At 39.5% G+C, this 57671-nt stretch carries 60 protein-coding genes and 1 pseudogene (2 of these 61 cut by a window edge); 30 read left to right on the plus strand and 31 right to left on the minus strand.

Going from position 1 to position 57671, the window contains the following annotated elements; translation table 11 throughout:
* From EU510_RS09065 to EU510_RS09095, 7 genes are all read left to right on the plus strand, one after another.
* Nucleotides 1-564: the 3' portion of a TetR/AcrR family transcriptional regulator gene (locus EU510_RS09065; RefSeq protein ID WP_024597735.1), read on the plus strand. Its footprint begins 90 nt before the window's first position; the window shows 564 of its 654 coding nt (coding positions 91-654); the start codon falls outside the window, past its left edge; the stop codon is at nt 562-564.
* 3 nt (nt 565-567) lie between these two features.
* Nucleotides 568-1050 carry a putative 4-hydroxy-4-methyl-2-oxoglutarate aldolase gene (locus tag EU510_RS09070; RefSeq protein ID WP_149593213.1) on the plus strand — a complete coding sequence of 161 codons (483 nt, stop codon included), beginning with the start codon at nt 568-570 and terminating at the stop codon, nt 1048-1050.
* Nucleotides 1051-1459: 409 nt separating this feature from the next.
* Nucleotides 1460-2662 (plus strand): amidase family protein, encoded by a 1203-nt coding sequence (locus EU510_RS09075; protein WP_149593214.1) that lies wholly within the window; start codon nt 1460-1462, stop codon nt 2660-2662.
* Entirely contained in the window at nt 2659-4260 is a 1602-nt protein-coding gene (locus EU510_RS09080) for a gamma-glutamyltransferase family protein (RefSeq protein WP_149593215.1), read from the plus strand. Before EU510_RS09075 ends, EU510_RS09080 begins: the two co-directional genes overlap by 4 nt.
* The gene (locus EU510_RS09085; RefSeq protein WP_149593216.1) at nt 4248-5072 is read left to right on the plus strand and encodes a sulfite exporter TauE/SafE family protein; all 825 of its coding nucleotides are present in this window, start codon (nt 4248-4250) and stop codon (nt 5070-5072) included. The genes EU510_RS09080 and EU510_RS09085 overlap by 13 nt, the downstream gene beginning before the upstream one ends.
* A gap of 3 nt (nt 5073-5075) precedes the next feature.
* A complete protein-coding gene (locus EU510_RS09090; protein ID WP_149593217.1) occupies nt 5076-6305 on the plus strand; it encodes a pyridoxal-phosphate-dependent aminotransferase family protein in 1230 nt (409 codons plus the stop codon).
* 14 nt (nt 6306-6319) lie between these two features.
* Nucleotides 6320-7603 (plus strand): allantoate amidohydrolase, encoded by a 1284-nt coding sequence (locus EU510_RS09095; RefSeq protein WP_149593218.1) that lies wholly within the window; start codon nt 6320-6322, stop codon nt 7601-7603.
* 138 nt (nt 7604-7741) lie between these two features.
* Here the strand turns inward: EU510_RS09095 and EU510_RS09100 are convergent, their stop codons facing one another.
* The 8 genes from EU510_RS09100 to EU510_RS09140 all read right to left on the minus strand — a co-directional run bounded on the left by EU510_RS09100 (nt 7742) and on the right by EU510_RS09140 (nt 14245).
* Nucleotides 7742-8044: a hypothetical protein gene (locus tag EU510_RS09100; RefSeq protein ID WP_149593219.1), complete on the minus strand. Its 303-nt coding sequence runs from the start codon at nt 8042-8044 to the stop codon at nt 7742-7744.
* Nucleotides 8045-8088: 44 nt separating this feature from the next.
* Entirely contained in the window at nt 8089-8337 is a 249-nt protein-coding gene (locus EU510_RS09105) for a DUF1272 domain-containing protein (protein ID WP_149593220.1), read from the minus strand.
* On the minus strand, nt 8331-8693 hold the full coding sequence (locus EU510_RS09110; RefSeq protein WP_149593221.1) for a 2OG-Fe(II) oxygenase: 363 nt from the start codon (nt 8691-8693) through the stop codon (nt 8331-8333). Before EU510_RS09110 ends, EU510_RS09105 begins: the two co-directional genes overlap by 7 nt.
* 236 nt (nt 8694-8929) lie before the next feature.
* Nucleotides 8930-10468, minus strand: coding sequence for a glucan biosynthesis protein (locus tag EU510_RS09115; protein ID WP_149593222.1), 1539 nt, complete (start codon nt 10466-10468; stop codon nt 8930-8932).
* 360 nt (nt 10469-10828) lie between these two features.
* Nucleotides 10829-11317 (minus strand): hypothetical protein, encoded by a 489-nt coding sequence (locus tag EU510_RS09120; RefSeq protein ID WP_149593223.1) that lies wholly within the window; start codon nt 11315-11317, stop codon nt 10829-10831.
* A gap of 497 nt (nt 11318-11814) precedes the next feature.
* Nucleotides 11815-12687 (minus strand): DUF2971 domain-containing protein, encoded by an 873-nt coding sequence (locus EU510_RS09130; RefSeq protein ID WP_149593224.1) that lies wholly within the window; start codon nt 12685-12687, stop codon nt 11815-11817.
* A 456-nt stretch (nt 12688-13143) separates the two neighbouring features.
* Nucleotides 13144-13395, minus strand: coding sequence for a Rho-binding antiterminator (locus tag EU510_RS09135; protein ID WP_149593225.1), 252 nt, complete (start codon nt 13393-13395; stop codon nt 13144-13146).
* Between the two features lie 10 nt (nt 13396-13405).
* On the minus strand, nt 13406-14245 hold the full coding sequence (locus EU510_RS09140; RefSeq protein ID WP_149593226.1) for a DUF417 family protein: 840 nt from the start codon (nt 14243-14245) through the stop codon (nt 13406-13408).
* Between the two features lie 286 nt (nt 14246-14531).
* Here EU510_RS09140 and EU510_RS09145 point away from each other — a divergent pair, with 286 nt between their 5' ends.
* Together EU510_RS09145 and EU510_RS20170 are read left to right on the plus strand one after the other, a co-directional pair.
* The gene (locus EU510_RS09145) at nt 14532-15998 is read left to right on the plus strand and encodes a DASS family sodium-coupled anion symporter (RefSeq protein ID WP_149593227.1); all 1467 of its coding nucleotides are present in this window, start codon (nt 14532-14534) and stop codon (nt 15996-15998) included.
* 304 nt (nt 15999-16302) lie between these two features.
* Entirely contained in the window at nt 16303-16452 is a 150-nt protein-coding gene (locus tag EU510_RS20170) for a GNAT family N-acetyltransferase (RefSeq protein ID WP_410477409.1), read from the plus strand.
* Between the two features lie 85 nt (nt 16453-16537).
* On the opposite strand, the gene EU510_RS09155 is transcribed toward EU510_RS20170, so the two are convergent.
* The 7 genes from EU510_RS09155 to EU510_RS09185 all read right to left on the minus strand — a co-directional run bounded on the left by EU510_RS09155 (nt 16538) and on the right by EU510_RS09185 (nt 20124).
* Complete coding sequence (locus EU510_RS09155) at nt 16538-17173, minus strand: trimeric intracellular cation channel family protein (protein WP_149593228.1); 636 nt, start codon at nt 17171-17173, stop codon at nt 16538-16540.
* 172 nt (nt 17174-17345) lie between these two features.
* A complete protein-coding gene (locus EU510_RS09160) occupies nt 17346-17765 on the minus strand; it encodes a hypothetical protein (RefSeq protein WP_149593229.1) in 420 nt (139 codons plus the stop codon).
* A gap of 2 nt (nt 17766-17767) precedes the next feature.
* Nucleotides 17768-18091 (minus strand): hypothetical protein, encoded by a 324-nt coding sequence (locus tag EU510_RS09165; protein WP_149593230.1) that lies wholly within the window; start codon nt 18089-18091, stop codon nt 17768-17770.
* A 75-nt stretch (nt 18092-18166) separates the two neighbouring features.
* On the minus strand, nt 18167-18652 hold the full coding sequence (locus EU510_RS09170; RefSeq protein WP_149593231.1) for a hypothetical protein: 486 nt from the start codon (nt 18650-18652) through the stop codon (nt 18167-18169).
* A gap of 21 nt (nt 18653-18673) precedes the next feature.
* Nucleotides 18674-19138 (minus strand): hypothetical protein, encoded by a 465-nt coding sequence (locus EU510_RS09175; protein WP_149593232.1) that lies wholly within the window; start codon nt 19136-19138, stop codon nt 18674-18676.
* Between the two features lie 14 nt (nt 19139-19152).
* The gene (locus EU510_RS09180) at nt 19153-19749 is read right to left on the minus strand and encodes an RDD family protein (protein ID WP_149593233.1); all 597 of its coding nucleotides are present in this window, start codon (nt 19747-19749) and stop codon (nt 19153-19155) included.
* A gap of 105 nt (nt 19750-19854) precedes the next feature.
* The gene (locus tag EU510_RS09185; RefSeq protein WP_316836493.1) at nt 19855-20124 is read right to left on the minus strand and encodes an ATP-binding cassette domain-containing protein; all 270 of its coding nucleotides are present in this window, start codon (nt 20122-20124) and stop codon (nt 19855-19857) included.
* 198 nt (nt 20125-20322) lie between these two features.
* Here EU510_RS09185 and xdhA point away from each other — a divergent pair, with 198 nt between their 5' ends.
* The 8 genes from xdhA to puuE are packed head-to-tail and all read left to right on the plus strand — an operon-like array spanning nt 20323 to nt 29393.
* Complete coding sequence (xdhA, locus tag EU510_RS09190; RefSeq protein ID WP_149593234.1) at nt 20323-21822, plus strand: xanthine dehydrogenase small subunit; 1500 nt, start codon at nt 20323-20325, stop codon at nt 21820-21822.
* On the plus strand, nt 21809-24148 hold the full coding sequence (gene xdhB / locus EU510_RS09195) for a xanthine dehydrogenase molybdopterin binding subunit (protein ID WP_149593235.1): 2340 nt from the start codon (nt 21809-21811) through the stop codon (nt 24146-24148). The genes xdhA and xdhB overlap by 14 nt, the downstream gene beginning before the upstream one ends.
* Nucleotides 24141-25031, plus strand: coding sequence for a xanthine dehydrogenase accessory protein XdhC (xdhC, locus tag EU510_RS09200; RefSeq protein ID WP_149593236.1), 891 nt, complete (start codon nt 24141-24143; stop codon nt 25029-25031). Before xdhB ends, xdhC begins: the two co-directional genes overlap by 8 nt.
* A complete protein-coding gene (uraD, locus tag EU510_RS09205; protein WP_149593237.1) occupies nt 25028-25528 on the plus strand; it encodes a 2-oxo-4-hydroxy-4-carboxy-5-ureidoimidazoline decarboxylase in 501 nt (166 codons plus the stop codon). The genes xdhC and uraD overlap by 4 nt, the downstream gene beginning before the upstream one ends.
* Nucleotides 25525-25875: a hydroxyisourate hydrolase gene (gene uraH, locus EU510_RS09210; protein WP_149593238.1), complete on the plus strand. Its 351-nt coding sequence runs from the start codon at nt 25525-25527 to the stop codon at nt 25873-25875. The genes uraD and uraH overlap by 4 nt, the downstream gene beginning before the upstream one ends.
* A gap of 2 nt (nt 25876-25877) precedes the next feature.
* Nucleotides 25878-27242 carry a guanine deaminase gene (guaD, locus tag EU510_RS09215; RefSeq protein ID WP_149593239.1) on the plus strand — a complete coding sequence of 455 codons (1365 nt, stop codon included), beginning with the start codon at nt 25878-25880 and terminating at the stop codon, nt 27240-27242.
* 5 nt (nt 27243-27247) lie between these two features.
* Nucleotides 27248-28459, plus strand: a complete 1212-nt coding sequence (locus EU510_RS09220; RefSeq protein WP_149593240.1) for a urate hydroxylase PuuD — start codon at nt 27248-27250, stop codon at nt 28457-28459.
* A 1-nt stretch (nt 28460) separates the two neighbouring features.
* Nucleotides 28461-29393, plus strand: a complete 933-nt coding sequence (puuE, locus tag EU510_RS09225) for an allantoinase PuuE (RefSeq protein WP_149593241.1) — start codon at nt 28461-28463, stop codon at nt 29391-29393.
* Nucleotides 29394-29729: 336 nt separating this feature from the next.
* On the opposite strand, the gene EU510_RS09230 is transcribed toward puuE, so the two are convergent.
* A complete protein-coding gene (locus tag EU510_RS09230) occupies nt 29730-32231 on the minus strand; it encodes a S8 family serine peptidase (RefSeq protein WP_149593242.1) in 2502 nt (833 codons plus the stop codon).
* 585 nt (nt 32232-32816) lie between these two features.
* On the opposite strand from EU510_RS09230, the gene EU510_RS09235 reads away from it, so the two are divergent.
* Genes EU510_RS09235 through EU510_RS09250 form a run of 4 tightly spaced genes read left to right on the plus strand, consistent with a single transcriptional unit; the run spans nt 32817 to nt 35942 of the window.
* Nucleotides 32817-34319: a curlin gene (locus EU510_RS09235; protein WP_149593243.1), complete on the plus strand. Its 1503-nt coding sequence runs from the start codon at nt 32817-32819 to the stop codon at nt 34317-34319.
* A gap of 39 nt (nt 34320-34358) precedes the next feature.
* On the plus strand, nt 34359-34757 hold the full coding sequence (locus EU510_RS09240; protein ID WP_149593244.1) for a curli production assembly/transport protein CsgE: 399 nt from the start codon (nt 34359-34361) through the stop codon (nt 34755-34757).
* The gene (locus EU510_RS09245; protein ID WP_149593245.1) at nt 34747-35169 is read left to right on the plus strand and encodes a curli assembly protein CsgF; all 423 of its coding nucleotides are present in this window, start codon (nt 34747-34749) and stop codon (nt 35167-35169) included. The genes EU510_RS09240 and EU510_RS09245 overlap by 11 nt, the downstream gene beginning before the upstream one ends.
* Nucleotides 35169-35942 carry a CsgG/HfaB family protein gene (locus tag EU510_RS09250; RefSeq protein ID WP_149593246.1) on the plus strand — a complete coding sequence of 258 codons (774 nt, stop codon included), beginning with the start codon at nt 35169-35171 and terminating at the stop codon, nt 35940-35942. The genes EU510_RS09245 and EU510_RS09250 overlap by 1 nt, the downstream gene beginning before the upstream one ends.
* A gap of 75 nt (nt 35943-36017) precedes the next feature.
* On the opposite strand, the gene EU510_RS09255 is transcribed toward EU510_RS09250, so the two are convergent.
* From EU510_RS09255 to EU510_RS09280, 6 genes and pseudogenes are all read right to left on the minus strand, one after another.
* Nucleotides 36018-36707 (minus strand): response regulator transcription factor, encoded by a 690-nt coding sequence (locus EU510_RS09255; protein WP_149593247.1) that lies wholly within the window; start codon nt 36705-36707, stop codon nt 36018-36020.
* A 249-nt stretch (nt 36708-36956) separates the two neighbouring features.
* Entirely contained in the window at nt 36957-37478 is a 522-nt protein-coding gene (locus EU510_RS09260) for a hypothetical protein (protein WP_149593248.1), read from the minus strand.
* Between the two features lie 56 nt (nt 37479-37534).
* Nucleotides 37535-39073, minus strand: coding sequence for an EAL domain-containing protein (locus tag EU510_RS09265; RefSeq protein WP_149593249.1), 1539 nt, complete (start codon nt 39071-39073; stop codon nt 37535-37537).
* A 79-nt stretch (nt 39074-39152) separates the two neighbouring features.
* Complete coding sequence (locus EU510_RS09270) at nt 39153-39788, minus strand: SGNH/GDSL hydrolase family protein (protein ID WP_149593250.1); 636 nt, start codon at nt 39786-39788, stop codon at nt 39153-39155.
* An 8-nt stretch (nt 39789-39796) separates the two neighbouring features.
* Nucleotides 39797-40306: a DsrE family protein gene (locus EU510_RS09275; RefSeq protein WP_149593251.1), complete on the minus strand. Its 510-nt coding sequence runs from the start codon at nt 40304-40306 to the stop codon at nt 39797-39799.
* 113 nt (nt 40307-40419) lie between these two features.
* Nucleotides 40420-40812: pseudogene (locus EU510_RS09280) on the minus strand (flavodoxin family protein); the annotation flags it as partial.
* Between the two features lie 280 nt (nt 40813-41092).
* Here EU510_RS09280 and soxR point away from each other — a divergent pair.
* From soxR to EU510_RS09300, 4 genes are all read left to right on the plus strand, one after another.
* Nucleotides 41093-41578: a redox-sensitive transcriptional activator SoxR gene (gene soxR / locus EU510_RS09285; RefSeq protein WP_149593252.1), complete on the plus strand. Its 486-nt coding sequence runs from the start codon at nt 41093-41095 to the stop codon at nt 41576-41578.
* Between the two features lie 552 nt (nt 41579-42130).
* Nucleotides 42131-43750: a methyl-accepting chemotaxis protein gene (locus EU510_RS09290; RefSeq protein WP_149593253.1), complete on the plus strand. Its 1620-nt coding sequence runs from the start codon at nt 42131-42133 to the stop codon at nt 43748-43750.
* A 195-nt stretch (nt 43751-43945) separates the two neighbouring features.
* Entirely contained in the window at nt 43946-44587 is a 642-nt protein-coding gene (locus tag EU510_RS09295; protein ID WP_149593254.1) for a hypothetical protein, read from the plus strand.
* On the plus strand, nt 44577-45662 hold the full coding sequence (locus tag EU510_RS09300) for a rhomboid family intramembrane serine protease (protein ID WP_149593255.1): 1086 nt from the start codon (nt 44577-44579) through the stop codon (nt 45660-45662). The genes EU510_RS09295 and EU510_RS09300 overlap by 11 nt, the downstream gene beginning before the upstream one ends.
* A 62-nt stretch (nt 45663-45724) precedes the next feature.
* On the opposite strand, the gene EU510_RS09305 is transcribed toward EU510_RS09300, so the two are convergent.
* Nucleotides 45725-46231, minus strand: a complete 507-nt coding sequence (locus EU510_RS09305; RefSeq protein WP_262501213.1) for a transthyretin-like family protein — start codon at nt 46229-46231, stop codon at nt 45725-45727.
* Between the two features lie 25 nt (nt 46232-46256).
* Nucleotides 46257-46640 carry a DUF1294 domain-containing protein gene (locus tag EU510_RS09310; protein WP_149593256.1) on the minus strand — a complete coding sequence of 128 codons (384 nt, stop codon included), beginning with the start codon at nt 46638-46640 and terminating at the stop codon, nt 46257-46259.
* A 51-nt stretch (nt 46641-46691) separates the two neighbouring features.
* Here EU510_RS09310 and EU510_RS09315 point away from each other — a divergent pair, with 51 nt between their 5' ends.
* Nucleotides 46692-47222: a hypothetical protein gene (locus EU510_RS09315; RefSeq protein WP_149593257.1), complete on the plus strand. Its 531-nt coding sequence runs from the start codon at nt 46692-46694 to the stop codon at nt 47220-47222.
* Nucleotides 47223-47284: 62 nt separating this feature from the next.
* On the opposite strand, the gene EU510_RS09320 is transcribed toward EU510_RS09315, so the two are convergent.
* The gene (locus EU510_RS09320) at nt 47285-47827 is read right to left on the minus strand and encodes a carboxymuconolactone decarboxylase family protein (RefSeq protein WP_149593258.1); all 543 of its coding nucleotides are present in this window, start codon (nt 47825-47827) and stop codon (nt 47285-47287) included.
* Nucleotides 47828-47939: 112 nt separating this feature from the next.
* Here EU510_RS09320 and EU510_RS09325 point away from each other — a divergent pair, with 112 nt between their 5' ends.
* Nucleotides 47940-48527, plus strand: coding sequence for a TetR/AcrR family transcriptional regulator (locus EU510_RS09325; protein WP_149593259.1), 588 nt, complete (start codon nt 47940-47942; stop codon nt 48525-48527).
* 85 nt (nt 48528-48612) lie between these two features.
* Here the strand turns inward: EU510_RS09325 and EU510_RS09330 are convergent, their stop codons facing one another.
* The 5 genes from EU510_RS09330 to EU510_RS09350 form a co-directional block, all read right to left on the minus strand.
* Complete coding sequence (locus EU510_RS09330; RefSeq protein WP_149593260.1) at nt 48613-50733, minus strand: methyl-accepting chemotaxis protein; 2121 nt, start codon at nt 50731-50733, stop codon at nt 48613-48615.
* Nucleotides 50734-50830: 97 nt separating this feature from the next.
* Complete coding sequence (gene arsJ / locus EU510_RS09335; protein WP_149593261.1) at nt 50831-52054, minus strand: organoarsenical effux MFS transporter ArsJ; 1224 nt, start codon at nt 52052-52054, stop codon at nt 50831-50833.
* Nucleotides 52055-52078: 24 nt separating this feature from the next.
* A complete protein-coding gene (locus EU510_RS09340; RefSeq protein ID WP_149593262.1) occupies nt 52079-53089 on the minus strand; it encodes an ArsJ-associated glyceraldehyde-3-phosphate dehydrogenase in 1011 nt (336 codons plus the stop codon).
* 38 nt (nt 53090-53127) lie between these two features.
* Entirely contained in the window at nt 53128-53481 is a 354-nt protein-coding gene (locus EU510_RS09345) for a metalloregulator ArsR/SmtB family transcription factor (protein WP_149593263.1), read from the minus strand.
* A 164-nt stretch (nt 53482-53645) separates the two neighbouring features.
* Nucleotides 53646-54074, minus strand: coding sequence for an organic hydroperoxide resistance protein (locus EU510_RS09350; protein WP_149593264.1), 429 nt, complete (start codon nt 54072-54074; stop codon nt 53646-53648).
* A 129-nt stretch (nt 54075-54203) separates the two neighbouring features.
* Here EU510_RS09350 and EU510_RS09355 point away from each other — a divergent pair, with 129 nt between their 5' ends.
* Nucleotides 54204-54650: a MarR family winged helix-turn-helix transcriptional regulator gene (locus tag EU510_RS09355; RefSeq protein ID WP_149593296.1), complete on the plus strand. Its 447-nt coding sequence runs from the start codon at nt 54204-54206 to the stop codon at nt 54648-54650.
* Here EU510_RS09355 and EU510_RS09360 read toward each other — a convergent pair.
* Nucleotides 54647-55546: a LysR family transcriptional regulator gene (locus tag EU510_RS09360; protein ID WP_149593265.1), complete on the minus strand. Its 900-nt coding sequence runs from the start codon at nt 55544-55546 to the stop codon at nt 54647-54649. The two genes, EU510_RS09355 and EU510_RS09360, sit on opposite strands and share 4 nt — an antisense overlap.
* 117 nt (nt 55547-55663) lie before the next feature.
* Between EU510_RS09360 and EU510_RS09365 the strand changes: the two genes are divergently transcribed.
* Together EU510_RS09365 and EU510_RS09370 are read left to right on the plus strand one after the other, a co-directional pair.
* Nucleotides 55664-56674 (plus strand): zinc-binding alcohol dehydrogenase family protein, encoded by a 1011-nt coding sequence (locus tag EU510_RS09365; RefSeq protein WP_149593266.1) that lies wholly within the window; start codon nt 55664-55666, stop codon nt 56672-56674.
* A 1-nt stretch (nt 56675) separates the two neighbouring features.
* A protein-coding gene (locus EU510_RS09370) for an L-dopachrome tautomerase-related protein (RefSeq protein ID WP_149593267.1) crosses the window boundary here: on the plus strand, nt 56676-57671 show its 5' portion. It continues 111 nt past the right edge of the window; only the first 996 of its 1107 coding nucleotides appear in the window; it begins with the start codon at nt 56676-56678; its stop codon lies beyond the right edge, outside the window.

The raw sequence follows: 57671 nt of genomic DNA on the forward strand, positions 1-57671 counted from the left end.
CAATTAGGTTACGACGGAGCAAGTATGAGCATGGTTGCTAAAGAAGCGCAGGTGCCAAAAGCTAATATTTTGTATTACTTTAAAAGTAAAGATGGCCTGTACGAGTCTGTGATCGACCGCATAATAGCTAATTGGAACTTGGGGCTTGATAACGTCACAATTAACGACGATCCAGCCACCGTGCTTTATAACTACATTAAAAGCAAAGTAATACTTGCCGTAAATCAGCCAATGCAATCTCGCTTATTTGCCAGTGAAATACTGCGCGGTGCCCCTTATTTACAAAACTACTTTAGAACCAATACCCGCCCTTGGGTTAAACAAAAGGTTGATGTACTTCAAGCATGGATGGACGCAGATAAAATGGATAAGGTTGACCCCTACCATTTGCTCTTTACTATTTGGTCTACCACGCAATATTACGCCGACTTTCAGGCTGAGGTTTTACTCGTAATGAACAAATTAGAGTACGACAAAACCGATGTGGCACAGATTACGCAATCAATTGCCCACATAATTTTAAAAGGTATTGGTCTTAAAATACCCGAGCAAAGTGAGACTTAACCCATGACATCCTTTACTACACCCGATTTATTTGACGATCATCGCGATAACGTACAAGTAGCAGACAGCGGCCTTTATCACTTTGGTAAAAAAACCACGTTTTATGGCAAAGTAGTTACCGTTACCTGCCCAGAAGACAACTCTTTTGCCGCCGATATATTGCATGAAAATGGTGAAGGTAAAGTATTAGTTATAAACGGGTTTGCGAGCAAACGCTTTGCGTTTATAGGCGATATTATGGCTGAGCGTGCCTTAAGTAATGGCTGGGAAGGCGTAATAATAAATGGCTGTTGCCGAGATATAGAAATACTTGCCACGATGAACTTACCTGTAATGGCGCTAGGCTCTACACCGCGTAGTACCTTAAAGCGCGGCTTTGGTGATAAAAACCAAGTTATTACCATGCTTAGCACCACCATAGAACCTAACGATTGGGTTTACGCCGATATTAACGGTTTAATCATCAGTAAAACGCCCCTTATTTAGCACTCAAAACCATATAAATAAGGACCAACTTGGTGCACCCTTCGCACCAAGTTGGTTTGTTTTAACTCATTTTAGTGTCACTATTTTTATAGCCCACATTTATAAATCTCATACAACCCGCCAAAACCTGACCAATTGGACAGGATTTTAATTTATGGCATTCCTCTTGCTTAGTCTAAGCACTATAAAATCAAAACTACCGATTAAAAAGCACAGCTTTAACAATTGCATTAAATTAGTGATCTATTATAACGCGAAGAAAATAGCGCAGTGAGTGCGCTATTTAATCCGATAGACTGTTCATGTTTTTAATAAAATTGGTATTAAAATAATAATAGCCAGCCTGCTTTTTAATCACTGTTAACTTAATAAGTAAGTACTTGGTCAGTTTTATTATAATGAGCTGCAAATGAGTGATAAAAAAAACAACAAAGGTATATTTTGCAATCACGGTCCTACCCTGTGGCAAACAAGCCACTCTGGAGTGCTTGCAAACAATCGCTTAGCTGTAAAAGATGTATTTGCAGTAAGAGGCGAGCGTAACAGTGCTGGTAACCCACAATGGTTTAAAACAGCTAAACCGGCTCAAAATACGGCAAGCTCGGTTAATAAGCTTATGACCGCTGGTTGTAACTTTATAGGCTTTACCCATACTGACGAGCTGGCTTATAGCTTAGAGGGTAATAATATACATTATGGCGCTGCGCAAAATCCTAAATTAAAAGGGCATGCTTGCGGTGGTTCGAGTATGGGGTCTGCTGCTGCAGTTGCTGCAAACTTAGCTGATATTGGCTTAGGCACCGACACTGGCGGCTCAATTAGAATACCCGCCAGCTATTGTGGTTTATATGGCATAAGGCCAAGCCATAACGTGATTGAAAAAGACGGCCTAATACCCTTGGCTCCGCCTTTTGATACCATAGGTTGGCTTACCCAAAGCGCCGAGCTATTAAGCGATGTAGGTAATGTACTGCTACCAAATCAAGCTATTAATAACGTTGATAGCTTAGTTATTTGTGAGCCGTTATTTGAACTCGTTGACCCTGTTTTACAAGCCCCACTTAAACAATTGCTTGAAAAAACCAAGCCTAATTTTAAGCACCATAAAGAATTTGAACTACCTAACAGCAGCTTATTAAGCGAACTTGCTGATAGTTTTAGAGTACTGCAAGGGCGAGCAATCGCAAAAACGCATAAAGATTGGCTTCAATTGCCGGGGCAACTTCCCCAGTTTGCTCCTGCAATTGCGGCACGTTTTAATATGGCGCTTGCCCTAACTGATCAAGAAGAACAAGAAGCACTAAAAGTACAAATCCAATGGCAAACACTAATAGCTAAAAACCTAAATACAAACAGCTGTTTATTTTTGCCAACCACCCCCACAACCGCACCTAAATTAGGCGCCGACACAAGCGCCTTACGCATGCAAATTATTACGCTTTCGGCAATTGCGGGCCTTAGTGGCTCAGCGCAAGTGCATTTACCGCTGGCTGATTTAACAAATGATCATCCGTATGGTTTTTCATTAATGATGAGCCACGGTAACGATAAAAGCTTACTTGCTTGCGTTAAGCACCTAGCTGCACACTTTAAACAAGGCACAACGGCATGACCACACACAACATTGCATTTACCGCATCTCACTTTTCAGCCACTGAGGCGGGTATAAATATATTACAACAAGGCGGTACAGCTACCGAGGCTATGGTCGCGGCTGCCGCTGCTATTAGTGTTGTATATCCACATATGAACTCAATTGGTGGCGACAGCTTTTGGCTTATCGATAACCCAAATCAAAAAACGCCCACTGCTATTGACGCCTGCGGCCGCGCAGCAACTAATACAACGCCCTATAACACGCTCACACAAATACCAGAGCGCGGCGGATTAAGCGCACTAACTCAAGCGGGCACAATACGCGGCTGGCAAAAAGCGCTTGAACTAGATGAGCATGCAGCACTACCACTGTTAAACATTTTAGCACCCGCTATTGAGCTTGCTCGCGAGGGTTTTACGGTTACAAAAAGCTTGCAAGCAGGCTGCGAAAAGCTAGCCGTTGCTAACAATACTAATAACGCGTTTAAAAGCCTCTACATACCCAATGGTAAGCCCTTGCAAGCAGGTCAACATTTTAAAAACCCTAAACTTGCAGCAACGTTTGAATACCTAGCAAAACATGGTTTAAACGCATTTTATGAAGGCGCACTTGCTAACTCATTTGCCGCCGACTTAGCAAAAGCAGGCAGCTCAATCACCGCAGGTGATATTGCAAATACAAAAGCTGAGGTCGTTACCTCGCTAAATGCAAACCTCAGTGGTATTAATTGCTACAACTTACCCGCGCCAACACAGGGCGTGCATTCACTACAAATAATTGGTGCCGTAAATAAGTTAAAGCATTTAGCTAAAACCGATGCCGACTGGACGCACTTAATTGTTGAGGCAACTAAACAAAGCTTTACGCACCGCCCTACCCTTTGGGCTGATCCTGAAGTATTAGGGGATGATTATAAAAACGCACTAACCGATGAATGCTTAAGCCAACTTGCTAACAATATTGATATGAGTAAAGCCAAAAAATGGCCATTTAACGCAGAGCCTGGCGATACCGTGTGGATGGCTGCAAAAGATAAAAACGGGCAATTAGTAAGTTTTATCCAAAGTATTTACTGGGAATTTGGCAGCGGAATACTAATGAGCGAAGGCGGCTTTGTGTGGAATAACCGAGGTTTAAGCTTTAGTTTAAACAATGAAGATATTGATGCGAGTAACAATATTAACGCCCTTGCGCCAAATAAAAAGCCGGCTCATACACTTAACCCAGCAATGGCAAAGTTTAGCGATGGTCGTCGACTTGCTTACGGAACAATGGGCGGTGAAGGGCAACCACAAACCCAAGCCGCTGTTTTTGCAGGCTACGCATGGCGAAATAAATCAATAAAACAAGCAATTAGCGACCCTCGTTGGTTACTTGGACGTACATGGGGCGATACAAGTACAAATTTAAAAATTGAAAAAGGGTTAGTTTTTCATATAGAACATGAATTAAATCAACGTGACCACGATTGGGTAAGCGTTGATAATAATAACGAAATGATGGGGCACGCTGGGGCTATTTTAGATACACCTACAAGCCTTGAAGCTGCAACAGATCCTCGTTCAGATGGACGTGCAACAGTAACTACAGCAGGAACACAATGTCAGAAATAATAAACCAATGGCCAATAGTAGCGGCCTTAATAGCAACCGGTATTTTTGCCGGAATTTTAGCAGGACTTTTTGGTGTAGGCGGCGGTATTGTTATCGTTCCTGTGCTGTATTTTTTACTGCAAGGTTTTGGCGTAAGCCCAGAGTCGGCAATGATGATAGCCACTGCCACATCACTTGCAACCATAGTACCTACTTCGCTTTCATCTATTCGCTCGCATCATAGCAAAGGGAATATTGACCTTGCGCTAATAAAATACTGGGCACCGTTTATATTAGTTATGGCGGTAGTCGGTAGTATTATTGCTCATTCCGTTCGCGGTAACGCATTAGTGAGCATGTTTGCCTGCATTGCCATTTTGGTAAGCCTTAATATGTTATTTAGAGCCGGCGCACCCGCGCTTGTAAAACAACTGCCAGGTAAATTTGGTCAAGGCGTTATGGCAAGTATTGTAGGTGGTTTGTCGGTAATGATTGGCATAGGTGGCGGTACTATTGGCGTACCTATGCTAAACGCATTTAATGTACGCGCCCATGTTGCAGTAGGAACTGCGGCCGTTTTTGGTTTATTGATTGCGCTACCTGGTGTTATTACCTTATTAAGTATTGGCACAACGCCAACCGATGCTCCCCTAGGTACGTGGGGGTTGGTTAATCTCCCGGCCTTTTTTCTTATTATTCCGCTGACTATTTTATTTGCACCTATTGGCGTAAAAATTGGTAGCAAGCTGGACCAAAAACAACTAAAACGCGCTTTTGCCGTTGTCTTAATGATAACCGGCATTCGCATGCTCATTCAGACTCTGGGAGCCTAAAATATGTTTAATAACACGCAAGTTCAAACCTTAAACCCACCACAGCGTTTATTAATGGGACCAGGTCCAATTAATGCAGATCCTCGTGTTTTACGTGCTATGTCGGCGCAACTTATCGGTCAATACGACCCAGTAATGACCGGTTTTATGAACGAAACCATGGCGCGTTACCGCGAAATTTTTAAAACTAAAAACGAATGGACCATGCTAATAGATGGCACATCGCGCGCGGGTATTGAAGCCGTATTATGCTCAATTTTACGCCCAGGCGATAAAGTACTAGTGCCAATTATGGGGCGCTTTGGTCACCTACTTGCTGAAATAGCAGAACGCGTTGGCGCAAAGGTGCACACAATAGAAGTACCGTGGGGCGAAGTGTTTACGCCAGAACAAATCGAAAAAGCCATTGTTGATGTAAAACCCCATGTACTTGCTATGGTACAAGGCGATACATCCACCACCATGAACCAACCTCTTGAGCATATTGGCGATATTTGCCAAAAGCACGATGTACTATTTTATTGCGATGCCACCGCATCTATTGTGGGTAACGAACTTCCTGCCGATGAGTGGAAGCTCGATGCACTTTCTGTTGGCCTACAAAAGTGTTTAGGCGGACCTTCTGGGTCAGCGCCATTAACACTAAGCGACAAATGCGCCGAGTGGATCCAAAAACGTAAAAAGGTAGAAGCAGGCATTCGCACTGCCGATCATACCGATGGCACAGAACCCTTTGTGCGCTCTAACTATTTTGATTTAGGTATGATCATGAATTACTGGGGAGAGGAGCGCCTAAATCATCATACCGAAGCCACCAGCATGCTGTACTGCGCCTCAGAATGCGCCCGCATAGTCATTGAAGAAGGCGTGGACAACTGCGTAGCGCGCCACAAATTACATGGCGATGCCATGCTAACCGGCATTCAAGCACTGGGCTTAAATGTATTTGGCGATTTAACGCATAAAATGAACAACGTACTGGGTGTTTATATACCCGAGGGCATTAATGCCGTTCACGTACGCGGGCAAATGCTAACCGATTTTGGAATAGAAATTGGCACCTCGTTTGGACCACTTCATGGCAAAATTTGGCGTATTGGCACTATGGGCTACAACGCCCGAAAAGATACCGTACTACAAACACTTGCAAGCTTAGACGCTTGTTTGCATGCCAACGGTTACAAAGGTCCTAAAGGCGAAGCCGCCATTGCCGCCCTCACTCACTATAAATAAAAAAAGGATTTAGCATGACGATTGTAAGCCCCATTTTAAAGCCTTTGTTAAACAAAGAACTTGCTGATGAATACGCAACACGCGCTTTATCTCGCTGTAAAACTCTCAGCGCACTATCGCAAATGCAAGGTGGTATTCACCGCGTGTACTTATCAAAAGAGCACAAAGAGTGTAACGCCGTTACTGCATCATGGATGGTTGAGGCAGGCATGCAATCGTGGCAAGACGAAGTGGGCAACCTTTGGGGTCGGCTTAAATCATCAAACCCACATGCTAAACGTTTAATTATAGGGTCACACCTCGACACCGTACCAAACGCAGGTGCGTTTGATGGTATTTTAGGTGTACTACTGGGGATAGAAATTGCAGCGCTTGCAAATAAGTTAAAGCTCGACTTACCCTTTCATTTAGATGTAGTGGGCTTTTGCGATGAAGAAGGCACCCGCTTTGCCACAACTTTAATTGGCTCAAAAGCCCTCGCTAACGAATTTAACCCACAGTGGCTAAACATTGAAGACACAAACGGCATAACTATGCGCCAAGCCATGCTCGACTTTGGCTTAAATCCCAACGACTACGCAAAAGCCGCACTAAATAAAAGCGAATTACTAGCTTACTGGGAAACTCATATAGAGCAAGGTCCGGTACTCGAATCGGTTAATCAGGCGTTAGGCGTTGTAACGGCTATTGCAGGGGCAAAACGCGCCATGCTTACCCTAACAGGCCAAAGCGGTCATGCAGGTACAACCCCTATGAATTTACGTCAGGATTCGTTAGCAGGCTGCGCCGAATTAGTAACCGAAATTGAAAAACTAGCAAGTAATGCTAAAAATGGCGAAGTTGCCACCGTAGGGCAAATACACTCTCGCCCTGGGGCTACAAACGTGATCGCAGGTAAAACAACCATAAGCCTAGACGCACGTGCACAAAGCGACACCGATCTCGCTAATTTACTAAGCGCCATACAAAGCAGCGCACAATCTATAGCAAGCAAACGCAATTTAACGCTCGATTGGCAATGGACGCATGCCGCTGATGCTGTTGCGTGCGACACCACTATTCAACATTTATTCACCAATGCATGCAAACTCAATAACCAAGCATCGCCTTCACTTGCCTCTGGTGCAGGGCACGATGCAATGGCAATCGCTCCAATTTGCCCCGTTGGCATGTTATTTATACGCAGCCCTGGCGGTATAAGCCATCACCCAGCAGAAGCCGTTATCGACAGCGATGTAACAAAGGCACTCAGTGTGATGTACAGCGCGCTTTTACTTTACGTGAAAGAGTATGGGTGATTTTAAGGTAATCGAGTAAACCAAGTATATTAACTTGGTATGCTTAGGGGCTTAAACCTCCTCAAAGTCATTTGGAGGTTATTACTGAAGGCAGGTAAATACAGGAAAACACAGGAATATACGTTATTTAAAGTAGCTTTATCGAGCTGCCCTTTGCTCTTTTAGGCTAAGGCGTTTATGTGAGCTATATACATGTTGAATGTTTGTACCATTGACCAAATATGCATCCATTTCAACGGTAATTAGCCCCGATAATGGCTTGATTTCTAAAACACCCAACTCACCTAAATTTGCAGATAGCAAACTATTATTCCTAAAAGCGAACAAAGTTTTGTCAGTATCTCGTAAGTCACCATTCGCGTATAATTTAGCACCACTAAACCAAGCGTTAATTATTTTAACTTTGATTGATTTAACGGTAAATTCAAAGGATTTTCTCATCAGATCTCCATACCCAGAAAATGTAATTATTATACTTTGTGTTCTTATGTGTTTGGCGCACAACCACTTTCTTTTAATACCCGCTTAGTCGATGCTGGGTAATTTTTTAGTGCAGCCAAAGGACGAATTGGCCGCTGAACCAAATTACCTGAGCAGTTTGGGCACACGTTATTTAACAGCGTTTGAGCACAGCCAGAACAAAACGTGCATTCAAATGAACAAATAAAAGCCTCAGTGGACTGTGCAGGTAGATTCTTATCACAACATTCACAATTAGGTCTTAAATCTAGCATTTAGCGCTCCCTTTTATCCACCCAATGCTGAGTAAATATCTATTACCTTTTATAACTTTTGATACCTGATGCTCACTTACATCAGGGCGGAATAGCTTAACCCGCTTTGTTTCAAATATCGGATTGCTACAAATAAACTCACCACCCAAATCTGCTTTTTTAAGCACTATATTCAATCGATAGTGTTTACCAGATTCAACTTTGTCTGTGTGTGGTGCTATTTCACTTCCTTGTGGGAATTTAAGCAAATATGTATCAAATTTAATTGGCCACGTAGCACCACAAATCAACATTTTATCGTAGCCTGATTTTTGTCGGCCTCGCTCCCAACAAAATAATTTACTCAAAAAAAACATACAATCCCTCGAAACAGCTAACAAGCTGCAGGTTAACTCGTTTTTTTATTTTTATTGATAAACAAACCATAGCCGAGTTCATATTTTGATTCAATCGATTACTGTATTTTACGTGGGATATAAAAGGGAGTTTTAATGTTGTTTTGTTTGGCGTTTTAAAAGACATTATGGTGGCTATAATTGACAAGAAAATCAAAATATAGCCACCCGTTTTACTTTAATGCTTATTTAAGGGCTTATTTAATCGTTACCTTTGCATCACTTACCCATGTCTCAGTTATAGCTTCATCATTTTTATCAACTAAATACGCGCGTATGTTCACCGGATTGTTGTTAGCTTGTTTGTAGTCAAACGCTAATCGCCATTGGTTTGTACCAACTACCGGATAAACTCCAATAGGTTCTAGTATTTCACCATTGCTGGCTTCAACAATCGGCTTTATACCACTTTTGTTATCTAAGCCTTTAAATACTGGACCTTCAAAATCAATCACCATTTTGTTAACGCCTTCAGGGATTGGCTGGCCGGGGATCCCGCCTAAGCCTTGGCGAGTATTTACAACGCTTGCAAGCGTTTTTGATTTTGGATCGAGTGGACGCCACTCAATATCATAAGAAAAGGTAAACTCATCACCTTTGCGCGCCTCCTTTTCAGGAACCCAATAGGCAACAATATTGTCGAACGTTTCATCTTTTGTAGGAATCTCGATTAACTGAACTGCGCCCTTGCCCCAATCATCAGTAGGTTTTATCCACGCTGATGAACGCTTATTGTAAAATACGCCGTCGTCTTGGTAGTTATTAAAATCACGATCTCTTTGGATTAAACCAAACCCTTTTGGGTTCTCATCAATAAAGCTATTGGTCGACACCGACTGAGGATTATTTAATGGGCGCCAAACGTATTGACCCGATCCTGTGTGAATCGCCAGGCCATCACTGTCGTGAATTTCAGGGCGCCAATCTTTAGCTTCTGTTTTATCTTTTTGTGAGTACCAATACATACTGGTTAACGGTGCTACGCCTAAACGCTCAACATCTGCGCGCATATACAAATTTGCCGTTACAGAAGTAATATGACCTTTGGCTTCTTTGTTATCTTTACTTAAACCAAACCGATAAGCACCAGTAATAGAAGGCCCTTCAAGCAATGCCCAAACAGACACACTTTCACCTTTTTTCTCTGCGGGGCCAATCCAAAATGCAGAAAAGCGCGGAAATTCTTCTGGTTGATTCATGCCCGTATTAATCGCGATACCTCGGGCTGACAGTCCATATTGCCCGTCTGGCCCGTCGGTACGAAAATAAGACGCGCCTAAAAAAGATATCCAATCGGGTTTCATATCTGGGCGCATTATTCTAAAGCCTGCAAATCCAAACCCTTCTGGGAGATCGTGAGCTGGGCTGTCATCAGGCATATCAAAAACATCATTACTAAAAGGTACATTTTGAACCTGATTTTTATCGTCTCTGATGTAAATACTTACTGGCTCAGGAAAATATCGCCCAGGGTAAAATAATTGTACAGGTGCCTTTTTTCCACTTGGGTATAAGGTTTCATCTTCTTTAAAGCGTATTTTCCAATGTTCGTCATACGTAATTTTATCGATTAACTCCGGCGCTGGCACCTTAGTTGGCGTATAGGGCTTTTCGGCTGAGGCTTTTGCCAGCGCTTTTAAGTCTTCGAATGAAAACTCCGTTTGATCTAATGCTTCTGTCGCGTAAGACGACATCGAAGTACTAAAAACAATTGCGATAAATAACTTTAATTTCATAAAAAGAATGTCCAATAAATTGAGTCAAATAAAAATGGGAACGCTGCACAAATGTATGTTTAACTTAAAGTTCTGTATGGATATTACGTGACGTAATATGAACTAGCGTTTACTAAGGTATTGTTATTTGACTACAGGACCTCCCATAATTATTTTTTTAGGGTATTGGTTTTAAGGGAAATTGCGCGCGTTTGATGATATCGCTGAAGTGAAATAAGCGTGGATAGCGCAATTTATTATTAGATCGCTGATATTCAAATGGATAAGGGTTGTATTTAGGTGGTGGAAAACGAAGAGGCTCACCACTTTTAAAACTTGCAACTAGTAGCTAGTCGTCCATCTCAGGGGGTGTTGTTAGCTTTACCCGAATGCTGTGTATGAGCCTACTATGTATACGACAAAAATGACAATACTTGAAATAATATACTTCCAGTTAAATGTTTCAATATTATCCACTTTTTTACTAATATCATCTAACTGGGACTGCATTTTCAAAATTTGTTCATTATTTACAAAAACAGATTTATCCATCAATGCCGATGAAACTGCGTTTGTTCCTACCCCGCCAAATAGGAATGTATATAAAAATATAAACAGAGAAACATAAGGCAAAAAATTTCTTGCTTGCTCAACAGTATATTCAGTTGAGTTGGTATTTGTTATTAATGGATCTAAGACACCTATGGTTATAGTAGCAATACTTAAAGAAAATGCTGCCCATACAATTAGCACTAACCCCATAAGAAAACGTTCTAATCGATATGAATCCTTTAAAGCCCAAATAAAAAATAGCCCTGGTAAGGTAAATAAAACAAATGTCATTAAAATTTTTGTAAGTGCTGGATCCACATTCTTCCTCAATAGATAAATTTGGTAGGTAAAGCTAACAAGTCTGTAGATTAACTCGTTTTTTTATTTGTTTTTATTGATAAACAAACCATAGCTGAGTTCCTATTTTGGTTCAATCTATTACTGTGCTTTTACGCAGCATATAAAGAAGTGTTTGGTGTTGTTTTAATTGGCGTTTTGGAAGGTATTACTGAAAAATTTAGTGTGGGTACCTTTTTTACTCTTTCTAGAATGAGCAGGATTATCTTTGCGCTATTCAATTAGGGCAAAAGCATATTATCGGCAGCAAGAAGCCAAAGGAAAACCTCATAATACCATCAGATCATTGGCATTTAAGTGGATACGAATCCTATTTAGGTGTTGGAAAACACATACGCCCTACGATGAATCAACTTACTTAACTGCATTGAAAAGTAAGGGATCACCGCTGTTAAAATTTGCGGTGGAAAGTGAGCTTTAGCGCTTGCTGTCCACCTCAGGGCGTGTTGTTAGCTGTTTCACCCTCTATATGGAATAGTTGATTTAACCACGTTAACTTTCTGTAACCCTGATTTAGATAACAAAAGCTCAATTGACTTTTTGCTAAGTTCTGAGTGTGGGTTGGGACCAATGACAATTTGTTTAAAGCATTCATTTTCAATTTTCAATTCAACATATGGAATTAAGTAATACTCTGAACTACGTAAATAAATATTGTCATGCTTCTCACCGTAAACTACATATCGCCATTCAGATTCTTCACTAAAACTAGAGTCTTTCATCAGTGTACATGCAGCTTTCATTTGCATGATAACTTCTGATGATACCTTTTGATTAATGAACGAATTAGCTTCTGTAAAATCGACACATTTATCTATACCAAGCTTAAGAATGTGCTCGGCATATTCAGACTTAAATTTATCATTGTAAATAACAGGGTATAAAAGACTATTATTTGAGTGACTTGATCTAAAATTTGGTTCAACTGAAATTGATACGCCATGACAATTTGGAGTATAGGCACGCCATTGACTCAACAGGTCTTTTTCATGAGTAAACGATAATACGAAAACACCGGAATTTTGCGAAAAAATAAGGCTAGAGCCAACTCCTTCACTAAAAATGAAAAATGGCGATAAGGTGTTTAGAAATCGAGTTACTCTAGCGTTTTCTAAGTTCTCTTTTTTTAGCTTTTCATAAGCTTTTTTTAGAAAATCAAAACCATGAAAAAATTCCTGATGGTCATTTAAGTAGCTAATTTCAGTCACCCAAAAAGACAATTTTCCACCTTGTTTTACAATATTATTTAAAGCTTCATATGAAGTATAATGACATAGCTCACTAGGTTTTTTTTGGTGTAAATAATCTGAGTAAGAATTAAATTTATTCATATATTGATATATACCATTGTACAGCTAACAGCTTATTGAACACCACTTTGGGGTTTATAACACCCCAAAACGGCGTATATTACATTGTTCAATAATTCCACTAAATAACTTTAATGTAAACAAGTAATTAGGCACGTTATAAAAAGCCCTTTGTTATTTTGCACCAAAACGACTTTTAATAATGTTATTGGACAAACTAAAATAGCTGTTTATATAAACAGCTCGCTTTGAAGGTTTACTTACTACTTGTTAGGGGCTTTATACGCTTTAATAGTTGGCGTTTAGCCTTATTCGATAGACAAACTCGAGTAAAGAAGAAAAGAAAGTAATAGAAAAATTTTGGCTTTATGTGTTTAGCGTGTAATTAGCTCAAACACTAGTTAAATAAGTGAGCCTTAACATATTAATGATACAGGCTCGTTGAGGTGTTTATGATAAAACGAATGAGTGGGGTATTTACTTTACATCAAAATTCACATGGTCAAAGTATGGGTTTTTCTCTCGCGCTTTAAGTACACTTATTGTAGTAAGAACAATGAGTTGCAGTTCGTTATTTACGTTAACAACTATGCATTCGTCTTTATTTGCATTGCGCTTTGTATCAGTGGCTACACCACATATACCATCACCATTTTTTAATATAAGCTCTATGCTTAAACGATGCATACAGGCAATTTCGATGTAGTCGTATTGGTTGCAACTGATCATAACGTCCTCTTTATTTAGTCGGCTTAACAATCATTAAAAAAGCAATAACAACAAGGTTGGCTATATACCAAAGATCTTTAATTACAAATTGCCCTAAACGCTCCAATAAAGTAGAAAAACTAAATGCACCGGTGGCGGTAATTAAGAATGTTTGGGTCATCATAAATACGCTTAAACATGCTAAGCCACTTACAATAATTAGCTTTTTATTATTTAAAAATAGCCCTAAGCCCAATAACACAGCAAATAATACATCAAATCCGCCAATCACGTTAGACGCGCCTTGTACGCTAAATACCGTGTATAACCACGACATAAACGGTGAGGTTTCTACTAAACTTACAATGCCTTTTGCTTCAAACTCATAAAACTTCATGCCGCCGATCCACAGTAAAACCATAGCAACCGGTATAAAGTTTAAAAGTACGTGTTGTTTGTCGGTAAGTTTTTCTTTATAAAACAAAAATAAATACAAAGGCACTACAGCAAAGTATTTAATTATGCCCTGCCCGCTACCAATGATTGGAAAGCCGCCAAGTTGCGCCATCCAACGGTTGCTGGCAAATAAGGTAAGTAATGCAACTAAACTTATAATTGCTGCAAGTAAAAGTGCTGGCGTAGGTTTCATTAGTTTAAAACGAGCGAGCACGGTGGCAAACGCTAAAGCAATCATAAATGAGCCACTAATTAAACCTAACGCAGATACAGACATTAGCGAATCAACGCCATAAAAACTAAACGTAGCCGTTAACGTATTAGGATTTGCTCCTAACGCAAAGGATAAGCCAAGTAGCAAAAAGCTACTCGCTAATAAAAAAGTAATCACGTTGTTGGTTAGTTTTAAGTTCATTGTATTTCCAAGTATTCGTTAAGACTTACAAAGACCTTGCTAGTCGATAAAAAAATTCAAGCTAACTCTTAAAAATATAAGAGTTGATTAAGCACAACGTAAGCTCTCATCGGGTAACTTAATTATTCATTTTAGTTTATGGTTTATTACCTCTTTAATAATAAAATTAAATAAGTTTAATTTTCATATGATGTGCGTCATCTTTTTTATTATTAAATGAAGTAGAATAACGTCGCCTTTTCAATACACAGAATGCATGCATTTCTAAAACTTAGGGACATTTTTAATGAAGGGTACTGATATTCGAGTTACCTCTGGACTGATTTCTATAGCCATTGTTTTACTACTTTGGTTTGCTGTACCGCCTCCGCAAGGTGTTACCGAAAACGCATGGCATTTGCTCGCTTTATTTATTGGTACTGTAGTTGCCATTATTGGTAAAGCAATGCCTATTGGCGCCATTGCTATTTTAGCTATTACTTCTGTTGCATTAACCGGCGTAACTAATGACAGCCCATCTGGCGCTATTAAAGATGCATTAAGTGGCTTTTCTAACTCATTAATTTGGTTGATTGGTATTGCTATTATTATTTCTCGGGGTTTAGCTAAAACTGGTTTGGGAAATCGTATTGGCTATAATTTTATTTCTCTTTTTGGTAAAAAAACAGTTGGTATTGGCTATGCACTCGCACTTTCTGAACTTGTTATAGCGCCTGTAACGCCAAGTAATACCGCGCGAGGCGGCGCTATTATTCACCCAATTATGAAGTCTATAGCAACAAGTTTTGGCTCGTCTCCTGAGGAAGGTACATCTCGTAAAATTGGGCACTACCTTGCTTTAGTGAGCTACCATATAAACCCTATTACATCAGCTATGTTTATTACGGCAACTGCGCCAAACCCGCTAATTGTAAAGCTGATTGCTGATGCTACCGGTGCAAATATTAGTATTACTTGGAGTACGTGGGCACTCGCTGCGCTTGTCCCTGGTTTGCTATGTATTGCCCTTGTGCCTTTGGTTGTTTATGCCATTTACCCACCTGAAGTTAAAAGCACTCCCGACGCTAAAACCTACGCAGAATCTAAATTAACTGAAATGGGCCCAATGAGTTATGGCGAAAAAATAATGGTGGGTGTTTTTGCTATGCTGCTTGTTTTATGGGCCGGCGTACCTGCAATGATTTTAGGGGCTGACTACGCAGTTAACACAACCGCAGTGGCTTTTTTAGGTTTGTCGGTTTTATTAATCACTGGTGTATTAAGCTGGGACGATGTACTTAAAGAAAAGTCTGCGTGGGATACCGTTGTTTGGTTTTCAGCATTAGTAATGATGGCCACTTTTTTAAATAAATTAGGTTTGGTAACGTGGTTTTCAACACTTGTTGAGAGCAACATTGCGCAACTGGGTTTTGACTGGATTGTATCGGCCATTATATTGGTAGCTGTGTATTTTTATGCTCATTACTTCTTTGCCAGTACTACAGCACATATTACTGCTATGTTTGCCGCATTTTACGCCGCAGGTTTAGCGCTTGGCGCACCGCCTTTATTTTTAGGTTTACTGTTAGCTGGCGCTTCATCACTCATGATGTCGTTAACACATTACGCAACGGGCACATCTCCCATAGTGTTTGGCTCAGGCTATGTATCATTAAAAGATTGGTGGGTAATGGGCCTTATAATGAGCATTATTAATTTAAGTGTATGGGGAATTATTGGCGGGCTTTGGTGGAAAGCACTTGGGTATTGGTAGTATTGCCTTTGTTAGCTTGACTTGCACATTTAATACTGCGCACTTGAGTTTAGTAAAAACTCAAGTGCTTCAGCCCTAAAAATATAAACATTAGGGCTGTTATAAGGAAGCATTATGGTTTTTAAATTCATCAAGGTTGAATATTCTGACCGAAACTATTTATTAAGCCTCAGAAAACTGACTATGGTTGAACATGTAGAAAATGCCGAGTTATTTTTAACATGTTTTAAGGCTTGATGACCAATATGACTGCTCCCATCTTATAGTTTTAAATGAGGTACCAATTGGTGCTTTAAAATACCAAATGCACGCTCAACACGTTGAAATAATGCAATTACAAATACATCCATTGCATCAAAATAAAGGGTATGGGAAAGCAGTTATTGAACAGTTATTACAAGTACACAGTCAAAACCCATTAAACTCACAGTGCTTAAAAACAACCCAGCATTAGGACTTTACAAGCGGCTGGGTTTTACTATAACGGGTGAGGATAATTACGAGTACCACATGCAAACGCGGGCTACTCGTAGCTAAAATTAGTCGCTTTGATCTCTGAAGTCTTTTTTTCTGAAAATAGTTAAATGCCAACCCCAATGCAAAGAGCCTAATCTTAAAAAGATAGTCGTGAAAAATGAGCCTAAAATACACCAAATATAATCTACATTAAGGCTAAATAAAGCAGCATAAACTGCACCACCCGCTAAACACGCAGAGGCGTAAGGTTCGCTGCGCATAACAGTTGGTACCTCACGACAAATTACATCACGAATTAAACCACCAAAAATACCAGTGGTTACACCCATGGTAATTGCGACCACCATGCCTGAGCCATTAATGAGTGCTTTTTCTATCCCCATAATATTAAATAGCGCCATACCAATAGCGTCTACCAACAAAAAGTAGTAGTTATTAACGCGCGGTAAGTATCGAATAAATGCAATTGTTGCTATAACGGCCCCGTAGGTCGAATATAAATACTGTGGGGTAGCAATCCAAAATACCGGTTTGTTTAAAAGTATATCTCTGAGGGTACCGCCTCCTAATGCTGTAACGGTTGCAACCACTACTACGCCAAAGCCACTAATGTTTTTTTCATACCCAAGCAATGCCCCTGCAACAGCAAAAAATGCAACACCGAGTAACCCTAGTACCATAAAGTATTCAGCAGTCATGGTAATTCCTTTTTAAAATTTATGAGGAGTTGTATCAACTTACGTGCCAAAAAACATCCTTCAAAAGTTAAATTAACTTTAAAAAATACATTTAAAAACAACGCTGTAATTCACACTGAATGCAGTTTGAGGTTAGGTTTTATGAAAGGTAACATTTGAGAAGGTAATTATTTTAAAAGTAGGTATTTTTTACACATTGTTTATAAGTCGGCCCATAAATTAAGCTAGCGCTATTTATACACTCAAAATAAGCAAGATAGCCTACAAAAATTGACTCGAAGATTAATAGGCTAATACCTATCCAACTTGCAGAATTAATATATTCAAAAATAAAGAAAATACAAACTATTACCCAAAAGCAGTTGGCTATAGCTAATACTTTAATGGCTAATAGGCTTCTTGTTCTTTTAAATGCTAATAAAAGTGCGCATATACCATAAAGTATATTAGCTGCTGTAATAAATTGAAGTGCATGTAAAGGTAAAGAATAAATTTCGTAGAACCAGGATTGAAAACTAAACAAAGTTAAACCAGCAAGTAAACCTGCTATACCATCAAAGTAGAGTATGTCTAATTTTTTATGTGCAATCACTTTTAATACCCTTCAGCTTTTAACTGAGCTGCCTTTTTAAGAGCCCACCAACCAATCACTAAGCTCATTAATATACGTACAGGAAAGTAAATAACAGCTGGTATGCCAAATAACCAATTGGCAAAACCTTGCGGCATTACATAAAATGCGACCTGCTTCACCCAAAATATAAACTCAACATACTGCGCTAAAAAGTCATTAAGCGATAAGCTTAAAAGTGCTAATTCATTACTTATTAAAACCCATAAGGCATATAAGCCAAGCAGACCATCACCCATACTGCCAATATAAGATGAGTAGCCTATAAATAATAAAAAACTGCGCATGGTAAATCCTTGTTAGCTGAACCAGCAAGTCAAAATACAAACTAGCTAATCTAAAAAATATTAAAAATGGCTTTGTTAATTGCACCCTTTAGACGTTTTAACTAATTGAATATTATTAACACTTGCGTGTACTCCACAGTAAAACATGTAGTTAGAGCAATGATAGTTTTCATCAATAATATTCAAACCATTCTCATCAAATTCTAGCTCAAACTTACAGTTAATATCGTATTCGGGCTCTTGCTCTTCAAACACCAGTTTTTTACCCTTTCGTATTAAAGGTAATGGTTCTGTCGTCCCTTCTAACGGAGCTGTGATAGTGCAAATATGAAAGTTAAAGCCCCAGATAAGACCTTCTGTAAAATATTTATCGTCTTTTTTAAATATATTTATATAGCTCGTTTTTAATTTAAAACGGTCATCACTTTCGCTCCCATCGTCGTTGAGCATAGGGATCGCGCTAGTTATTTTGTCTGTTCTTGAATAGCATCCTTCAAATGAGTCTGCATGTGAATATCCACTAAATACCGCACTTGCTAGCATAAAAGCTGTTTTAATCATCACTCGCTCCTTGCTGTAATGTTAAGTTCGCTCAAAAAAGCGCCCTGTATCATCTGTCATTTTTACTGGTAAACCGTTACCAACCATAAAGTGATAAAAACGCAAATCATCAATCAAGTCAGGGGCTGATATTTCTATGTCTCGGTAAGTCGCGTCTCTAAATTTAAACCTTAAGGTATGCTCAAACCGCTTCGTTTGACAATAAAGTACTTCTTCTAGCTCAGACACCTTTATAGTTATACCAAGTAATTTAAATTCATCATTGGCAATATCAATAGCTTGTGATTGCTTATTATTTGTAGATAGCCATTCAATAACCACTCCTAAAGAAGATAACCCAAACAAATATAAAAACTGATGCAATAAAGGTTTTTCGTTAATTACTTCCATGTAAAATAGCAAAATGACAATAAATAATGCTGATAAAGCCAAACTATAGACTATTTTAAATCCGGGTAATTTTTTTTGCCTAGGCAAAGCTGCCATAATTAATATCCTGATTAATCTACATAACTCACTTTTGTTCCCGCTAAATGATCATGTAAACATCGTTTATCTTTTCCAAATATAAATAATGGATTAACAAAACCAGCTATAAACTGACCTACCGAAGGGACCAATGATAATAGTTGCATACAAAGCATGCGTTTAAAGTAAATTGTAGTAAAGCTTGCTTGTGTACCGTCTAAATTTTCAATACGGATAGACATTAAAGATTTACCAATTGTTTGTCCGCGTTGGTACATGAGGTAACCATGAAGCACTAACGTGCTTAATATGCCATAACCTAGCAAACCTACAGATAAAGTAAGTGTTGGTTGGCTTAAATTATCAAACCCTACGAGTATGAATACAGGTATAAAACAAGCAACACCTAAAACGCCATCAACAATAGCAGCCACTAGCCTATCTGAGCGCGTTGCTTTTTCTCCTGCTACTTTTGATACAATATTTTCAGATGGGTTCTGTGCTTCTCGCGTTTCAATTAAGTCGTCTATTTCTTTTGCTCGTTCTGGGTAGGCTTCGCGATCTATAGCTCTCGCTGATGAGTAAAGCTCATCTAAAGTGTAGGTAGAAAAATCAATTTCAGAGTCCATTTAAATCAAGTCCGCACTTTCATTTAATCGTAATTTAACACAATTAATTTAGGTTATTCAAATGTTTATGTGATTTTAATAACATACCATAACGTGTTGACGTTGTTATAACTCGAACCGCAAGCGTGCTCCTAAATCACGCGCATCAGCAGGCTCTTTTATATTCATTATACGGCCATTAAAAAACATGTCCCCTTGGTCAGGTTTAACCACACCATAAAGCATTTTCATTAATGTGCTTTTACCTGCACCGTTTTCACCTAATAAGGCATGCACTTCACCATGCTTAATTTTTAAGGTTACGTCATTATTGGCTATACATCCGGGATACTGCTTTGTCATTACCTGCATAGTAAGGCGGTATTTATTATTCATTATTAGGGCCTATTTGTACTTAATGAGCAATTTAGCCTACTCAAAACATCAACTGACCGACCGGTCAACAATGGCATGGTAACTGCAATATACTTACCAAGATGAAAAAGTATTTTTCTTACCCGTGCGCAAACAACAAGAAAAAACATACGCCAAGCCTTTATGTATCAGGGCTTTATAAAAATTAAGGGGGTCTGTGTGATTCAATTTTTATTAAATAACACGCCAATTGAAGTACAAGAATGCTCGCCAAGTCTCACCATTTTGGACTGGCTACGCACCAAAAAAGGGAAAGTGGGCACCAAAGAAGGGTGTGCAACTGGCGACTGTGGCGCGTGTACAATTTTAGTGGGTGAAGAGCGTATAAATGCAAACGGGCAAGCTAGTTGGCAATACAAAACCATGAACAGCTGTTTATTGTTATTAGGTAATGCGCATGCAAAACATATAGTAACGGTAGAGGCTGTGACTACTGGCTTATACCCAAACTTAACCGATTTACACCCCGTGCAACGTGCACTGGTAGAGTGCCATGGTTCGCAATGTGGTTTTTGCACGCCTGGTATAATAATGAGTTTGTTGGCTCTTTATATTAATGAGCCAACGTACCCTGGTAAAAAAGCGGTTATTCATGCACTTGGCGGTAACTTATGCCGTTGTACAGGTTATAGCCCTATATTACTTGCAGCCGAAAAAGCCTATAGCTATGAACGTAAAGCTGAACCGTACTCAGCAATGGCCGCTCAATTTAAAGCATCACTTAATACGCAATATGATGACAATATTCCATTGTTAAAAAATGGTCCTCGCAAATTTTACTTACCACAAACGGCCCAGCAACTTGTTGAGCTAAAAGCGCTTTATCCTTATACACATTTAGTTGCTGGTGGCACCGACTTTGCCATTGAGCTTAGCCAAAACATGCTCTTACCAGATGTAATTATTTCCCTTAGCCAAGTAAAGGAGCTTTGCACCTTGGCAGATAATAACGGTGAGCTACACATTGGTGCAGCACTACCTTATAGCCAATTTGTTGAGGTATTTTATAACCATTACCCAGAGTCAAAAGAGCTATTTGAACGCTTAGGATCAAGCCAAGTACGTAACAGCGGCACGCTTGGTGGCAGCATAGGAAATGCCTCTCCTATTGGCGATCCAGCTCCCCTTTTAATCGCTCTTAATGCATCAATGGATTTATTAAGCAGCGCAGGCACGCGCACTATAAAAGTTGCCGACTACTTTATTGATTACAAAAAAACGGTTCTTAAAAGCGATGAGGTAATTAGCAAGTTCACCATCCCAAAGCGCCCAGAGTCACTAAAACTGGCGTGTCATAAAATATCAAAACGCTTTGAAGACGATATATCTACCGTGTGTTTGGTACTTGCTATAGAGCATTCACAAAACATGATTACTCAAGCCCGCTGCGCTATGGGCGGTATGGCAGCTATTCCTAAGCGCGCGCAGCATATTGAGCAAAAGCTGATATCTCAATCATTACAAGTGAGCACTTTTATAGACGCAGCAACGGCTATTAACGATGACTTCACGCCCATGAGCGATGTAAGAAGCAGTGCGCATTACCGCACCACGGTAAGCAAAAACTTATTACAACGCATTGGTATTGAGTTTTGTGAGCCGCAAGCAAGCAACAATAACAACATTGCCATTACGAGGATCTCACATGCGTCACTTTGAAATGGATAAACTAAAAGCGCAAGGTGGTAGCGTTGGACAATCTAAATATCACGAAAGCGCTATTAAACAAGTTTGTGGCAGTGCAAATTTTGCCGACGATAATCCTGAGCCTTACGGTTGCCTGCATGCATACCCAGTGCTCGCCCCTGTTACAAGCGGCTTTATTAAATCAATTGATACCAGTCACGCACTAGCAGTTAAAGGCGTTAAACGTATTTTATCTGCCGAAGATGTTCCGGGTAAATTAGATATTGGCCCAGTATTTCCAGGTGACGTATTACTCACTAGTCATGAAATTCAATACCACGGGCAACCGGTGCTGGTAGTAGTTGCCGACACCTATGAAATAGCGCGCCGCGCTGCACGCTTGGTGGTTATAGAGTGCGAGCAAACTACACCCATACTTGATATTAAAGAAGCTATTAGTAAAGAGCATTGGGTAAGGCCGCCCCATTCACTTAACCGTGGTAACAGCGAAAACGCCATTAATAACGCAACCCACCAGCTTAAAGGCGAAATAAACATAGGCGGGCAAGAACACTTTTATTTAGAAGGCCAAATAGCGCTGGCGCAACCTGATAACGACGGGGGCATTCATGTTCAATGTTCTACGCAACACCCTACTGAGGTTCAACACTTAGTTGCTAAAATTTTAAAAAAGCCATTTAGCTTTGTAAACGTAGAAACCCGCCGTATGGGCGGTGCTTTTGGCGGCAAAGAAACCCAAGGCGCACCGTGGGCTTGCCTTGCAGCGCTTGCGGTTTATTACCTTGGCTGCGCAGTAAAAATGCGCCTAGCCCGCAGCGACGATTTTAAATTAACCGGTAAGCGCCACCCTTTTTATAATCACTATCATGTTGGTTTTGACGAAAATGGTTTAATAGAAGGTGCCGACGTTACCGTAAACGGATTTTGTGGCTACTCCCCAGATTTATCAGATGCAATTGTAGATCGCGCGATGTTTCATGCCGATAACGCCTACTACTACCCAGCCGCCACAATTAAAGGTAATCGCTGTAAAGTAAATACCGTAAGCCATACCGCATTTAGAGGGTTTGGAGGCCCGCAAGGGATGATTATGGGCGAGCTAATAATGGACGATATAGCAGCTAAATTAGGTAAAGATCCGCTTGAGATCCGAAAGCTCAATTTATACAAAAAAGGCCGAGATACCACGCCGTACCATCAAACCGTGGAGCAACATCTTTTAAAAGATATGATAAACCAGCTTGAGGAGTCGGGTGATTACTGGGCGCGTAAAGAGGCTATTAAAGCCTTTAATACCACATCGCCTATTATCAAAAAAGGCCTTGCGATGACGCCGGTTAAATACGGTATATCGTTTACTGTACAACACTTAAACCAAGCCGGCGCATTAGTGCATGTATATAGCGATGGCTCTATACATTTAAACCACGGCGGCACCGAAATGGGCCAAGGGCTAAACACCAAAATTGCGCAAATTGTGGCCCATGGCTTTGGGGTCGATTTTAACGCGGTAAGTATTAGTGCTACGCGTACTGACAAAGTGCCAAACACCTCGCCAACAGCGGCCTCAAGTGGTACCGACTTAAACGGTATGGCGGCGCTAAACGCAGTAAACACAATAAAAGAGCGCTTAATTGATTTTATTACCGAGCACTTTGAAGTAGACAGCCAAAGTATTACATTTAAAGATAACCTCATTACTTTTAGTAAAGGGGAAATTAGCTTTAGCGAACTTGCAAACCTTGCTTATATGAATCGTATATCGCTTTCATCAACGGGTTATTACGCGACACCCAAAATTCATTACGATAGAGCCAAAGGCGAAGGCCGTCCGTTTTTTTACTACGCACACGGCGTGGCACTCAGTGAAGTAGAAGTAGATACGCTTACGGGCGAAAACACGGTAACCCGCGTTGATATACTGCACGATGTAGGCAGTTCAATTAACCCAGCACTTGATATAGGGCAAATTGAAGGCGCCTTTGTGCAAGGTATGGGCTGGCTAACAACCGAAGACTTACAATGGAATGATAAAGGCCAGCTTGCAAGCTTTGGCCCAGCCAACTACAAAATACCAGCCATTGGCGATACCCCGGCCGAATTTAACGTCAATCTTTATAACTCAGCAAATCCAGAAACCACCGTGTTTAGATCAAAAGCCGTAGGCGAGCCGCCATTTATGCTGGCCTTTAGCGTGTGGAGTGCTATTCGTAATGCAATAAGCAGTGTGGCTGATTACAAATACACCGCCCCACTGGATACACCCACAACCCCTGAGCGAGTATTGAGTGCAATTGAGCAAACCGCTAGCTGGTTTAAGGAGCATCAACATGACTAATTTAAATGAGTCGTTTCAGGGTTTTCATACCCAAAACTGGGCGCAGGCTATAAACGAGCATGAACAAAGCGGCACTAACTATATAATTGCCACGGTACTTGGCACCAATGGCTCAACCCCACGCAGCACAGGCTCAAAAATGGTAATAAGCGGCGAGCATATTTACGACACCCTTGGCGGTGGTCACCTTGAATACGTAGTAATAGAAAAAGCCCGCAAGCTACTTGCTAAAGGCGAGGCCGCCCAAGTAATTGAGCAGTTTAACCTAGGCGCAAATTTAGGCCAGTGCTGCGGCGGGGCTGCCACCGTTATGCTTGAATGCATGCAATGCGAGCGCTTTACCCTCGACATTTATGGCGCAGGCCACGTAGCACAAGCGCTTATTGGTATATTAGCACAGCTGCCTATGCGCATACGCTGGATAGATAGCCGCGCCGATGTATTCCCACAGAACATTCCTAATAACGTAGTAAAAGTGGTTGATGAAGAGCCAACAGAGCAAGTTAAACGCGCGCCCAAAGCTAATAATTACTTAATATTAACCCATAACCACCAGCTCGACTTTGCACTCACCCAAGCCATTATTAAACGCGCTGATGCCAATTGGCTGGGCGTTATTGGCTCTGACACTAAAGCAAAACGTTTTAAGCAGCGCTTAGCTCATCGCGATTTTACCACCGAGCAAATAAAGCAAATGGTCTGCCCTGTTGGGCTTGAAAATGTAACGGGCAAGCTCCCTATGGAAGTGGCAATATCAATTAGTGGGCAGTTAATTGGCCTTTATCAGGCTATGCAAACCCATGCGCCTAAACGCCAAGGTGTGCAATGGCGAGCACTTAAAAATGCCCTAATTAACACCACGCAAGAGGAAGTAGATGCATGAGTCGCTTAAAAATTAATAACCTAAATGAAGCGCAAGCGCATCAGGTATTAGAGCATTGCTGTGCCGCCCCTAAATGGGTAAGCGGTATGCTAAATACCATGCCATTTGAAAATAAAGAGCATCTATTTCAGAGCGCGCAAAGCGTATGGGATAGCCTAGGTGAGAGCGATTATTTGGCCGCTTTTGAAGGCCACCCGCAAATTGGCGATTTATCAACATTAAGTAAAAAGTACGCCGCTACAGCGCAAAAAGCGGGGCACGAGCAATCAGGAATGAGCAAAGCAAACGAGCAAACCCTTAAAAAAATGATTGCGCTAAATAAAGAATACCTCAGTAAATTTGGCTTTATATTTATTGTGTGTGCCAGCGGCAAAAGTGCTGAGCAAATGCTTGAACTTATTGAGCAGCGTATACACAACACCCGCAGCACAGAGCTTAATATAGCTGCAGGCGAACAAGCCAAAATAACAAAAATAAGATTGGAGTCGTTGCTATGAATAAAAGTATAAAAAAAAGCCCTATCACCACCCATATTTTAGATACCAGCACAGGCAAACCGGCTGAAAATGTAGCTGTACAATTGTTTTTACTTACTAATAACGAGTGGGAATTAATTGCTCAAGGTAAAACAAATAGCGACGGGCGAATTACCGATTGGCTAAATACAGAAGTAGAATTTGCAACCTATAAGCTAGTATTTGATTTAGATAGTTACTATGAAAATCAACCTACCCCTGCGTTTTACCCAGAGGCGCAAATTACCTTTAGATTACAAGATAAAAAACACCATCATATTCCGTTATTGCTTAGCCCATTTGGCTACTCAACGTACAGAGGCAGCTAATTATGAGCACCCACAACAATAATAAAATGACCGTAATTTGTGCCAACATACTCGATTTTGTTGACGACCCAGCCATAGCCGGCGACAACGCCCATCGCTATTTTGAAAAAGGCGCGTTAGTTATTCAAAACGGCAAAGTGGTTAACCTTGGTTACGAGCAAGACATACTGCCAAGCTTAGATAAATCAGCCACTATTATTCGCCACGATGGCAAATTGGTTATGCCCGGCATGATAGACACGCACATACATTTGCCGCAAACCGAAATGGTCGGCGCGTATGGCGAGCAGCTTTTAAGCTGGCTTACCGAATATGCCTTCCCCACTGAAAAAAAGTTTACCTGTGAGCATTATTCAAAAGACATATCTAACCGCTTTTTAGATGAGCTACTTAGAAACGGCACCACCACCGCGTTGGTATTTGGTACTGTGCACCCGCAATCGGTGGATGCATTTTTTAACGAATCACAAAAACGTAATTTACGCATGATTGCCGGTAAGGTGATGATGGACAGAAACTGCCCCGACGATTTATCAGATTGCGCGCAAACCAGTTACGATCAATCAAAAGCACTGATAGAAAAATGGCACAATGTTGATAGGTTAAGCTATGCAGTAACGCCACGTTTTGCGCCCACATCAACTCCTGAGCAACTACAAAAATGTACTCAATTATTAGAAGAATACCCCGACACCTACCTACATACACACTTATCTGAAAACAAAGACGAGTGCGAATGGGTAAAAGGATTATTCCCAGAAGCAGAAGATTACCTTGGCGTTTACGAGCAAGCTAAAATGGTGCGTAAACGCTCGGTATTTGCTCATAGTATTCATTTATCTGAGCGTGAGCTTTGCTGCCTTGCCGATAACAACGCGGCTATATCTCACTGCCCTACCTCTAACTTATTTTTAGGCTCGGGCTTATTAAATTTAAAAGCCTGTGAGGAGCACGGAATAAACGTGGGTATGGGTACCGATGTAGGCGCAGGCACAAGTTTTTCTATGCTACAAACAGGTAACGAAGCTTACAAAATCCAGCAATTACAAGGTCAAAAGTTTTCAGCATTTAAAGGCATGTATCTCGCTACTTTAGGTGGTGCACGGGCGCTTGATTTAGAAGGCACTATAGGTAACTTTGCTATTGGCTGTGAAGCCGACTTTATAGTAATGGACTATGCGGCCACCTCGTTTTTAAAATTCAGAATTGGCCATGCAAAAACCCTGCATGAGCAACTTTTTGCCATGATGATGCTAGGCGATGACCGCTGCATAGAACAAACCTACATCATGGGTAAAAGTGTGTATAAGCGCGATGATAAAGAGCAGTTTTCAGCAACACATACACCGCAATTAGAAGAGGCATAACAGTTATGGAGAACTATTTATTTGAGCTTGCCCATTTAGTACTGCGTTATTTTCATGTAATTGCAGGCATTGCGTGGATTGGGGCGTCGTTTTATTTTGCGTGGCTTGATAATAACTTACAAACCCCGCCACAGTGGAAACAAAACAAAGGCATAAAAGGCGATTTATGGGCCGTGCACGGCGGTGGCTTTTACGAGGTGGCTAAGTATCAAAATGGCCCTGAAGAAATGCCGCATACCCTGCACTGGTTTAAATGGGAAGCCTACACAACGTGGATCACCGGTATTTTATTATTTAGCCTACTTTATTATGTTGGCGCCGATGTTTACCTAATCGATAACAGTAAAAGTGAGCTAAGTAAATTTGCCGCTATTGGCGCGTCGCTTGGCTTTATTGGCTTAGGGTATGGTGTTTATCGATTATTGTGTAAAACCCCGCTCGTTGAAAACGGTAAAGCGTTTATTGCTGTGGTTATTGGCATATTGGCCCTTTGGACTTACGGGGTTGACCAGCTATTCAGTGACCGCGCTGTGTATATTCATGTAGGTGCGCTTATTGGTACCTGTATGGTTGGCAATGTGTACCACATTATTATGCCAGGGCAACGCTACATGGTAAGCGAAGTAGAAGCTGGCCGTATTCCCGATTCAGCACCGGGTTTAAAAGCAAAGCTGTGCTCTATTCATAATAACTACGCCACGTTACCTGTGGTATTTATTATGCTGAGCAACCACTTTCCTTATACCTACAGCCACAGCTTTGGCTGGCTTATATTAATTGCGCTATTTGGTATTGGCATGTGGATACGCCATTACTTTAACTTAAAGCACCAAGGTATTAATAAACCTTCGGTGCTTGTAAGCGGTATTGCCGCCTTTTTTTCCCTAATGCTGGCTATAGCTCCGTGGCCTAGCAGCCCAACAAATGCAGGCGAAAACGCACCTTTACAAGCAAGCATTACCGACACTCAAGCGTGGGATATAATCAGCAAGCACTGTACACAGTGCCACAGTGAAACACCTACCTCTGAGCTTTTTCAAACAGCGCCGCTTGGCTTTAAGCTCGACTCTATTAATGATGTAAAAAAAGCCAGCACGCTTATTCATACCCGCGCGGTTATAACCAAAGACATGCCATTGGCAAATATGACCAAAATGACTGACACAGAGCGCGAAACGCTCGGCGCTTGGCTCACAACGCTTAAAAAGGAGCAATAACATGAGCGAGCAATTTAAACACTACCCGCGCGATTTAATTGGTTATGGTGCAAACACTCCACATGCAAATTGGCCCAATAAAGCACGTATTGCCGTGCAAGTGGTATTAAATTACGAAGAAGGCGGCGAAAACTGCGTGCTGCATGGTGATGCAGTCGCTGAAACGTTTTTATCAGAAATAGTTAGTGCCCCGCATGTTGAAGACCGCCATATAAGCATGGAGTCTATTTACGAATATGGCTCGCGAGCGGGTGTGTGGCGTTTACTTAAACTTTTTAAAAAATACGATATACCGGTCACCATTTTTGCAGTGGCAATGGCTCTTGAGCGCCACCCCGATGTTGCAAAAGCTTTTGTTGATGCAGGGCACGAAATAGCAAGCCATGGCCTGCGCTGGATTAATTATCAAAATATAGATAAGCAAACCGAGCGCGAACATATGCAGCAAGCTATCGAGATTATTCAAACACTCACAGGTAAAAAGCCAAAAGGCTGGTATACCGGGCGCACAAGCCCAAATACCGCAGCACTAGTAGTTGAAAATGGTAATTTTTTATATGATGCCGACGATTACAGCGACGACCTACCTTTTTACTGTATTAAAGAAGGTAAACCGCAGTTAATAGTGCCCTACACGCTTGATGTAAACGATATGCGCTTTGCTGCCGTGCAGGGTTTTAATGCCGGCGATCAGTTTTATAATTACTTAAAAGATGCCTTTGATACGCTATACGAGGAAGGCGACCCAGAAGGTGAAAACGCACCAAAAATGATGTCGATAGGTTTACATTGTCGCTTAATTGGCAGACCAGGAAGAATAAAAGCATTAGCAAGGTTTTTTGAATATGCCAGCGCGCATGAGCAGGTATGGTTTGCCACGCGCGAACAAATCGCCGAGCACTGGTTTAAAACCCATCCGTATAAGAAAGCCTAGTTTATATTTTTAAAACATAAAAAAGCCCAGCAATGCTGGGCTTAAAGTAACTTTAGGAGTAGTGGTTTATTTAGGGCGTGTTGACCTTTGTGGATTGAAATTTGTTCAATCTAGGGGCGATTAAATCGCGGCGCGAGGTTTGTAACCTAGTGGGCTAAGTAAAAAACGAGCTACAAAGAGTTTATCGTCCCTAGAAAGAACCCGAAGGGCAGCGCATGTTTAGCATTTATACTGCGTTATCGCCTATTTATGGGGAATAACCACACTACATAGACTCTGCCTTGCCTAAAAACCAAACTCACTGCTGCAAATTCACCCAACAAAGTTCAATACGCCCTAGTTAAATGACACCGTAATGATGTTAGAACATACATTTTCAGTAACACATAATTGGTAATCGTACGAAGGTAATGTAGCACCACGTACATAATCACGGTATCTGCCGTTATCTGACGTTGTATCTACTAGCTCACCGTTACGGTATACGCTTAATGACTCAGCGCCTACACTATCCCAGCTTAGATCTACTCGCATAGTATCTAATCGAGACTTATTAGCACGTTTTAAAGTCAGTTCTAGCTCTACATCACTGACAACAACCGTTTGAATTGAAGTATTAGTGTTGCCTTCACTGTCAGTTACCGTTAGTTCTACATCGTAATTACCTGATGCTGCATATACATGCATAGGGTTTTGATCAGATGATGTTGCTCCATCGCCAAAGCTCCAGCTCCACTGTGTAATATCGTTATTAGCATCAGTACTTGAGTCCGTAAAATTAACTGTTAGACCTTGTGTTTCAGCCTCAAAATCTGAGCGTGGTGGTTGTGGGCTAACTTCGCCAATAGCGCTTAATGTTAGTGACCATCCATTAATTGTTCCAGTATCTACTGCGGCAGTATCTTCCACTTGTAGTGTCCAATCACCATATGCTACTTCACCGTTAAACGCATCTGAACTGAAGCTTTTGACAATATCATCGTTACCACCGCCAACACTACTTTGTAATGTTACTTCAGTACCCTGTGCTGATATTAGTTTTACAACTAAATCACCTGAGTACGTATGAGTAATGTCAACATCAGCAGTTGTGCCAAATACAGTTAAATCATCAGAAATATTAATTACTGAACTTGCACCCTCAGGATCATTATCTGGTATTTCTATACTTGCACCGCTACTGTAAGTAAAGTCATTTAAACCAACTGGTTGAACCATTAACTTAACTGATTGCTGCTTAACAATATCACCCGCTGTAGCTGTTACCATTAGCTCGTAATCGCCCCACTGAGTGTCAGTGTCGGTTTCAACGTTAAGTTTTACTTCATCACCTGGGCGCGCTGTAAGCGATGATAAGTAAGCACCACCTAATGTTGTTGATAGTTCAAGCGTTACTTCTTCATCCCACTCGGCAATTGAGCCAATTGTAAATGTATACTGTGCGGTTTCTCCGGCTACAACTTGTTGTGTAAGCGGACTGGCTGAAATTTTAAAGCCAGGAGTAGGATCTGCATCTAACAATGCTTGATTTGCGTTAAGGCGTGTACCGGCCACAGTTTTACCTTGAAGGGCTGCATTTACATCACCGCTGCTCATTAATAACGCTTTTAACTCTTGTGTTGTTAAATCAGGGTTGACTGATAACACTAATGCGGCGGCACCCGCCACATGTGGCGTTGCCATTGATGTGCCCGAATAAGATGCATAGCTTTCACCCGGAGTAGTAGATAAAATAGCAGTACCTGGAGCGCCCATATCAACACTGGTTAAGCCCCAATGAGAGAACCATGAAATATCATCAGTTTGATTCGTACTAGCAACCGATAACACACTTGCGTTTTCGTAGTTTGATGGGTAGTGAGGGTTTACATCGTTATCAATAGTATCGTTACCAGCCGCTGCTACAAATAGTAGTTCAGCGGCTTCACTCGATTCGATAGCATCAGCCAGTGCTTGGCTGTAACCACCACCGCCCCAGCTATTATTTAATACACGTAAATTAACGCCTGAATTTTTAAGGCCAACCATGTAATCAATACATTTTATGGCATCAGAAGTTGAGCCATCACCTACTGAGTCTAAAAATTTACAACCCACTATTGATACTTCTTGATTTACACCTACTACCCCTACTGAATTATTACCACTTGCACCAATTGTTCCTGATACATGGGTGCCGTGACCTTCATCGTCCATTGGGTCACCAGTATTTGTAATTGCATTAATACCATGAATATCATCAATAAAGCCGTTACCGTCATTATCAATACCATCACCAGCAATTTCAGCGCTGTTCACCCAAATATTACTTGCTAAGTCACTGTGTGTGTAATCAACACCGGTATCAATAACACCCACAACTACATCTCGGCTACCCGTAGAAATGGTCCATGCCTCTACCGCATCAATATCAGCATCAACAGTACCACCAGTCTGACCTTCGTTATTTAAGCCCCAAAGCTCGTCAAAACGAGGATCGTTTGGAGTACTTGCCATGCTCACTCGATAATCAGGCTCAACATATTCAATAGCTTGGTGAGATTTCAAACGTGCGATAGCATCTTTAGTGCTTATTCCTGACACTTTAAACTTAGCTAAACGCCCCGACAGCAAGGACGTATAGTTATCATCAATTTCATCTTTATTTATATCAGTAATTTTAGCTCTAACTAATGAACGAGCCTGCTTGCGCATTTCTTTCGATGCATTACTTTTATATTTAACAATTATTGAATCACTGCTAGCAGTTGCAGATTGCTTTACACCCACATCAGGAACCTTTGCAGCGGCTAAACAAGGAAGTAAGGCGAGCGTAATAATAGATAATTTTGTTTTCATTGTTCTATCCATAGTTTTTGTTGGGTTAGCTTAGATGCTCTAAGCACGTTTTTTCACTATTTCGAGTACAAGGGATCACATGGCATACATTTAGAAAACAACCTAATTGATAATTAAACAAGCTAAAAAATTAAAATGCTTAAAAAACCATCCATTTTGACCAGTTAATGTATAAAAAAAACACTAAACACAGACCTTTTAATGAAATTAACACTCGACAACTTACCTAATACAGGGCCGTTAATTTTTACTGCTTTTATATCGAATTAATAATAAAAAACCAAAAAACCTCATAACCCACTGAAAAATAAAAATTAAATAATTGGTAAAAAATGATGATTTAAGAAAAGACATTAGGGGAATACAGTAATTGGGTACTTAATAGTTAACAGTTATTAAACGTAAGTTAAAAATAATGACAAAACGCTTAGTAATAATTATTAATTACATCGTAAATTTTACTTTAAGAGCTTTTCAAGTGGATCACAAAACATTATATCGGCACGGCATGCTGAAACAAAAGATACCTTTTTAAAACTTATAACATCTAAGGTATTTTATTTTACTATTTCAAGGAGAAAAATAATGAAGTTAAACAAATCACTTTTAAGCTGCGCAGTAGCAATTGCAATAGGTACTAGCTTTGCCTCTTATGCAGATACATCAAGCAAATCAGCATCAAACTCAGAACTTGCTACTAACGTTTCTGTAGAAAGTATTGAAAACTCGATGACTTTAACACAAACTTTTAATGAAAATACTGCGCTACTAACTCAAGACGGCGACAGCAATACCATGCTTGTTACTACAACAGGTAACAACAATGAAACTGAAGTTTCTCAACTTCAATCAGGAAACTACGGCGAAGTTACCACTATTGGTGATAACAATGCGCAGGTATACGCCCAGGATGGGGTTGCTAATGGTTTTATTACTGAGGTGACTGGCAATAATAATATGTTAATGGTTTCGCAATTTGGCCAAGGCTTTTTTGTAAATAATGAAGCAATTAATACGGTAACTGGTGATGATAATATCATTGATGTTGAACAAGGCACTGGTGGCCACTGGTTTTACAACATGGATATGCAAGGAAACGCAAATGAAATCACTTCACTACAAACAGGTGAATGGCATGAAGCTGAAATCACTATGCTCACGGGCGATGAAAACACTCTCGATTTAGTTCAAGACGGTTACTGGAACACCTTCAAAGTAAGTGGTCTTCAAGGTAATGAAAATGAACTTGAAGTTGAGCAACTGGGCGATCGCAATACAGCAACATTTAGCTCTATTTCAGGTGATGCTAATGAGCTTTCAGTTGAACAAGATGGTAATACAAACGCAGTAACATTTGCAGCCGTTATTGGCGATGATAATGAAATAGATTTAGATCAAGAAGGATCAATGAATACTATTGAATCTAACTTGTTTGAAGGCTCAAATAACGACGTTTCTGCTACACAAGTTGGCGCTGAAAACTTAACAACTGCCGATATTATTGGTGATAATAACGAACTTACCGCAATCCAAATGGGTAACTTAAACGAAACTTATATGGGTGTTATTGGTTCTGACAATGAGTTTATGGTTAACCAAGTTGGCGATTTAAACTCTGTTCATTTAGCTAACTTTAATGGCACAGGTAACGATGTTGATTTGGCTCAGTCTGGTGATGAAAATGCAATGCTAGTGCAATCGTCATATCCCGATGTATCGCTCACATCTAACAATAACGATATCGACATTACGCAAAGTGGCTCGCAAAATGAAGCGATTGTTACGCTTGCTGGCATTTTAGACAGTAATGATAACCAAATTGATATTGCACAAAGTGGCATGTTAAACCTTGTTGATATGATGGTTGAAGGTAATAACCACAGTATTGATATTTCACAAGAAGGTGAAGGCAACTGGGTAGGCGGTGTTGAACAATCAGCCTTTTTAGTTGGCGGTGAAAACGTAACATTCACAGTTACCCAAATGGGTAACGATAATATTGTTGAAGGCTCTGTAATTGGCTTTAACAGCACGGTATCTGTTACTCAAATGGGTGACGGAAACACAGCAACAATTACGCAAATGTAATTGCCGAGGTGGGGAGGTTAACCCTCCCCATTTTAATTTATGAAAAAAAACATTCGCTTTAATAGTTACCTACTCACACTCTCGCTATGTTTTTCTGGAGCAACTCATGCTGCTGATGAACTAGAAATAGACGGCTTATTACTCGATAGAAGTATTAGCCGCTTTGGTCATCAATTTTATTATGAATTTTCAAACTATTGGCGAGATCTCCCCTCAACGGCTGGTTTTAATATCGAAATAAAAGAAACCGTAATACCAAAAGCGGGTACACAACTTTCTTTAATAATGAATAACCAACTTGTTTACGCGACTTATTTAGGTCGCAGATTAGAACCCCTTGATGAGCGTGTTGAACAAGCTGTTTATACAGTAATAGACGCAATGGCTCGCTCAAACATGGCTGCATCAACCCCAGATATGGCTAAAGATGGATGGTAAAATGAAAAAAACGGCCCTTATAATAACAATATTAAGCTTTTCGTCCCAAGCGACTGAAATAATTTATACTCCAATTAATCCAAGCTTTGGTGGTAACCCACTAAATGCAAATATGTTGCTGAGCAAAGCGCAAGCTCAAAACAAGCATAAAGCGCCAGTAATCGAAAAAGGCTACGCAGAACAATTTCAAGACTCTTTAGAGCGCACCTACTTAAACCGCATGGTAAGAGAAATTACCGATATGGCGTTTGGTGAAGATATTGAAGATAGTATTTTTAATCAAGACTCTATTTTTATGAGTGGTGATTATCAAATTGAAGTTATAACCAGCACAACCGATTCTATTACAGTAAAAATAACAAATATATTAGATGACTCTGTTGTAATCATTGAAGTACCGAGGTTTGGATAATGTATAAACTACTAATAACAATAACATTACTGGGTTTGAGCGGCTGTGCAAGTTTGGGAAATCTTATTCCACCATCACAGCAAAAAGCAATTAGTCTGGAGCCAACTGAGTTATTTGCAGATCTAAAAAACCTACCTAAACCTGTCGGTAGTATTCCGGTATCGGTTTACTCATTTAGAGATCAAACCGGCCAATATAAGCCGCAAACTAACGTAAGCTCATTTTCGACGGCCGTAACTCAAGGTGCTAACTCAATACTTGTACAAGCACTGCATGAATCAGATTGGTTCACGCCGGTAGAGCGTGAGGGTTTACAAAATATTTTAACTGAGCGAAAAATTATTCGAGCAGGCCAAGGAGATAATCCTAACCAAGCTGATTTACCACCGCTTACCACTGCCAAAATTATTTTAGAAGGCGGTATTATAAGCTACGACACCAATGTAAAAACAGGTGGTTTAGGTATGGAGTACTTTGGTATAGGCGCCTCTGAGCTTTATCGTGAAGATGCTATTTCAATATATCTACGCGCTGTTGATGTTCGAACAGGCCAAGTATTACTGAGTGTAGCCACCAGCAAAAAAGTATTAAGCCAAGAAATGCGTGCAGGATTTTTTAGATACGTGAGTTACAAACGTTTAGCCGAAGCTGAAGCGGGCTTTAGCGACAACGAACCTATGAGCATTTGTGTAACACAAGCAATAGAAAAAGCACTTACAGACCTTATAACAAAAGGTATTGATAAAGGCTTATGGGCTAAAAAAGTGAGCTAATCACACAGACAGTGATAACAAATAAAAAGGCTACGCAAAGTAGCCTTTTTATAGGAAAATTTAATGCTAAATAAGCTATTTAGCCATTGGCAATAATACAGAAACATAGCGCTGAGCCCAATTAGCGAGTTCTACCCTATTGCGTGAGTTCGTTTTTTTAAACGCACTGTATAGATGTGTTTTTACGGTATGGTCACTAATATTGAGTTTATCTGCAATGGTATGGTTACTCGCACCTTGTGCAATTAGATGAATTACAGATTTTTCTCGCTTTGTTAAATGATCGTAATCGTCCTGCTTTAATTCAATATCGTCGTGTAGACCATTAAACGACGAGGCCACAGCTAAAATATCGTTAAATGCTTTTGAAATCACTTTACGCGTAAACCAAAGCTCGCCGCTATTAACCCGAACTAGCCCTTTAAAAATATCCTCTGGTGCATCAGATTTATAAAAAACGCCATTAAAATGGTTAAGTAACAAGTTTTGCTCGCATACATCTTCTCTATCAACGTTAAAAATGACAACACTATAATGTTTAGATAAACAGATAAGATCTGCTGGAATGAGGTCTTGCCATTTGCTTTTAGCACCGTCAATTAAAAATAGATCATAATTAGCTCGCAGCTCTACTTTAGGTACAACATCATCCATTTTAATATCACCGAACAGAGCTTGCAGTGTTCTTAAAATAATTGCGTAATTGTGTGAATGAAAAGATGATTGAAATGTTGTTTTTACAAATACTGAGTTGATATGAGGCATAGATTTCATCCTTGAAACATTTATATTACATTACCTAAATCAAATACAACTTACAATGAGATTTTGGTATTAAAATAAAGTTATCGCTTCTCACCCTAAAACAGATAAAAGCCCATTAAATCAATGTATAACCTACATTGCCTTTGTCTTTACAATTGCTTTTGTAAGATAAATAACAGATCGGATTAGTAGTTTAGTAATTCTTAAAACCTTAAATATACATTATCGTAAACTAAGCTTTATGGGTAATTACTCTATCGTCGCTTTTAATTTATTCAGCGCATCAACCGAAAAACCTCGATCATAAAAATATAATATTTCGCCACTGTTATTAATAAGTACTACACGAGAGTTATTAGGGCTTTCATTACCTGTAAATTTTTGAACCGCTTCACCATCTTTATAAATAGTGATTACTCCGCCCCATAATTCTTTAGGGATGCCTTTGCGCATACCACTGTCTATAAATGTACTGAACATGCGTGGCGCCATGCCCGCAATAGTAGGTAGCTCGTAGGTAGGAAGCGTAACGCCCGCCATGTCTAAGCCAATTAACCAACGGTCTATATCAAACTGGCTGTCTTGCTTGTAACCAATAAGCAGTAGTGTTTTATCTGCTTTAAAGTCGCTAGGTATAGTTACCATACTTTGTTCTAGGCTTTCGCCGCTAATGCTTGGAAACTGTTTACCTGTTATTTGTTGGTTTGGGTACTGTGTGGTACAAGCGCTAAGTAATAAAAATGCAAAAGCACTTAATATTAATTTGATCATAATAAACCTAAGATTTTTAAATTTCATAACGATACGTTTAGTATGGCAACTGAGATCTAAAAATGTTGATTAGCTATGTAACTTTTAAATTTAGACGCGGTCATAGCCTTACCATACTTCCAGCCTTGTCCGTAATGCACACCCGCTGTTTTTAAAATTGCTTCTTGTTCTGAGGTTTCAATGCCTTCAGCTACACAGGTATAATTAAACTTATGCACAAGTTCCATAATATTTGGGATCATAGAGGCTTTTAAGCCCTCAGTTGCTATATCTTGAACAAACGTACGGTCAATTTTAAGTTGATGAAAACTCAAATTTTGTAAATTTCTTAAATTCGAATAACCCGTACCAAAGTCATCTAATGATAAGTTAAACCCCGATTCAACTAATGTTCTTAAATGAGCATGCGCAATGCTTGTATCAAGGTATTCGTCTTCGGTTATCTCTAAACAAATAATAAAGCGTGAATTGGTAAGCTCTGTTATTTTCGGCAGTAACGACACATTACCTTGCTCTACATCGCACGGAAATATATTAAGCGATACTTTGAAGCCCTCTGGTAATGCTTCTATTGAGGTAAGTTCTTTCATAGCAGTCGCTATCATTGTCTCAGTAAAAACCCAAGTTAAATGGTTTTTCCTGATAACCGGAATAAACTCATCTGGGAATAAAGCCCCATACTTATCCTCAAAACGCGCAAGCACCTCACAACCAACCAGCTTGCCATTTTGCAAACAAATAATGGGCTGGTAAGTCCAATAAAATGATCCCTTTTTAAGCCCTTTACGGATACGCTGGTTAGTAGAGCGACGTGCAGCAATTCTTGCATCAACAATTAGTGCAGTCGATATGCCCGCTAAACAGGTTAAAATTAACGAAATTATTAATAATAAGTAATTATTAGAAAAAAACAGACTCCAAGGTAAGTGCACTACTACACAATAATGACTATTTGTAGAGCTGCAAACTGAATTAGTTGAGTAAGGAAAGAAAACATTACTTTTTACCTGCTGATACACCCCCTCTTTACCCGCTAAATGATGTAAAGCATTTGGTGCTTTATAAATAACCTCCCAATCTGGCGCAATAATTCCGATATTGGTAAAAGGCGTGCTCTGCATAATTAAATTATAGTCACCTTGCCTGACTATAATTACTTCCATAGGGCGTTCACTAAATAATAATAAATAAAGCTCCGGCTCAAAACGAACTCTCACCTGTTCATCATCTCGAATAAAGTCAGGCTGTTTGTCATTAATTGGTTTACTTAATAAGCCTGCCCCCGTAGTGCAAACTAGCTGGTTATCTTTAAAAAAGCCTATATCAATTACATATTTTGCGTCAAATAAAGCGCGGCGCATCTCAAGAAGAGTAGCGTTATCACACTGTTTAAATGCCAGCTTATTTAATGGAGTAAGAATTCGACGCCTCTCGGCAACTGCAGCCTCTATATGAGTTAGAATATACTCAGCATCAGATTTTGTTTGTGCTGTTAACTGCTGCGCTGAAAAGTAGAGCAAAATAAAGCAGCCAGTTACAAAAACTAACCCTCCGGTTAAAACGGCTATAATAGATTTTTGTTGGTACTTTTTCATAGCATCCCGAGGTTATTAATTTATATCACTACTTTATTTAGATGATTGCATAAGTCGCACTAAACTCAAATAGATAGCTTTAACAATCAGTGAAAAAATCTTTAACTAAATGAGCCATTTTTAAACTTATAACCAAATGTTGATTATTGTCAAAATGGATACCATCACCACCTGTCATGTTAATAAACGTATTAAAATCGATGTAAGTACATTTATTATTAGCCGTCACACGCTTAAATTCATCAGAGAGATCTTTTGCTTTTATATCGGCATCTTTATAAATACGTGAATACTGCTCGGTAACTCTTACTTCAGGTGGGCTGGAGATAATAATTTTAGGGGCTTGTAAAGTACTACTTTGTTGATAATAAGTATGTATTGAGCTAATTAAATCATTCAAGCCGTCGGCTATTAAAATAGGTGTTAAATTAAAGCGCTTTTTAAGATCGTTCGTACCAAGAGCAATAATAATAAAGTCGATATCATATCTCTCTAAATAAGGCTTTAAATAACTAACACCACTTAGCACACCATCAAAAGGCGGATTATGTACTAAAGTACGATTAGGTTGCCCCGCCTCAATTACAGTAAAGTCACACCCTAAGTTTTTAGCTAATAGCGATGTCCAGCGGGTATTTTCATCAAAACGTTTACCCGTTATAGGGTTTAATCCCCAGGTATTAGAATCGCCAAAGCAGAGTATGTTTTTTGTCATTTGAGTCTTTAAAATGGATTGAGTGTATAACCTTGTTGTTGTAACTGAGCATGTGCTGTCATCGCCGAAAGTGACATTTTCACACCTTCGATTAGTTGCTCTGGCGCTACTTTATAATGTGTCGCCGACTGCCCACATACATAAACCACAGTGTTACTAGCAAGTAATTGCTCGATCAACGCTTGGTTTTTATTATCAACATTAAAGCGTTTTTTGTATTCTTTATTGGCAAGCACGTCAACACTTGCGCTCCCGTGCACGACTAACGCAAGTTGTATATTTTCAGGCTTTACACCATGCGATACATGCATGTTAATAAAACGCGCTAGTGAATTCATCGAATTATTCTGCTCGCCTTTTTTAGCGCTATCAGCAACATCAAAAGCTATTTTAAATACGGTAGAATCATTAATCGGTGCATGCTGAGGTACATTATAAAAGTTACCAAAGCCTTTAATAGTATTGTCAGCCGCTTGCGAAAATGGGCTGATAAGTAAAAGTATTAATAGGTATTTCATAAGCAATCCTGTGTTTTAAATAAGTTAACTTATTTATAAAAATAACAGAAGCAAAGAAAAAAGGCTGCAATTTAAGCAACCTTTTGGGTACTTTTATGGCTATGGTTAATAAACTACATGCCTAAATAGCTAAACGTATTTTTAAACTGCTCTATAAAACAAGCGGGAGCTTCGGTTGATGACGCATTTGAAAGCACTGAAAAATGCTTACCACGTAAACTACGAAGTTTTGGTTTTAATACTTCATCGTCCATGTAATCGGTTATTCTATCAATAAATAATTTCATTTGTACTGTGGTGCTGTACCAATAAACGGGTGAGGCAAACACCCAATGGTCATACTTTAAAAGTGCTTCAAATACGGCGTAAAAATCATCATCTTTATAGTTTTTGTTATAACAGTATGGTGCCATTTTGTAATAATCTAAGCATATTACCCGCACATTATTTTGCTCTGTAAATCCGTTAACGTGCGCCTGTGTATTACCATTTTTACGTGCGCTTGATTAATACCAACCCGCAATAATACTTAATCATTTTGCGGGGCTAAACGCGTCGCTACCTGCGTTAAAAAACTCTCATTTAGGACAACTAAATAGCGAATTTTTTGCCTAGCTATCAACGCGTTTTTCCACCCTCAAAATAGCTCACTTAATTAAGCGAGTTGGTATAAATAATAACAGTGCTACGCTCAAGTTTTTGTTGCATTTAGTTAACTCCTTTTTTAATGTTGAAAGAAGCTTAAAACCTCAAGTTATATTGAGGGAAAACGGGAATTTAAAAATAATGCAAGCAGATCAAAAAAAACTAACAGAGGCCAACTTAACGGTTGGTTATGTAGCCAAACGTAGCGGCGTAAAAGTATCAACTCTGCACTTTTACGAAACAAAACATTTGATAAGAAGTTGGCGAAATAGCGGCAATCAGCGACGTTATAAACCCGACGTATTACGCCGAGTAGCGGTTATAAAAGCGGCACAAGCGATGGGAATTACACTCGATGAAATTAAAAATACCTTAGCCACCCTACCCGACAACCGCACACCAACAAAACAAGACTGGTCAGCACTTTCAAAGCGTTGGCGAGCTCAGCTTGATGAGCGCATTGCACATATGCAGCGTTTACGCGACCGCGTTGATGGTTGCATAGGTTGCGGCTGTTTATCGCTCAAAAGCTGCCCTATTTATAATAAGGATGATCATTTAGGCGAGAATAAAAGCGGTGCTGTGCTTTTAAAGTCAGATCCTTTATCTGTGAAAAATAAAGCTTAATTTTTTGCTAAAGTGAAAACAGGTTATCCATAATCTCAGTATTATCAATTATATAATGATCAATACACTTGCCTTATGCGATAAACAAAGCCTTACCCATACATATTAATTACTTACATTTAATTTAGATAATATCATGCCCGCTTATTTTATTTTTAGCTCAACAGTTAACCAACCCAGCCAAATACATAGGTCATTAATCAATTATACCCGCACCTAATGTGTATGTTTTTTGTAGTACTTTGTAGTCTCGCCATTACATTTGCAATCATTTCTTTAATTAATATATTTAATCCATTTTTTTGCAGCAATTAATTTTTTAAAAAAGCAATATAAAAATCATAATAAACCAACCTCCTTTAAAACCTGCAGTTAAAGCACATAAATAACAGTCACTTATAGATTTAAGTAAAAACTCTATTTCTATAAATAGAAAACAACTTATAATAAAACTTAAATAATAGAAACGCCTTTTATATTAATAAATATTTAATATATCCCTATCTATAATTTTATATTTCGAAATTATTCACTTTTGTTTGGGTTTTATACATGCTTAGAAAAATATCAATCCGACTGCGCTCGGCGCTCGCCTTTAGCTTTATAGGGTTATTAGTTATTATTGTTGGCTTAGTTTTAATATTTAGACTTAACCTATTAAATACCGAAATTAATACTATTGCAGAAACTAACGTGCCAGCACTTGAAACCTCTCTAATTATCCTTTCAGACTTTTATAATTTAAGGTTGCAAAATAGCAATGTAATTAATGCAACTGAAGCGAATCAATTTTCATACAAACAAATTTTCGATAATACAAAGCACACGTTACTCGATAATATAAAAAAAATGGCGCCACTGCTTAATACTAAAAATGAAAAACACAAATTAGAAGTGATTGAATCTGATATTTATAAATTTTTATCTCTACAAAATCAGCAAATTGAATTATTAGCTGAAAATAACTTACAAGGCGTTCAAAGCCTTCAAGAGAATGAGATGAAGCAGGTTCGTGATGGCGTAACGCAAGCTATTAGTAGTATTGTAAAAAGTCAGCAAGCAAATATTCGTGATGGTAAAATTAAAGCACAATACGTTTTTGACCAATCCGTTTTTTTTGCTTGGATCACATTAATTGTCGCCATTATTTTAGTTTGGTTTTTTGCTTGGTCGTTTACCAGAAGTATTATAAAGCCTATGCGTAACGTTTTACATTTAGCGCAGTCCATAGCCCGAGGCGATTTAACCCAATCGATTAGCGATGAAGGGAATGATGAAACCACAAGCATGATTATAGCACTGAGTCAGATGCAACAAACGCTCAGAAATACCATTAATAAAATTCAAGACTCATCTCATAACTTAGTCTCTACATCAGAAGAGCTAAGCGTTGTTACTGAGCAATCAACGCAGGGTATCATTTCGCAAAATGAGCAGTTAGAGCAAGCTATTTCCGCAGTTACCGAGTTAACAGTTTCAGCTGAACACGTTGCGCAAAGCTCAGCCGACACATCTCGAGAGTCAGACTCAGCAAATGAACAAGCGCTAGCTGGCTTAAAACAAGTAGAAGATACAGTAACGACTATTACCGCTCTTCTTAGTGAAATCGATAAAACTCAAGACGGTATCAAAAACTTAGCCACAGAGGTCAATAAAATAGGATCGGTGCTTGATGTGATCAGAGATGTAACCGATCAAACGAATCTACTGGCTGTCAATGCCGCGATTGAAGCAGCAAGAGCAGGTAGTTATGGCCGAGGCTTTGCTGTTGTAGCTGATGGTGTTCGTGCATTAGCCCATAGAACGAGTGAATCAACAAAAGAAATAGAGCTAATGATTCAGTCAGTTCAAAGTGGAACTAAAAACACAGTAATTTCAGTACAAAGCAGCCATGACAAAGCACAAAAAAGCTTAGATATATCACAGTTAGCAGGCAAAGCTTTAATAGAGATAACGACTGCTGTTGCGCATATAAACAGTCAAAATGCGACAATTGCATCTTCAGCTCACGAACAAGCAAATGTATCTCGTGAAATTGATAAAAACTTGCTAGTAATACGAGACGTAGCTGCAGAAGTAGCCTCTGGCGCTACACAAACTAACATGTCGAGCCATGAACTTTCTCGTTTAGCCGACTCGCTAGATGACTTAATCAAACAATTTAAAGTTTAAAATAGTTCTGCCTTAGCTTAAATACTCACTTTATTAGGTATTTAAGCTGGGTAAAAACCTACCAGATGGCTATTCGTAGATGCTGGTATATATATGTGGAAATATCTCCAATATAAGAAGTGGTATTGCTAACTGGCTAATTTTTAAGTATTCTTGCGTGCCTAAAAAGGAAGCGAAAATTTAAGGAATAAGCTATTGGAACCAACTAATCAAACCCCAGAAAACAATACAAAACCACCTGTAGTTACTCAAAAACTCACTCAAGCCCTTAAAACGGTCGATCATAAAGAGCTCAAAAGTACTGGTTTTTGGTTAAATCAATTTTTTATGGTTATTTCTACCGTATTTGGTGTTTTTTTAGCGGCTCAAAGCGGTTTAGAACAAGCACTTAAGTTTGATTCATTTAGTAAAATGGAAGATAACTATTATTTACGTACATCACTTTATGACGAAGTTAATGATAATGCCAACACGGTAGCCGAATATGCAGAACGCTTAGCGAAGAGCCCACCAACATCAGAGATGGAGTTTTTTAAACCGACACTTGAGCAGTATATATGGAAAACAATGCAATTTTCTCCTACTACGCTTGAAACACCGAGTGAGTTTTTAACTAGAATACGTCGGTTTTATTCTCGAGCCGACTTTATCATTAATGCCGCAATAAATCGCAAAATATCTGCTAAGCAAGCCTCTATAGAATTAGCAAAAATAACAGACTTGATTAAAACTCAAACACTACCAGCATTAAAAAATAGCGCTAAACAATTAAAAATGGAATTACAGCAGAATGATATTTCTGTTGGTTCGTTAAAGGAACTTGAAAATGCTAACTAAGAACTGCCCTCATTGTAAAGACCATCCATTAGAAGCAACCAATTATCAAGGTGAAGAAATAGATATTTGCCGTGAGTGTGGCGGTTTATGGTTCGAAAAAAATGAAGTAAACAGAATGATTTCAGAGATAAATGACGGTCCTGAAGGAGATAAATTTGAAACTCACTTTGGTGAACCGTTAGGAATTTCTGAGCTTGACTGTCCTGATTGTAAAAAAAGTTTAGAGCGTTTTCATTTACTTGAAGCTTTTCACACCGAAATTGATGTTTGCAGACACTGCGATGGCACATGGATTGATAAAGATGAGCTTGAAAGTGTAGAAAAAAGCCCCGAAATAAAAGCGAGTTTAGGCGAACTAAATCAAAAAGTAAGTTGGAAAACCTATCTGTTCCAATTTTTAACGCAAATGCCTGTTGAATATAACATTAAACCACAAAAAACCCCCTGGGTTACTCGCGCCCTTATTGTTTTAAATACATTGATTTTTGCACTTTATTTTTTAAACCCAAGCTCATTTAGCTATGTTATTGATAACTTTGCTATGACACCTGCAGATTTAAGCAAAGGTAATGAGCTATGGACTGTATTAACTTGCGTATTTTTACATGGCTCTATAATGCATTTAGTCGGCAATATGTACTTTTTATATATCGTTGGCGATAACCTAGAAGATGTTTTAGGTCATAAACGCTTTCTGTTGTGGTATTTAGCCTGTGGACTAATCGCATCGTTTGCAAGCTACATTGTAAGCCCGATGTCAGATATACCAGGCGTGGGGGCAAGTGGCGCCATAGCAGGCTTATTTGGCATGTACTTGATGTGGTTTAGACACGCAAGCCTTACCTTTATGTTTGTAATTTATCAGAAGAAACTTTCTGCAGTATGGTTTTTTGCTATTTGGTTAGGGTTTAACATTTTTGGTGCAGTAACAGGCCCTGATGGCATTGATTATGGTGCGCATATTGGTGGTTTTATAGCTGGACTAATTATTGGTTATATTTTGAAAAGTAAAATATTAGAGCAAAACCCTATAATTCGTTTACTAAACCAAAAAGAAGCACAATTAAAACGTTAATCGTCATATTAAAGCCACTAATAGATGAACATTAGTGGCTTTATAAAACTTCTCACTAATTTCTATAACTTACAACGCGTATAAACTGTATAAAATTGACCCGTATTTTTTATCGGTATATCGTACGTTATAGCCTCTTTACTAAGTTCGCATTCAAAGTTATTTAATATATCAGACAGCAGTGCTTGCTCTTCGGTGAACTGTATTGTGGTATACCACAAGATTGAATCTTCATCTTGTTTGTTACCAATATAAATACTCTGTAGCAACGAGCTATTAAAAAACATATTGGAAGGGTTTGAACTACGTATGGTTTTATTATCGAAATAAAAGTAACCATTGTTATCACTTATGGCTTCATCAATATAAGTATCACCATAAATCAGCTCTCTTGTTACTTTAACGCCCTGTTGGGGTTCCCCCTTGTTTAATAGTCTTCCTTTTACAGGCAACGATAGCGTAACGTCTTGTTTATTAAAAAAGCCAAACATGTCTGCACATCCTTGCATTGGTATTAATAAAAATAAAATAAGCGTTAAGGTAACGCCAGCCGATCTTGTATTGGTCATAAAAAGTCCTTTTCCTATTTATATCTTAACCTAACAATAAATCTGGAAAATAAATAGCGACAATACTACATCCCACATTTACTAAAATACATAACCACAACACCACTATAAAACGTCGCTTTTGTGATTTATGGCGAAGTAATTGTTGAGCAAGTAATGCCCCAGGCCACCCTCCAAATAATGCAAGTAATTGCAGTGTGCGCTCTGGCGTGCGGTTTACTTTTTGATGTGAAGAACGCTTAGCTTGTCGCTTATCCCACGCGTACATTAAAAAAGTGAAAGCACTTAATACACTTATATAACCAGGTACATATATTGATATATAAACAGGTAAGTATTGCAGTAGGTAAGCCAGCCAAATGGCGGCTAAATAAAGTAATGAGAATGTGATTAATATTTTCTTTATCAATTGATTATCGCCTATACTTGGCATTGGTATTACAAAAACAAGAGCCAAATTATGACATATTTTAAAGCGATATTCTTAGTCTTATGCTTATTAACATTTAGTAGCTATGCATCTGATACACCTACCAATCTTGATAAAGAGCTTGCCGTTTTCAAACCCTATTTAGGCACTTGGCAAGCTGACTTTAAAGTTCCTGAAGGTACTAAAAAAATACAAGATGTTGGCCGATGGGAGCGTGCTTTAAACGGTAAAGCGATCCATACCAAGCACTCTATTAATGAAGGTGAGTATGGCGGCGAGTCGATGATTTTTTACGACAGTAAAAAAGAGTCATTAGTGTTTTACTATTTTACTACCGCAGGGTTTTACACAAAAGGGACTATGAAAGTGCTCAGCCCTACTCAATTTGTAGCCTACGAAGACGTAACCGGCAGTCAAGATGGTATTACTAAGGTTAAGTCGATGAGTGAGCTAAAAGACGATAAATTTGTAGTCTCAACTTCTTATCTAAAAAAGGGTGATTGGACTAAGCCCGAACAACGTATTTATACTCGCAGTACAAAACCGGTTAAGTTTAAATAGCTGTGATTTAAAAATACAAAAAAGGCAGCCTAGGCTGCCTTTTGTCATTTATAAAATCGTATTTATTTTGCGAATTTTTTAAATGGTGCGTCTACTGGTGTATCAGCAAGGTGATTAGTGTAGTTGCTCATTACCTTTTGCGATAAGCCAACAATAATTTCTAGTAGTTGCTGTTTACCGTAACCTGCTGCAAAAAACTTCTCAATTTGCTCATCGCTAATTACGCCGCGCTCGCGTGTCATTGCAAGCGTTGTTTCACGTAGTGTTTCAAGTTTTGCGTCTGCAAGTGGTGTTTTGTTTACTAGTGCATCAACAATACCTTGGTCAACTTTCATTGAAGCGGCAATTGCGCTGTGAGCTGGTACACAGTAATGGCACTCGTGTTCAACGTTAATTGACTGCCATACAACTGTTAGCTCTTCTGCGTTAAACGATGTTTTTTGAAATAAGTCGTGCAGTACTTGGTAGCCTTTAAGTAGCGTAGGCGCTTCTGCCATTACTGCGTGAAGGTTAGGTACCATGCCAAATGCTGCTACTGAATCAGCCATAAGCGATTTTGATTCTTCAGGTGCGTTGTCTTGAGTATATAACGTAAATTCTGCCATGTTCTGCTCCAATAAATTAATGTGTTTGAGTAACTTCGAGACACATACTATTTGATTTTGAGCGACTGTTCAAGTTAAAATTGAGCATACGTTCAAAATAGTTGAGATTAAAATGGCTAACAAAGTTAAATTTGAACGCGAGAATGTAATTCGCGTTGCAAGCCAATTGTTTTGGGAAAAGGGGTTTATAGCAACCTCAACCCGCGATTTACAAGAAGCAATTAATATGCGCCCAGGCAGTATTTATGCGGCGTTTGGCTCTAAAGAAGGTTTATATAGTGAGTCTTTAAAAGACTACACCGTACAAATGAAAAGCCAAATTGATGGGTTTTTAGCAAGTTCTGACACTGTTGTAGGTGGTTTGCGTGCGTTTGTAGAAAACGTAATAATTAAAACCAAAGACTGTAGCCCAAGTGCTATTTGTATGTTGGTAAAAGCAAACAGTGAATTTGCAGAAAAAGATGCCTCTTTATATGAGCTGAGTTTAGACTTATCGGCAAAGTTTGAAGCTTACCTAACAACCTTATTTGCTCAAGCTATTAAAAATAATGAGCTGAGCAGTAACCTTACAGCACTTGAATATGCGCAGTTTTTTCAAGTGCAATTTACTGGGCTGCGTGGCTACTTTAACCGCCCAAGGGTTGAGCAATTAGCGCAGCCGATGATCAATCAAATGTTTGCCTTGATCAAAAAGCTATAACTTTTCGCAGTACTCACTACTAAAAAGTCTCAACAAAAAAAGCGGCTAATTCAAAACGAATTAGCCGCTTTTTTATATTTTTCTTTTACGTTTTAAGTTTGTTTAGCTCGCTATCTTGCTGGGCAACAAGCGCATTAAGTGCTTCACTGCTATCTCCTGCTTGAGTTGATAGGTCAGCAAGTTGCGACGCGGCATCAGATATAAGCGTAAGATTACGGTTAATTTCTTCGGTCACTAAGCTTTGTTCTTCAGCGGCGGTAGCAATGTGCGTAATTTGATTGGTTATTTCATCAACTTTTACTACCACGCTATGCAGTGCATCAAAAGCAACTGATGTTTCGTCTACTGCGCTTTCAGCGCGTACTACCCCTTTTTCAATTACGGTAGATGCATTACCTACTTCTAACAATAAGCTATCAATAAGTTGGCTAATATCATCGGTAGATGAACGGGTTTTAGACGCAAGTGCACGTACTTCATCAGCAACTACCGCAAAACCTCGGCCATGCTCGCCTGCACGTGCTGCTTCAATGGCTGCATTCAGTGCCAGTAAGTTTGTTTGCTCTGAAATAGTTCGAATTACATCTAAAATTTGGGTAATGTCTTTACTACGCGAAGCCACTTTTTCAACGGCTTGGTTAGCTTCTTTAATTTCTTCAGACATGGTTTTAACTTGTGTCATTGCTGAAGATAAACTCGATTCACTGCTAACAACTAAACCATTTATTTCATCCGCTTGTTGGGCTGATTGCTCAGAGGCTCTTGCTACTTCAAGTGCGGTAGCGCTCATTTCGTTCATCGCGGTTACTACACTTTCAATTTCGTGAAATTGCGATTGTACATTTTGCTTGGTATCAACAGCAATATGCTGCGCTACTTCGCCTTGATGCTTAGTTTGCGCCGATACATCTTTAAGCTCTGAAATTAACTTACGTAATTTAGTTAAAAAGGCATTAAAACCACCAGCAAGGGCGATTAATTCAGCATGTGAGTCTACATATAGCGTATGCGTTAAATCCCCCTCGGAGCTGGCTAGGTTATCTACACGCTGTTGAATTTGCTCGAGCGGCGCAACCACAGTACCCACCACAATCTTCATAACTATAAATGCGATTAGCGCTATCACAGCACCTGTAATTAAGATCATTACACCTAGGTAGCTTGCTGTATCATCCATTCCTTTAGCTAGAGCATCAGGCCCTTCAAGCGCTAAATTAGTGGGTACTTCAATAAGTAAAGACCACTGAGTATTAGCAAGTTTAATATTAATAGGGTAATTAACTAAATACTCAGAAGACGTTTTAAATATGCCTTTTTGACCTTTAAATCTCTCGATTTCTTTAAAAGTAGCGGCACTAATAGCCTCTTTAAATGGGCGCCCTAATTTAGATTTATAATGGCTACTGCCCACCACTAAACCTATGTCGCTCAAAAGCGTTACTTTTGCTTGCCCGTTATATAACTCGCTAGACAATTGCTCGGTCATTGCTTGAAAGGTAGGTAGCGTTAAATCAGCACCAGCTAAACCTATAAACTGACCCGATTTTAATATAGGCACAGTTAACGAGGTCAACATTACTGAATCGCCCGATGGGATTTCGTATAAGTAAGGCTCCATAATACAAGGCTTTAACGTGTCTTTTGCACATAAGTACCAATGCGCTTCACGAATACCAAACTCGTTTAATGAGGTTATATACTTATCCGCAGCGTTGGCTACTTTTTGCTGCTCAATGGTGCCGTTTTGATCGCGAGTAATATACACCTCTAAGGTGCCATCGCCATTTACTGAGTGTTTATACCCTTGCTTAAAGCTCGAATCTTGCCCATCAAAAGCATTTGGCTCAAACTGCGAGTATATAGACGAAAGCAACGTGTTTTGCTCTAACATCGAACGGTTAATACTCACAACCGTATCGCGATCTAAATTTTGACTTTGTGCAGCGTCGCCTAACAAAGCGGCTAATGAATAAGGTACGCGATAGGCTTCGTTAATAAAGCCTGCTATTTTTTCACCATAAGCGGCTGCATTTGAATTAAGTTTATGCTCAACCTCGGCAACAATGTACCCTTCTGATTTAACAGCTAAGTCTTTGTTACTTGTTGATAATTGCCACCATAATGTAACCGACAACACGATTACTGTTAGTAATATACTTGAGACTGTAAGCCACAGTAATTTTTTTGCTAGCGATAATTCCCGCATTCATTTCACCCTTTAATTTAAACTACGGTTACAGTTTAGTTGATCTGAGAAATGAAGCTATGAATATCGCTAAGAAAACGAAATCTAATACAAATGTTTAGCTTTTATTTTTAGCTAAAAAAGCAGTGGCTATAGAGGCAAAAATAAGCAAAATTACGCTCCCCCATAAACACGCTACAAAACCATAAACCTGAAACACCCACCCCGAAAGTACTGTGCCCAGTAAACGCCCCATGGCATTGGCCATATAATAAAAGCCAACATCAAGTGATACACCATCGCTTTTAGCAAAGCTGACAATTAAATAACTATGCACTGATGAATTAACTGCAAATACACCGCCAAATATAAGTAAACCTATAATCAACGTGGCATGCACAGCAACATCAAATTGCATAAGCAGTGCTAAAAGTGCTGTTACTCCACCTAATAGTAACACCCATAAATACGCATGTTTAACGGTATCAACGTTTGAGTTACTCGTACCTGTAATACGTGGTGCTTGAGATTGCACGCCACCATAGCCAATCACCCAAAGTGCCATAAAGCCACTAACCCACCAAAAGTCCCAGTTAAACTGCTGGGCTAAATAAATAGGTAAAGCCACTACAAACCATACATCACGCGCTGCAAACAAACATAACCGTGCTGCGCTTAATAAATTTATTGCACGGGATTTAGAAAATAGCTCTTTAAACTTGGGCTTATTTTTAGCCTTGCCCATGTCACCTTTTAAAAATACAACGCTAATTATCCAAGCAATAGTCAGTAACACAATAAGTGCTTTTAAAGCCCCTTCAAAACCCAGTACCGTAAGTAGTAAGCCACCTAAAAAGAAGCCGACCCCTTTTAACGCATTTTTAGAGCCCGTTAAAATAGCCACCCACTTATAAAGCTGGCCTTGGCCGCTTTCTCCCTCGGGAACTAAGTGTTTAATAGCGCTTTTGGCACTCATTTTATTTAAGTCTTTTGCTATGCCGCTAAACGCTTGTGCCACCATAACATAAGCGACTGTGAGCCATTCACTTGGCGCACATAACATGGCAAGCGCCATTATTTGCAGCGCCAAGCCAAAGTTCATGGTTTTATTAAGGCCTAAATGAGCCCCTAGCCAACCGCCCACTAAATTGGTGATCACACCAAAAATTTCGTAAAACAAAAACAGCATGGCAATGGCCAACGCACCATACCCTAACTGATGAAAATACAGCACCACCAACATGCGTAGCGCACCATCAGTTAAAGTAAATGCCCAATAGTTACCTGTAATTATTAAATATTGTTTTATAGAGCTCGGTAAGTTAGCTAACTGCGCAAACATAGCGTTAAACCTTTTTAAACGAGATTAAACCACATCACTTTTTGCAACTTTAAGCATTAGCTCAGCAGTACGGTTTGCATAACCCCACTCGTTATCATACCAAGCGTATAATTTAAGCTGAGTGTTGTTAATTACCATGGTTGAAAGCGCATCAATAGTGCAGCTACGCGGATCGGTTTTGTAATCAATCGATACAAGCGGTTTTTCTTCGTAACCTAATACACCTGCAAGCTCGTTTTTAGACGCCTCAGCAAACCATTCATTCACCTCAGTTGCAGTTACACCACGCTCAAGCTCAAATACACAGTCGGTAATGGATGCGTTAGTTAAAGGTACGCGCACGGCATGACCGTTTAATTTACCTTTTAGCTCAGGGAAAATATGCGTAATAGCCGTTGCACTACCGGTTGTAGTAGGTATTAAGCTAGTACCGCACGAGCGCGCACGGCGTAAATCTTTATGAGGGGCATCAATAATTGTTTGTGTATTAGTAATGTCGTGAATCGTGGTCATTGAGCCGTGCTTAATACCCACTTTTTCTTGCAGTACTTTTACAATAGGCGCTAAACAATTAGTAGTGCACGAAGCCGCTGTAACAATTTTATGCTCATCTGGGTTATATAAATCCTCGTTTACACCCATTACTACATTTAAAATACCGTCTTCTTTTACAGGTGCGGTAACTACAACGCGCTTAACACCTTGCGCTAAATATTGATTTAACAGCTCGGTGGTTTTCATTTTACCGCTGGCTTCTATTACTACATCGCAATCTGACCAATCAGTTTCATTTATGGTTTTGTTGTTGGTAACTGCAATCGTGTGCTTACCCACACTAAAGCTATTATCATCACTAGAAACCTGTTGTGCTAAGCGCCCATGTACTGAGTCAAACTCAATTAAATGTGCGTGGGTTTTAGCATCGCCTGCAATATCGTTTACTTTAATAAATTCTACTTCTGGCCACTCTAAAGCCGCGCGCAGTGTTAAACGTCCCATACGGCCAAAGCCGTTAATACCTACTTTAATTGTCATAATAAATACCTTTAGTAAAGTTATATCAATTTGCTTAATTAACAGCAGCTTGCTGCACGCTCTGGGCGATTACCCATAGTATTTAACCGCGTTAAATCGTTTTCATAAAATGAAGGATTAGCAGTCAGGGTTTGCGTTAATACATTTTTAGCCCATTCAGGCAGCGCTTTATTAATGCTGTAATACACCCACTGGTTTTGCTTACGGTCACTCAGTAAGCCGCATTGTCTTAACTGCGCTAAATGTCGAGACACTTTAGGCTGGCTTAGCTCAAGTGCAGCAACCAGTTCGCATACACATAGCTCTTCTTCGTGGCTAATTAATAGCATGGCCTTTAAGCGCGTATCATCCGCTAGGCATTTATAAAATTGAAGTGGGTTGAATTGTTCCATAGTGTCCTCACAGTGTTAGTGGATATACAATAAAACAAAAACATAATATATGGAATAGTGAATATACGATTATTTGTATATTTAAATTTTTTTGCTTTAAAACGAAAAAAAGCACACAACGACTACTTGCCGTTGTGTGCTTTTAATAATTACGTTATTAAGTGTTAAATAACAGAAAGCTCTACTTCAATATTGCCACGTGTTGCGTTTGAATATGGGCATACTTGGTGCGCTTTATCTACAAGCTCTTGCGCTGCTGCTTTATCCATATCACCTAGTGATACAGCTAGTTTTACCGCAATACCAAAACCGCCTTCAATCGCGCCAATAGATACTTGTGAGTCAATATGTGTGTCGCTTGGTAAATCTATTTTTTCGCTACCCGCTACAAATTTAAGTGCGCCAATAAAACATGCTGCATAACCTGCGGCAAATAACTGCTCTGGGTTAGTGCCTTGTCCGTCGTCTCCGCCTAAACCTTTAGGTGTTGATAGTTTTACATCTAAACGGCCATCATCAGATTTAGCTACGCCTTCACGGCCGCCAGTTGCAGTTGCTTTTGCTGTGTAAGCTACGTTTTGTAATACATTCATAATGAACTCCAAAGTTTAAAATAGGGTGTTAATTTAGTTTGTGTACAAAATAATAGAACAAGTAATTAGAGATTGCAAATACTTTGCATGCAAATTAAAATGGCATATATTGAAATAAAGGATAACGTTATGCCGTTTGAGCAATTAAAGTTAAAAAATCAGTTATGTCATCGTTTATACATGGCATCTAACAGCATTGCGCGTGCGTATCGCGAGCCTTTAAACGAGCTAAATTTAACTTACCCGCAATACGTAGTAATGATGGCACTGTGGGAGCATGACGAAATAACAATTGCAGAGCTAATAGATAAAACCGCTATTGATGGCGGCGCTATGACCCAAATACTCAAAAAAATGACCGAAAAGTCTCTGCTAGCAGTAATTAAAGACGAACACGATAAGCGTAAACGCCTAATTCAGCTTACCCAAAGTGGACAAGCCCTTAAAAACGGAGCCGCTGATATTCCAAAAAATATATTATGTAAGTTTGAAAGTGTAGACCCCACACAAGCCACACAGCTTATGCAGCTGCTCGATTTAGTAGTAAATGATTTAAATACTAAGACTATTACTTAGCCCACTAATGTTGCTATTTTTTGCTGAATAAAATCTCTAAATGCGGTGATAACCGGGGTCATTTGGCGTCTATCAGCGTACATCATGTATAGCGGTAGTGGATCGCTTTGCCAGTCAGGGCATAAATGTACAAGCTCACCACTAGCCAAAGTTTCTATTACATCTAAATACGATTTATAGGCAATGCCTTTACCTTCAATAGCCCAGCGCCTCACCATTTCTCCATCGTTAACTATGTGTTGGCAATTTAGCTGCACTTTTTGCACCGCGCCACTTTTATAAAAACGCCACTCTTTAAATACTTCGCCAAAGCGCATAAAAGTAATTGTTGTGTGATCGGCTAAATTTAGTGGATGAGTTAAAAGCCCATGTTTGGCAATATAATCAGGGGACGCCACTAAAACACGCGCATTATTTAAATATAAAGGAATAGCAATAAGCTGTGAATCTTTTGGAACACCAAAGCGCAGCGCAATATCTATTGATTGGCTGTAAATGTCGCTTACTTCGTCACTTAAATGCAGCTTTAGTTTTATATGCGGGTACTGCGCTAAAAACTCATTTAGCCAAAGGCTTAACTTATTGCGTCCTAAATCACATGGCGCCGACACCTGTAAAGTACCGTTAACCTGCCCTGCTGATATTTGTACTGCTGCAACGCCTTGTTGCAATAGCGCAAGCGAGTCTTTGGCATAACTTAAAAACTGATCCCCCGCCACACTCAAGCGTAAGCTGCGGGTAGAGCGAATAAACAACACGTTTCCTAAGTCTTTTTCTAGCCGTTTAATGGCTGCACTTACCGCTGCTGGGGTTTGCGCGTTTTGCCGTGCGGCTTCAGAAATGCTGGCGCAACTCGCTACATCTATAAAAGTTTGAATATCGTTAAATGATCGCATATTTTCAATTTAAATTTGAAAGTGCTTTAGTTTTTTATGTCTTTTTCTATTTTTCAACTGCGCTATAGTACAAACATATAAAAAATACATACATATAAATATTCATCAGGAATCGCTATGAAAGCATTTGGTTACATCCAAAACTCCAAAACCCTCAGTTCTGAGTCAATTAAAGTTATTGAGCTTGATACCCCTACTGCCACCGGACACGACTTACTTATTGAAGTGAATGCTATTTCGGTAAATCCAGTAGATACAAAAATACGTGCAAATGTAGCGCCTGAGCAAGGTTACAAAGTATTAGGTTGGGATGGCGTAGGCATAGTAAAAGCTGTTGGCGAGTCGGTTTCGTTATTTAATATTGGGGATCGTGTATTTTACGCTGGCGATTTATCGCGCCAAGGCAGTAATGCGCAATTTCAATTAGTTGATGAACGTATTGTAGGACGTGCGCCTAAAACATTAACCGATGCTCAAGCCGCAGCGCTTCCACTAACCAGTATTACCGCTTACGAAATGCTGTTTGACCGCTTGCAAGTGCCTAAAAATAAGCAAAATACCCAGCAATCTATTTTAGTCATTGGCGCCGCAGGTGGCGTTGGTTCTATTTTAGTACAGCTTGCCAAGCAGCTTACTGGGCTAAACGTGGTAGGTACGGCATCGCGCGATCAAAGCGTAACCTGGCTTAAAGAATTAGGTGCCGATCATGTACTCGATCATTCTAAAAACTTAAACGAGCAGCGCAAAGAACTGGGGTTAGCTGAGTTCGATTACGTTATTGGCTTAACCCACACCGACCAATACCAAGACCAAATAGTTGAGTGTATAAAACCCCAAGGTAAATTTGCGCTAATAGACGACCCTACATCGTTCGATATTTTAAAATTTAAACGTAAATGTATATCTGTACACTGGGAATTTATGTTTACCCGCTCATTATTTACTACAACCGATATAACAGCGCAGCACACCTTACTTAATGAAATTAGTGAACTAATAGATGCGGGCACACTTAAAACCACGCTAGGCCAGCACTTAGGTACTATTAACGCTGTAAACCTATACAAAGCACATCAAATTTTAGAATCGCATACATCACGCGGCAAACTTGTTTTAGAAGGCTTTTAAAATGACCCATATTAAAAAATTACTATTAGCAGCGGCGTGTAGCACGGCACTTTTAGGTAGCAACGCTGTATCTGCTAACATCGCTGGCCAAAATGCTGATTTAAAAACAGTAGCCACATTTGATGCGCAGCACCCACCGGGCAACATTGCTATTACCCCATCGGGCAGAAAGTTTTTATCTGTGCATGGCTTTTTTGGCCAAAAGCAAAAAATTATGGAGCTTTTAAGTGATGGTACAACTAAGCCCTACCCTAATGAAGAGTGGGCATACGCGTATAATAACGGCAAAGGTTTTTACGATGTACTTGGTATTAATGTATCAAATGATGGCATTTTGTGGATGCTCGACACCTCAGGACCCGATCACGCTGGGCGCTTAGTCGGCTGGGATACAAACAAAGAACAACTGCATAAAATTATTTATCTGGCTAAACCGACCATTACCGACACCTCGTTTTTAAACGATTTAGTCATCGATAATAAACATGGCGTTGTATACATTGCCGACACAGCCCAAGGCAGCCAAGCCGCTATTATTACGGTAAACCTTAAAACAGGTGTTGCACGCAGAGTATTACAAAATAGCCATTACACCACAGCCGAAAATATCGATATGGTTATTGATGGGCGCACAATGAGCCTTGGCGGACAGCCTGCCCGCTTAGGTGTTAACCCAATTACGCTTGACCCTAACGAAGACTGGCTTTACTTTGGCTCTATGTCGGGCACATCGGTTTACCGCATTGCCACCAGCGATATAAATAACGAGAGCCTTTCGGCTAAAGCGCTTGAAGACAAAGTTACGCGTTACGGCACTAAGCCAATTTCAGACGGTATTATTGTTGATGGCGGCGGTAACGTATATGTAACCGACATAACCAATGGCGCAATTGGCGTAGTTAAACCTACTGGCGACTACGAAGTATTATTTAAAGACGAACGTTTGAGCTGGCCTGATGGGTTTAGCTACGGAGCCGATCATAAAATATACTTTACC

Source organism: Pseudoalteromonas sp. FUC4 (assembly GCF_008370255.1).
GTDB lineage: Bacteria > Pseudomonadota > Gammaproteobacteria > Enterobacterales > Alteromonadaceae > Pseudoalteromonas.

Excerpts from the sequence above, each read along its gene's own strand:
- EU510_RS09070 (WP_149593213.1), top strand. The coding sequence starts at position 568 with ATGACATCCTTTACTACACCCGATTTATTTGACGATCATCGCGATAAC.
- EU510_RS09075 (WP_149593214.1), top strand. The coding sequence starts at position 1,460 with ATGAGTGATAAAAAAAACAACAAAGGTATATTTTGCAATCACGGTCCT.
- EU510_RS09080 (WP_149593215.1), top strand. The coding sequence starts at position 2,659 with ATGACCACACACAACATTGCATTTACCGCATCTCACTTTTCAGCCACT.
- EU510_RS09085 (WP_149593216.1), top strand. The coding sequence starts at position 4,248 with ATGTCAGAAATAATAAACCAATGGCCAATAGTAGCGGCCTTAATAGCA.
- EU510_RS09090 (WP_149593217.1), top strand. The coding sequence starts at position 5,076 with ATGTTTAATAACACGCAAGTTCAAACCTTAAACCCACCACAGCGTTTA.
- EU510_RS09095 (WP_149593218.1), top strand. The coding sequence starts at position 6,320 with ATGACGATTGTAAGCCCCATTTTAAAGCCTTTGTTAAACAAAGAACTT.
- EU510_RS09100 (WP_149593219.1), bottom strand. The coding sequence starts at position 8,044 with ATGAGAAAATCCTTTGAATTTACCGTTAAATCAATCAAAGTTAAAATA.
- EU510_RS09105 (WP_149593220.1), bottom strand. The coding sequence starts at position 8,337 with ATGCTAGATTTAAGACCTAATTGTGAATGTTGTGATAAGAATCTACCT.
- EU510_RS09110 (WP_149593221.1), bottom strand. The coding sequence starts at position 8,693 with ATGTTTTTTTTGAGTAAATTATTTTGTTGGGAGCGAGGCCGACAAAAA.
- EU510_RS09115 (WP_149593222.1), bottom strand. The coding sequence starts at position 10,468 with ATGAAATTAAAGTTATTTATCGCAATTGTTTTTAGTACTTCGATGTCG.
- EU510_RS09130 (WP_149593224.1), bottom strand. The coding sequence starts at position 12,687 with ATGAATAAATTTAATTCTTACTCAGATTATTTACACCAAAAAAAACCT.
- EU510_RS09135 (WP_149593225.1), bottom strand. The coding sequence starts at position 13,395 with ATGATCAGTTGCAACCAATACGACTACATCGAAATTGCCTGTATGCAT.
- EU510_RS09140 (WP_149593226.1), bottom strand. The coding sequence starts at position 14,245 with ATGAACTTAAAACTAACCAACAACGTGATTACTTTTTTATTAGCGAGT.
- EU510_RS09145 (WP_149593227.1), top strand. The coding sequence starts at position 14,532 with ATGAAGGGTACTGATATTCGAGTTACCTCTGGACTGATTTCTATAGCC.
- EU510_RS20170 (WP_410477409.1), top strand. The coding sequence starts at position 16,303 with ATGCACGCTCAACACGTTGAAATAATGCAATTACAAATACATCCATTG.
- EU510_RS09155 (WP_149593228.1), bottom strand. The coding sequence starts at position 17,173 with ATGACTGCTGAATACTTTATGGTACTAGGGTTACTCGGTGTTGCATTT.
- EU510_RS09165 (WP_149593230.1), bottom strand. The coding sequence starts at position 18,091 with ATGCGCAGTTTTTTATTATTTATAGGCTACTCATCTTATATTGGCAGT.
- EU510_RS09170 (WP_149593231.1), bottom strand. The coding sequence starts at position 18,652 with ATGATTAAAACAGCTTTTATGCTAGCAAGTGCGGTATTTAGTGGATAT.
- EU510_RS09175 (WP_149593232.1), bottom strand. The coding sequence starts at position 19,138 with ATGGCAGCTTTGCCTAGGCAAAAAAAATTACCCGGATTTAAAATAGTC.
- EU510_RS09180 (WP_149593233.1), bottom strand. The coding sequence starts at position 19,749 with ATGGACTCTGAAATTGATTTTTCTACCTACACTTTAGATGAGCTTTAC.
- EU510_RS09185 (WP_316836493.1), bottom strand. The coding sequence starts at position 20,124 with ATGAATAATAAATACCGCCTTACTATGCAGGTAATGACAAAGCAGTAT.
- xdhB (WP_149593235.1), top strand. The coding sequence starts at position 21,809 with ATGCGTCACTTTGAAATGGATAAACTAAAAGCGCAAGGTGGTAGCGTT.
- xdhC (WP_149593236.1), top strand. The coding sequence starts at position 24,141 with ATGACTAATTTAAATGAGTCGTTTCAGGGTTTTCATACCCAAAACTGG.
- uraD (WP_149593237.1), top strand. The coding sequence starts at position 25,028 with ATGAGTCGCTTAAAAATTAATAACCTAAATGAAGCGCAAGCGCATCAG.
- uraH (WP_149593238.1), top strand. The coding sequence starts at position 25,525 with ATGAATAAAAGTATAAAAAAAAGCCCTATCACCACCCATATTTTAGAT.
- guaD (WP_149593239.1), top strand. The coding sequence starts at position 25,878 with ATGAGCACCCACAACAATAATAAAATGACCGTAATTTGTGCCAACATA.
- EU510_RS09220 (WP_149593240.1), top strand. The coding sequence starts at position 27,248 with ATGGAGAACTATTTATTTGAGCTTGCCCATTTAGTACTGCGTTATTTT.
- puuE (WP_149593241.1), top strand. The coding sequence starts at position 28,461 with ATGAGCGAGCAATTTAAACACTACCCGCGCGATTTAATTGGTTATGGT.
- EU510_RS09230 (WP_149593242.1), bottom strand. The coding sequence starts at position 32,231 with ATGAAAACAAAATTATCTATTATTACGCTCGCCTTACTTCCTTGTTTA.
- EU510_RS09235 (WP_149593243.1), top strand. The coding sequence starts at position 32,817 with ATGAAGTTAAACAAATCACTTTTAAGCTGCGCAGTAGCAATTGCAATA.
- EU510_RS09240 (WP_149593244.1), top strand. The coding sequence starts at position 34,359 with ATGAAAAAAAACATTCGCTTTAATAGTTACCTACTCACACTCTCGCTA.
- EU510_RS09245 (WP_149593245.1), top strand. The coding sequence starts at position 34,747 with ATGGATGGTAAAATGAAAAAAACGGCCCTTATAATAACAATATTAAGC.
- EU510_RS09250 (WP_149593246.1), top strand. The coding sequence starts at position 35,169 with ATGTATAAACTACTAATAACAATAACATTACTGGGTTTGAGCGGCTGT.
- EU510_RS09255 (WP_149593247.1), bottom strand. The coding sequence starts at position 36,707 with ATGCCTCATATCAACTCAGTATTTGTAAAAACAACATTTCAATCATCT.
- EU510_RS09260 (WP_149593248.1), bottom strand. The coding sequence starts at position 37,478 with ATGATCAAATTAATATTAAGTGCTTTTGCATTTTTATTACTTAGCGCT.
- EU510_RS09265 (WP_149593249.1), bottom strand. The coding sequence starts at position 39,073 with ATGAAAAAGTACCAACAAAAATCTATTATAGCCGTTTTAACCGGAGGG.
- EU510_RS09270 (WP_149593250.1), bottom strand. The coding sequence starts at position 39,788 with ATGACAAAAAACATACTCTGCTTTGGCGATTCTAATACCTGGGGATTA.
- EU510_RS09275 (WP_149593251.1), bottom strand. The coding sequence starts at position 40,306 with ATGAAATACCTATTAATACTTTTACTTATCAGCCCATTTTCGCAAGCG.
- soxR (WP_149593252.1), top strand. The coding sequence starts at position 41,093 with ATGCAAGCAGATCAAAAAAAACTAACAGAGGCCAACTTAACGGTTGGT.
- EU510_RS09290 (WP_149593253.1), top strand. The coding sequence starts at position 42,131 with ATGCTTAGAAAAATATCAATCCGACTGCGCTCGGCGCTCGCCTTTAGC.
- EU510_RS09300 (WP_149593255.1), top strand. The coding sequence starts at position 44,577 with ATGCTAACTAAGAACTGCCCTCATTGTAAAGACCATCCATTAGAAGCA.
- EU510_RS09305 (WP_262501213.1), bottom strand. The coding sequence starts at position 46,231 with ATGACCAATACAAGATCGGCTGGCGTTACCTTAACGCTTATTTTATTT.
- EU510_RS09315 (WP_149593257.1), top strand. The coding sequence starts at position 46,692 with ATGACATATTTTAAAGCGATATTCTTAGTCTTATGCTTATTAACATTT.
- EU510_RS09320 (WP_149593258.1), bottom strand. The coding sequence starts at position 47,827 with ATGGCAGAATTTACGTTATATACTCAAGACAACGCACCTGAAGAATCA.
- EU510_RS09325 (WP_149593259.1), top strand. The coding sequence starts at position 47,940 with ATGGCTAACAAAGTTAAATTTGAACGCGAGAATGTAATTCGCGTTGCA.
- EU510_RS09330 (WP_149593260.1), bottom strand. The coding sequence starts at position 50,733 with ATGCGGGAATTATCGCTAGCAAAAAAATTACTGTGGCTTACAGTCTCA.
- arsJ (WP_149593261.1), bottom strand. The coding sequence starts at position 52,054 with ATGTTTGCGCAGTTAGCTAACTTACCGAGCTCTATAAAACAATATTTA.
- EU510_RS09340 (WP_149593262.1), bottom strand. The coding sequence starts at position 53,089 with ATGACAATTAAAGTAGGTATTAACGGCTTTGGCCGTATGGGACGTTTA.
- EU510_RS09345 (WP_149593263.1), bottom strand. The coding sequence starts at position 53,481 with ATGGAACAATTCAACCCACTTCAATTTTATAAATGCCTAGCGGATGAT.
- EU510_RS09350 (WP_149593264.1), bottom strand. The coding sequence starts at position 54,074 with ATGAATGTATTACAAAACGTAGCTTACACAGCAAAAGCAACTGCAACT.
- EU510_RS09355 (WP_149593296.1), top strand. The coding sequence starts at position 54,204 with ATGCCGTTTGAGCAATTAAAGTTAAAAAATCAGTTATGTCATCGTTTA.
- EU510_RS09360 (WP_149593265.1), bottom strand. The coding sequence starts at position 55,546 with ATGCGATCATTTAACGATATTCAAACTTTTATAGATGTAGCGAGTTGC.
- EU510_RS09365 (WP_149593266.1), top strand. The coding sequence starts at position 55,664 with ATGAAAGCATTTGGTTACATCCAAAACTCCAAAACCCTCAGTTCTGAG.